Genomic DNA, 57,671 nt, shown 5'->3' with positions numbered 1-57,671 from the left:
TCATCTGAGAAAACTGACGATCACGCTTGTCGCCTTTACCCACATTTCCCGGATTGATACGGTACTTGGACAGGGCTTGGGCACAGTCGGGAAACTCACTCAACAGCCGGTGACCGTTGTAGTGAAAGTCGCCGATCAAGGGCACTGAGATACCCATACGATCCAACTGCTCACGAATGTAAGGGACTGCCTGAGCAGCCTCAGGAGTATTCACTGTAATGCGCACCAATTCAGACCCTGCCAAGGCAAGTTCCTTCACCTGGATGGCGGTACCGATTGCATCCTCTGTGTCCGTATTGGTCATGGACTGGATACGGACCGGCGCATCGCCACCCACAGTCACAACGTGACTGCCCCATTTGACGACAGACTGCAAACTAGTGCGCGCCAAGGGTTGCGCCAGGGCGATAGGCATTTGCTGCTCCACTACTTCACCTCAAATCTGGCAACGTTGTCTCTGGAAACAGTCGACATACTGAAGGGTTTGCCCCGCACTTCGACATCCACCATGTCTGCCTTGCCGACTACGACGGCCAATGGAGGTACACCAGTGGCAGAAGTGATGCCATCAGCCTGCAAAGTTCTACGAACCAATACAGCACCAGCGGAGTCAACAACCTCCACCCACGTTGTACCTTTCGCGCGAATCACAATCATCTCGGTTGGCTTTTGCACCGGGGCCGAGCTTGCAGGTAACGCCACCTCAGTCACTGGTTGCTTCACCAGCTCCGCTGGAGATGGTCCTGGAACTACCTCTACCGGAGGCAATTTTTCTTCAAGTTTCTCTGCAACTGGCACCGGTTCAATGGCTGGCTCTTTAGGGGGAGCAATATTTACTGGAGTTACATCGGCTTTTGACGCGAACTCAGGCAAGTGCATTTCCGGCGCAAAAGCAATACCCAATACAGCCAACAGCAATAGTGACACCACGATCACAACAGGTCGTTTGAGTGCGTCTACAAACCCGACGGATGCCGCTTCACCAGGAACCTTGAATGGAGCGTTGATGCCTTTATCCCCTGCCTCAAAACTGGGCTTGACGGTCTGGGGGAGCAGCTCAAGGATGGGGGCTGAATCGACTTTCAGAGCTCTGCAGACACTAGACGCCAATGCTCTGACGAACACCGCATCCGGCAATAAGTCTGAACGATCCGCCTCCAAAGCCTCCAGCTTCTTGACAGGCACCTTCATGGACACGGCCAGAGCAGCAATATGCAGTCCTGCCGCCTCGCGGGCATTTCGCAAAAGGCGGCCAGCCGTTACGGGCGCTGCAGCGAGCGTCGTTTCTGGCAACTCAGGGAGCGCGCCACTCATCTCAACCTTATTCATCGAATGCTCCCCTATCAAAAGAACCCGCTTCTTTGGACTGCCCAAACCGTTTCCGGAGTTGCGCACCGAGTTGCGTCATCGCATCCTTGTTGCCCAACATCTGCTCAATCTTGATACCCAACCAGAGTGACTCCGCATTTGCGTATTCACTATTGTTGATCCTGCGAACGTGAAACTGTGCCTTGGCCAAATCCCCACGCTGCATCAACAAAAGTGCAAGGTTGTAACCTGCTACAGGGTTTGAAGGATCCAATTCATTTGCTCGCGTCAAACTGGCAATCGCATCGTTGCGAGCCCCGGCCTTCACTTGGCAGACACCCATTGCCATCCAAGACTTGGAACGCTCGTTGTAGTTCGGATTTGCAATAGCCCCCATGAACTGCGTGTAGGAGTCTTGGGCACGGCCTTGTTGGCAAAGAAGCCAACCGTAATTGTGTTGCACGCTGGCAGCCTGAGGATTGAGTTGCAATGCGCGTTTGAAACTTTCCTCTGCCAAGGGGAAATCATTCAAGCGCATGTATATCAAGCCGCGCAGATTGTGCGCCTCAAAAAGCCCCGGGTCCGCGCTAATTGACTGCTTCAGTTCGTCCAAAGCAACCGTAGTTTGGCCATTGTTGTAATAGCCAGCGGCTAACTCCAAGCGGATTTTGGCGCGCTTACGGGCAGGTGATTCATCTGAATCTGTTAGTAAATCATTAGTGGATGCCGGCGTTTGCGCGCCACCTGCACAACCTTGCAATAAGCCGATAGCCAAAGCAAGAAAAATCATCGACACGACAGCACGGCCAAATGGCCGCAGAGCTAGCGTCAGCGCGGAAAATCCATCAGTCATTTCGCATCCCATCATTACCGCGCGTTTCGAAATCGCGGACCTGCTGGAGCATAACCGTGCGTTGCTTGGAAATACGAGTCCCTACGTTCGTACGGTCTTTGACATCCCCGGCGAGTTGACCGCAAGCGGCATCAATATCGTCTCCACGGGTCTTTCGGATAGTAGTCACCAAGCCACCATCTAGCAGGATGCGTGCGAAAGCTTGAACTGCATTGTTAGAGGAACGCAGCAATCCAGAGGCAGGAAAGGGATTGAATGGGATCAAGTTGAACTTGCAAGGAACGCCAGATTCTTTCACCAGTTGCAACAATAACTTGGCATGCTCTGGGTGGTCATTGACCCCATCCAGCATGCAGTATTCAAAGGTAATGAAGTCGCGAGGCGCATGGGCCAAATACCGGCGACAAGCCTCCATCAATTCCTTGAGCGGGTACTTTCGATTCAAAGGAACTAGGTTATCCCTCAGCGAGTCTTCAGGTGCATGCAAAGATACAGCGAGGGCTACGGGACAATCCTCCCCCAAGCGGTCCATCATTGGAACTACGCCTGACGTCGAAACTGTGACTCGGCGGCGTGACAGCCCGTAACCATGGTCATCCAACATGACTTTCAAAGCCGGAACGAGCGCCGCATAGTTCTGCAAGGGCTCGCCCATACCCATCATCACGACGTTGGAGATAACCCGATCAGACACCCCCAGGTGGCTGCGTAAAAAGTGCTCAGCAAACCAAAGCTGCGCCAGTATTTCCCAAGTTTTGAGATTGCGGCTGAAGCCTTGGTGCCCGGTCGAACAAAATCTGCACCCTACTGCGCATCCGGCTTGGGAAGATATACAAAGTGTCCCGCGGTCAGACTCGGGGATAAAGACCGTTTCGACAGCATCTCCATTGCCAACATCGAACAACCACTTGATGGTACCGTCTGCAGAGATATGTTGAGTGATTACCGGCAGGGCACGTACTTCTGCATGCCCCCGTAATTTGTCCCTGAGCGACTTGGCGAGATCGCTCATATCATCAAATTGGCTCGCGCCTTTTTGATGCACCCAACGGAACAACTGGGTAGCCCGAAACTTCTTTTCGCCTAGGCTTTCGCAGAAGGCGGCCAGACCCTCGAGATCAAAATCGAGCAGGTTGACCGCCATACTGAATTAACGCGAGTAAACGTTCATGCCGGGGAAGAAAAAGCCCACTTCCACTGCCGCTGTTTCAGGAGCGTCAGAACCGTGAACCGCATTGGCGTCGATGCTGTCAGCAAAATCGGCGCGAATGGTGCCGGGAGCTGCCTTTTTAGGGTCTGTTGCACCCATCAAGTCACGGTTTTTGCCGATGGCTCCTTCACCTTCCAACGCCTGGATCATGACGGGGCCGGAGATCATGAAGTCCACCAAATCCTTGAAAAAAGGACGCTCTTTGTGCACAGCATAGAAGGCTTCTGCCTCACCGCGGGAGAGGTGCGCCATGCGTGCAGCAACAACCTTCAAGCCGGCTGCTTCGAAGCGGGCGTAGATTTGACCGATCACGTTCTTGGCCACTGCGTCGGGCTTGATGATGGAGAGAGTGCGTTCGATTGCCATGTTGATTCCCAAAAGTATAAAAAATTAATTGCCCGTGATAGACAAAGCCGATGATTTTAGCATCGGCATTAGCGGCTTCGACCACCATTGCGTCTTTGTCCGCCACCGCCGGGCCGGCCACGGCCATTGGACTCTTGCCGCTGCCTGGAAAAACTGTCTGCACCGATGTAACCCAGAGAAGTTTTCATCGGATCAGGCTGCGCTCCACCTTCCTGGCGTCCTCCCTGACGCGGAGACTTTCCATTGGCCTGACGAGCAGTGCCTCCTTGACCGCTCGCACCTTTCGGGGAAGCCGGACCCCGACCGCCTTGGCGAGGGCCACGGCCTCGGGGGCGGGGAGCACCCGCAGCCCCATTCGATTCCTCGCGGGCTCTGGGCTTGCCCGCGCTCGCTGCTGCCTGCATCAGGGCACGGATATCGGTCTCATCCAGCTCCATCCAAGCTCCACGCTTGAGTCCACGAGGCAATACCATGGCCCCGTAGCGGATACGGATCAACCGACTGACCGCATGCCCCACAGATTCGAGCATGCGCCTGACTTCGCGATTCCGACCTTCGGAGATAGTGACCCGGTACCAGCAATTGGAGCCTTCGCCACCACCGTCTTCTATGGAGCCGAACTGGGCTACTCCGTCATCCAATTGAACCCCATCCAAAAGGGCCTGCTTTTCATCTTTGTTCAGAGCCCCCAATACCCGCACCGCATATTCACGCTCCAATCCGAAGCGAGGGTGCATCAGGTTATTGGCCAATTCGCCCGAACTGGTAAACAAGAGAAGCCCCTCTGTATTCAGGTCGAGGCGACCAACCGATTGCCACTTTCCTTGGTGCAGTTTAGGCAACCTGCGAAACACGGTCGGACGGTTTTGCGGGTCGTCATGCGTAACTACCTCGCCAACTGGCTTGTGATACGCAATGACTCGGGCAGGTGGCGGCTCAATTCGGAAACGGATAGGCTTCCCGTTTACTTTGATGTTGTCACCAAATTGAATGCGTTGGCCAATGTGCGCCGGCTCGTTATTGACAGAGATTCGTCCCTCGAGAATCAACTGCTCCATTTCAAGCCGCGAACCCATACCGGATTGAGCCAACACTTTGTGCAACTTGGGCGTTTCTGCTTGGGGCAACAGAACCCGCTTGGGCAACACGACATCTTCTGCTTCTTCATCCGCGTCAAATTGACCGGAGATCACATCATCGAAACGATTCGTGCCCTTCGGCAATGCCGCCTCGGTAGCCATTTGCTGCTGGGGCGCGCCAGACGGTGTCACAGCGGCATCAGGCGTCAATTCGTTCTCGTTCATGTTTGTGTTCCGTTATCAATTTCTTCTAGCGCGGCCTGAAGTGGCATCGCCATTTGTTGCTCGTCTGGATTGCTTGCTCCAACTGTTCCATGATCAACCACCTCGCCCGAAGCTCCCAACAGCCCCTCTAGTCCAGCCATGGAATCTTCTCCGCGCTCTGGCGATTCGAGAATTGGCAATTGATCCAGGGACGCAAGGCCCAAATCATCCAAAAACTGCTTCGTGGTTGCGTACAGCGCAGGCCTGCCAGGTGCCTCACGATGCCCGATCACCTCCACCCATCCCCTATCTTCCAATTGCTTGATCAACAATGAACTGATGGTGACGCCACGGATGTCTTCCATGTCACCTCGGGTAACCGGCTGCCTGTAGGCAATAATGGCCAATGTCTCTAGGGTTGCGCGGGTGTACTTGGGCGGCTTCTCGGGGTGCAATCTGTCCAGATATTCCCGCATTTCAGGACGGCTCTGGAATCGCCATCCACTCGAAACGCTCACTAACTCGACACCCCGGCCCACCCATTCAGTTTGTAACTCACTGAGCAAACTCTTCACAGTGTCAGCGCCAATTGCATCGGCAAACAATTCACGCAAAGCCTTGACAGTCAAAGGCTGCTGGGCACATATCAAAGCGGTTTCAAGAACACGCTTGGCATCGACCATATTCATAGTCTGTACGTAATGATGGAGAGCCGGAAAAAATGGCAGACCGGAAACGATCGCACCGACGGTAGGAAGGGCCTTGGCCGCAACTTGACTACCCTACGAGAGACGTAGCTACAAACCTCCCGGTTTGCAAGCTTGATTGTACCCGAGGCCCAATTCAGCGCAAAGCGCCATGAAATCAGATGGCGGGCCACATTCAAATTCCAAAGACTCTCCCGAAACGGGATGCTTGAATGCCAAACGGCAGGCATGCAGAGCTTGACGAGTCATTTCCCCCAACACAGCTCCTCCGTATACCGCATCGGCCACCAATGGATGGCCGATGTGCGCCATATGGACCCGGATCTGATGGGTACGCCCCGTGTGCAAAATGCACCTGACCCAACAGGCTACTTGACTGTTGCTGATCAAACTGAAGTCTGTTCTCGCCTCTTTGCCGGATTGATGTACCAGATCGACCACCGCCATTCGCAGTCGATTACGCGGATCTCGTCCGATAGGAGCATCGACTTCTTTCAATCGCGTCCAAGGCCAAGTCTTGTGTGCAATCGCGAAATATTGGCGACTTACTTCCCTCGCGGCTATTGCATTTACGAGAGCATCCATGGCAGTCCTTGATCGGGCCACCACCATCAATCCACTGGTGTCCTTGTCAAGCCGATGGACAATCCCCGCCCGTGGGACCAGCGCGGCATGCGGACTGTAGGCCAGCAGACCGTTCAGGAGTGTTCCGCTCCAATTTCCGGGCGCCGGATGAACCACCAACCCTGCTGGTTTGTTGATAACCAATACGTGTTCGTCCTCGTGGACCACGTCCAGAGCCATGGGCTCAGGCTTGAAGGCCTGGCTTTGCGGGGTTGGCTTGAGCTCCACAGTAAGCTCCTCACCCACCTTTACCTTGCCCGAAGTCTTGGTAACGACTTTGCCATTAACTTGTACGAACCCGGATTCAATAAGTTGCTGGAGATAGCTGCGCGAAAACTCCTGAACACTGAATGCCAGTGCCCGGTCAAGACGCTCACCATGCAAAGATGCGTCTAATGTGAAGGTGCGGAACTCTGCTTCGCTGGCGATATCAGACGCCTCATCCGCCTCTGCTTGCACAGAGTGCGCCGATATAATTCCAACGGTTTGATTCAAGAAAGTCCCCAAGATGCTGCGTGCGAAATTATCGGTCGTTTGTGCCACGATGCTGACGACCATGGCGACACTGCTGGCAGGTTGCTCCAGTGCACCGGTAGACAAAACGGCAGGAATGAGCCCCAACCGACTGTACGCCGAGGCCAAGGACGAGATGGGGGCATCCCAATGGGACAAGGCCGTACCGCTGCTTGAAAAGCTGGAGGCCAGAGCCGCTGGTACCCCACTCGCACAACAAGCTCAGTTGGACAAAGCCTATGCACAGTTCAAGGCAGGTGAACAAGCCCAATCTTTGGCCACTTTGGAACGCTTCATCAAACTCCACCCTGCCAGCCCTGCATTAGATTACGCCATTTACTTGCGGGGCATCGTTAACTTCAATGACGACCTGGGCTTGCTGTCATCCATTACCCGTCAAGACCTCGCCGAACGGGATCAGAAGGCGGCCAAAGAATCTTTTGAATCATTCAAAGAGCTGACGACACGATTCCCTGATTCGAAATACGCACCAGATGCGCAACAGCGCATGAATTACATCGTGGGTTCCTTGGCGCAGTACGAAGTGCATGTCGCCAAGTACTACTACAAGCGTGGTGCGTATCTGGCTGCCGCCAACCGCGCTCAGCAGTGCATTACCGATTACCGCGATGTTCCAGCCACTGAGGAGGCACTTTTTATCCTCTACAAGTCCTACGACGCCTTGGGCATGGAACAGCTTCGTGACGATGCCAAACGTGTGCTTGAAAAGAACTTCCCCCAGTCCGACTTCCTGCTCAAAGGCGGGAAAGCTAATTCAGATCCATGGTGGAAGATTTGGTAAGGGCCTTGAGTTCTGCCTGAAACTGAGTGTCGTCCTTGACGATACGCATGACAGGCAAGGCTGACAGTAACTTGCGCCCGTAGCCCATGGAGCGCAGTCGTACATCGCACACCACCAGCACACCGCGGTCTGACTCCCTGCGGATCAGACGCCCTACCCCTTGTCGTAAGGCTACGGCAGCCATGGGTAGCTGAACCTCATTGAAAGAGCTCCCCCCAGCCTCATCCACTTGCTTACATCGGGCTTGGAGTAGCGGGTCATCCGGCGGCGCAAAAGGTATCTTGTCGATCAGCAGCAATTGCAAGCTTCGGCCGGGAATGTCTACCCCCTCCCAAAATGAGGCAGAGGCCACCAGCACACACCCTAATCCTTCCCGTTGCTGGAAGAGCTGCAAAAGTTCTCGCTTGGAGCTCTCACCTTGCACCAACACAGCCATATCCAGGTGGGGGAAAGGAGCTTCCGTATCGTTTCACCTATCAAGCGCATGGCACGCAAAGTGGTGGTTAAGACCATGGTCCGTCCGCCAAGAATCTGGGCGCCCTCTGCTGCCAATGCAGCAACGCGAGCGCCATGGTTGGGGTGGGACGGCGCAGGAATCGCGCCGGGAACGTACAGCGCGGCCTGATGCGCGTAATTGAAGGGACTTTGAACCTTCAAAACCTTGGCACCGTGAAGCCCTGCAGAATTCACAAACCAAGCCACATCTGAGCCGGGGCCCAAGGTTGCAGAAGTAAAAGTCCACGACACCCGGGAACCAGCCTCCAGTGCGCCCGTCACTTTGCTCCGCATCGCGTCTGATATGTCCATAGGGGACTCCACGAAGCGCAAACGGGTGCTGTTATCCATCCAACGGATCAATCCATCTTCCGCCGGAAGAGCAGCCCGATCCAAGTGATCTTTCAGTACCGACGCCCGTTCAGCCAAGGCAGCCAGCTCCGGGTGCGCATCTGCCACTCCTTGAAGCGCTTGCAATAGAGTGCCATGGACCTGCAACAAGCGCCCCAGGCGACGCTCCCACAAACCAGGCGACAGTCCTTCCGGAACAAGGGCTTGCCATGGCAAGCGAGGGGTGTTTGCAGCGCTCTCCTGACACACTAACTGCAAGTCCACAACCGCCATTTCCAGTTGCTCCACCAGCAGCTGCCAATCGGCCATGCCCCGAGCCCATTGCAAACACACAAACACGACATCCCGCCCCAGATTCAGCAATTGCAGGGTCGACCATTGCCGCCCGAGAAATTGGACTCCGATGTCATTGAGCTGGTGCGCCTCGTCAAAAACCACCGCATTCACGGTCGGGAGAAGTTCAGCGACTCCGGATTCACGCACGTTGGAGTCCGCAAAAAACAAATGGTGGTTAATGACCACCACGTCCGCGGCCATGGCATCCCGCCGCGCCTTATAGAGATGGCACTCCTGGTACCGAGGACACTTTGATGTGGTGCAGTTTTCACGGGTAGATGTGACCAGCGGAAGCAGCTGCTGCGACTCTTCCAGCGCAGGCACCTCTGAGACATCTCCGGTTCTGGTCGCCGTCACCCAGCTCTCCACCTGCCCCAACAAACGCAAGGGCGCTGCGCTTTGCAGGATTCCGGAATGGCGTGCATTGGCCAATCGGTGCAAGCACACATAACTGCTGCGCCCCTTCAGCAAAGCTACGCGTACCGGAATTTTCAGTATTTCCAGTAGCTCCGGAATGTCGCGCGTGAAAAGCTGGTCTTGCAACGCTTTGGTGGCCGTAGAAAGGAGCACCTTTTGTCCACTCAGCAAAGCGGGCACAAGATATGCATAAGTTTTCCCTACCCCCGTACCTGCCTCAACCACAAGCACTCCACCGTCTTGCATGTTGGCGGCCACCGCACTCGCCATTTCCTGCTGGCCTTGGCGGGGCAAATATTCCGGCACTGCACTTGCCAAGGGGCCGCTTGAAGCAAAGACCCGGGCAACCCGGTCTCCGAGGGGCAGATTCATGCTAACGCGTCCGGACTCAGGCTGAATTCCAAGGCAACAATCTCGTCGCGTAGAGCGAGGCGCCTTTTCTTGAGGCGTCGCAGCTGCAAATCATCGCGCCACCCGCCATGCAAGGTTGCGTTATCGATGCACACGTCCATCTCATGATGAGCCATCCTCAGTTCAATTAGCCGGCGCTCAGGATAGTGAAGATTGGTTTCCAAAGGTAAATGCGCCCCGCTAGGTGGTTAAACTGGTTGTGTGGTCCGGGATGCGTTCGATAATACGGCGGTTTGCATCAACCCGGCTCCCATTTACCCTTTAACTGCACACCATGTCCTCTGGCTACCGCCTTAGCGCTTCCACCGGCATCCACAAGGGTGACCGAGAATACCAACAAGACCAAGTGTCTTTGTTCAAACACCCGAGAGTGAACGGTTGTTTGTTGGCCATCGTGGCGGATGGCATGGGCGGTCGCAGTGGCGGCCGAAAAGCCTCCGACCAGGTCATGTTGACGGCCAAGCAGTTATTCGAACGTTATGACCCGGATACGGATGACTCCGTAGCCACTTTGCGTCAGATGGTTCAAGAGGCCCACATCGTTATCAAGCTCACAGCAATTTCCTCCGAAGAAGAACCACACAGCACACTCGCTGCATTCCTGATCAACCCCGGAGGTGACTGCCACTGGGCACATACTGGAGACTCCCGCGTGTACCAGTTCCACGGTAACCGCTTTATCAAGCGAACTATGGATCACTCCTATGTGCAGGCGCTGGTCAATCGAGGGGAAATCACCGAAGAGCAGGCAGCCACCCACCCGCAATCCAATATTTTGATGGGTTGCTTGGGCACCGAAAACGACCCTCCGGTCGACTTTCACTTCATTCCCAAGTTACGCACTGGAGATGTGTTGATGGCCTGCAGTGACGGGGTTTGGCACTACTTCAACAATGGCGAGCTCGGTTCCGTGTTGTCTACCCTATCCCCCCGCGAAGCCACCGAGTTTTTGATTGAGAAAGCACGCTCCCGGGCCCGAGGCGGCGGCGACAACCTGTCGGTGGTGATCGTCAAAGTGGAATCCTTGCACCACTAAGGCGTGGTAGGCAAGGACTCAGCCCTGTCTTTTTTTTCCTGCAAACGTTTTTCCACTTCCGATTTGTGTCGTGCTGCTTCGTCCTGCTTGGACTCAAATGCTGCGCGATTGGCGGCGGCCTGCACGGGCGTAATCGAAGGCGTTTTTTCTGGAGCTGAAGCCGCCCGCTTGGCTGGCGTTGGTGCTTCTTTTCGTTCTGCGGGGAGCGATGCAGGCTTTCCTTGTGCATCCAAGGTTTGCTCAAGCGCTTGGGCTTGCTTCTCATTCAGTCGTTCCCATTGTTCACGGGTGCGTTCCGCACGCTGCGCATCCCGCAAAACGAGTTCACGCTTGCGCAAGACTGCCGCTTGTGCGCGCCGCTGGGTGGCTACTTCAGACAGGCAGGCATTCACTGCAAAGCGCTCGTAACACAATGCCTCGGCATTGCGACTCTCGGCCTGCAATTTCGCGCGCTCAGCCTCGACTGCTTGGAGAGAATCGCCTCCTTGCGCAAGGGCCATAACGGACAAAAGCCCTAGGCAAATACCAAACAGAACGCGCATCATGTGAGTCGCGTATCCACCGTGCGACGCTCCAAATCCAAAAACTCTTTGGACTGCATCTCTGTCAACCGGGAAACGGTGCGGGGAAACTCATGCGACATCGGGCCCTCGGTATAGAGTGCCTCCGGTGCTACATCTGCAGACATGATGAGCTTGACGCGCCGGTCATACAGCACATCCACCAACCAGGTGAAGCGCCGGGCTTCTGATGCCATGCGCACCGGCATGTGCGGCACACCACTCAGAAAGACGGTGTGGAAGCGCGACGCGATCTCCAAATAATCATTCTGCGAGCGGGGCCCACCACACAGCGTCTTGAAGTCAAACCACACTACCCCCCCTGCCTTGCGCACGGCACTGATCTGGCGCGACTCGATATTCAGAAGCGGGTCTTCATCATGCTGCTCGGCCAGCGCGTTGAAGGTAGCCGTCATTGCGGCGTCCGCCACCGGGCCATTGGGCACGTGGTAGAGCTTGGCATCTTCGAGGGTACGACGGCGGTAATCCGTACCGTTATCCACGTTGAGAACTTCCAGCTTGGCGTTCAACAGGGCAATGGCCGGCAGGATTCGGTCGCGGTGCAGGCCGCCGGGATAAAGATCATCCGGCTTGAAATTCGAGGTCGTCACAAAACCCACACCGTTGTCAAACAGGGCGTTGAGCAAGCGGTGGAGGATCATGGCGTCGGTAATGTCCGCCACGTGGAACTCGTCAAAGCAGATCAAGCGGTAGCGCTTGGACATGCGCTTGCCCAACTCGTCCAGCGGATTCACCGTACCTTGCAGGTTTACCAGTTCGTGGTGAACCTCACGCATAAACTCATGAAAATGCAAGCGGGTTTTGCGCTCGAGCGGCACGGCATTGAAAAAGCAATCCATCAGAAAGCTTTTGCCCCGCCCTACCCCGCCATACATGTACACGCCCCGCGGAATCTCAGGCCGGTTGATCAGCTTCTTGAGGGCATTCGAGCGTTTGGCTTTATAGGCAGCCCAATCGTTGGCACAGCGCTCCAAGGCCTCCACAGCGCGCAACTGTGCCGGGTCAGCGGTGTATCCACGGGCCTTCAACTCCGCCTCGTAGGCTTCTTTGACGCTCAATGCATGCTCCGGTATGCTACAAAAAGAGAAGCTGCTAGCGCACGAATGACGGGCGCTAGCAGCTTGTTTGGCTTACAACGATCAGAAGTTCAGCGTACGCTTGTCCACTGCCAACGCTGCTTCCTTGGTGGCTTCACTCAAGGAGGGGTGTGCATGACAGATGCGGGCGATGTCTTCCGCACTGGCTTTGAACTCCATGGCCACAACGGCTTCGGAGATCAACTCCGAGGCTTGCGGACCAACGATATGAACGCCCAAGATTTCGTCGGTCGTGGCATCGGCCAGGAACTTCACGAAACCGGTGGTGTCGCCCAGCGCACGTGCGCGGCCATTCGCCAGGAATGGGAACTGACCCGCCTTGTAGGCCACGCCATCCGCCTTGAGCTGCTGCTCGGTCCGACCCACCCATGCGATCTCGGGGCTGGTGTAAATCACCCAAGGAATGGTGTTGAAGTTCACGTGACCGTGTTGACCGGCAATGCGCTCAGCCACGGCAACGCCCTCTTCTTCCGCCTTGTGCGCCAACATGGGACCGCGCACCACGTCGCCCACCGCCCAGACACCGGGCAGGTTGGTTTTGCAGTCGGCATCCACCACGATCGCACCGCGCTCGTCCAGCGCCAGGCCCACAACCTCGGTGTTCAGACCGATGGTGTTGGGCACGCGGCCAATGGAGATGATTAGCTTGTCGACATCTAGCGTCTGGGCTTCGCCCTTGGCGTTGGTGTAGGCAACGGACACGCCTTTCTTGCTGTTCTTGATCTCGCCGACCTTCACGCCCAGCTCAATCTTCAGGCCTTGCTTGGTGAACGCCTTGTGCGCTTCCTTGGCAACACCTTCATCGACCGCGCCCAGGAACACGGGCAGGCCTTCGAGAATGGTGACCTCGGCGCCCAGACGCTTCCACACAGAACCCATTTCCAGACCGATTACGCCAGAACCGATCAGGCCCAGCTTCTTGGGCACGGCACCGATGTTCAGAGCGCCGTCGTTGGACAGGATGTTGACTTCATCAAAAGGCGTGCCGGGCAGTGCGCGGGCATTGGAACCGGTGGCGATGATGATTTGCTTGCCGGTGATCGTTTCCTCGGTTGCACCTGCGACCTTGATCTCGTAGCCGCCTTCGGCAGCCTTCACGAACGAGCCACGGCCATGGAAGAAGGCGACCTTGTTCTTTTTGAACAAGTACAAGATACCGTCGTTGTTTTGCTTTACCACGGTGTTTTTGCGGGCAATCATCTTGGCCACATCCATGCTCACACCCTTGACCTCAATGCCGTGCTCGGCAAAGTGGTGATTGGCGTGGTTAAAGTGCTCGGACGATTGCAACAAAGCCTTGGAAGGAATGCAACCCACGTTGGTACAAGTACCACCGGGAGCGGGGCCGCCAGCGGCATTCTTCCACTCGTCGATACAGGCCACATTGAAGCCCAGCTGGGCGGCACGGATGGCAGCAATGTAGCCACCGGGGCCGCCGCCAATGACGATCACGTCAAAATGTTTGCTCATGAATTTCTCGCTTAAAAAATGAGCCGCAACGCAAGAGGTGCCTTCACCAGTGAACACCGCAGAACCGGCTTTGCCGGGCTGCTGGTGTTGCCCCTGCTAGGGGGTGGCGAAGCGACACGCAGTGCGCGCAGCCTGGGGTATGCCTTAAATGTCGAACAGCAAGCGTGCTGGATCTTCCAGCGCTTCCTTCATGGCCACCAGACCCAGCACCGCTTCGCGGCCGTCGATGATGCGGTGGTCATAGGACATCGCGAAGTAGTTCATGGGGCGAACCACCACTTGGCCGTTTTCGACCATGGCGCGGTCTTTGGTCGCGTGCACACCCAGAATGGCGGACTGGGGCGGGTTGATGATGGGAGTAGACATCATGGAACCGAAGGTGCCGCCGTTGGAGATGGAGAAGGTACCGCCGGTCATTTCTTCAATGCCCAGCTTGCCGTCCTTGGCCTTCTGGCCGAACTCGGCAATCTTCTTCTCGATATCGGCAAAGCTCATCTGGTCGGCGTTGCGCAAAATGGGCACCACCAGGCCGCGGGGCGAACCCACAGCGATACCGATGTCAAAGTACCCGTGGTACACGATATCGGTGCCATCGACCGATGCGTTCAACACAGGGAACTTCTTCAAGGCGTGCACAGCAGCCTTGACGAAGAAGCTCATGAAGCCCAGCTTGACGCCGTGTTCCTTCTCGAAACGCTCTTGCATGCGCTTGCGCATCTCCATGACCGGGGCCATGTTGATTTCGTTGAAGGTGGTCAGGATGGCATTGGTGGACTGGGACTGCAACAAACGCTCAGCCACGCGCGCACGCAGGCGGCTCATGGGCACGCGCTGCTCAGGGCGACCGGCCAAAGCATCCGCCAGATTCACCGAAGGTGCAGCCACTTGAGGCAAAGACTTGGTGGGAACGCCCGTGGGGATTGCGGCAGCAGCTACCACTTTAGGAGCAGCCGCAGCAGCCAACACGTCACCCTTGGTGATGCGACCGTCTTTGCCTGTGCCTTCAACGCTGGAAGCAGCAATGCCGTTGTCAGCCAACAACTTGGCTGCAGCGGGCATGGCAACGCCTGCCTTGGAGTTGCCGGCTGCAGCAGCGGCCACTGGGGCTGCGACAGCCGGCGCAGCGGCGGGAGCGGCAGCAGCAGGTGTGGAAGCGGAAGTTGTAGCACCAGCCACAGCAGCCGTGTCGATGCGGGCGATCAGCTGCTCGGCAGCGACGGTGGCGCCATCGGCGGCCACCAATTCCACCAGCACACCGGCTGCGGGAGCGGGCACTTCCATGACGACCTTGTCGGTTTCGACTTCAATCAGGATTTCGTCGACAGCCACTGCTTCGCCGACCTTCTTTTTCCATTGCAACAAAGTTGCTTCCGCCACAGATTCAGACAGCTGTGGGACTTTGACTTCTACGATTGCCATATCTAATTCTTTCCGTAATGTGTTGGGGGATGAAGTGCTGCTGACTTACTTGGTCAGAACAAAGCCCTTCAATTTCGCAAAAGCAGCTTCCACCAGCGCTTTTTGCTGCTCTTGGTGCAGGTGGGCGTAGCCCACTGCAGGAGACGCAGAGGCAGCGCGGCCTGCGTAACCCAACTTCTGTCCTTCCAGCATGTTCTCGTGGATGTAATGTTGCACAAAGAACCATGCACCCTGGTTTTGTGGCTCGTCCTGGCACCACACCACATCGGTGGCATTGGGGTACTTCTTCAGTTCGGTCGCAAACGCTTTGTGCGGGAAGGGGTACAGCTGCTCCACACGGATGATGGCCACATCGTCCTGGCCCTTTTCTTCGCGCTTCTTCACCAGGTCGTAGTAAACCTTGCCGGAGCAAGCAATCACGCGCTTAACCTTGTCACCCTTGAGCTCTTTACTCTCGGGAATCACGGTCTGGAATGCGCCTTTGGTGAACTCGGACAAAGGTGATGTCGCATCCTTGTTACGCAACAGGCTCTTGGGCGTCATGATGATCAACGGCTTGCGCAGGTTGCGCACCATCTGACGACGCAGCACGTGGAAGATCTGGCTGGCCGTGGTGGGCTGCACGATCTGCATGTTGGTGTCTGCAGCCAGTTGCATGAAGCGCTCCAGACGGGCCGAGCTGTGCTCAGGGCCTTGGCCCTCGTAACCGTGGGGCAGCATCAAGGTGATACCGTTCACACGCCCCCACTTCACTTCGCCGGACGCAATAAACTGGTCAATCACCACCTGGGCGCCGTTGGCGAAATCGCCGAACTGGGCTTCCCAGATCACCAGCGTGTTCGGGTCGTTGGAAGCGTAGCCATACTCAAAGCCCAACACCGCCTCTTCCGACAGGATGGAGTCGATTACTACGAACGGAGCCTGGTTGTCGGCCACGTTCTGCAAAGGCACATAAGTACCGGCATCCCACTTCTCACGCTTCTGGTCGTGGATCACGGCATGGCGGTGGGTAAAAGTACCACGTCCGCAATCCTCGCCCGACAGACGCACGGGGTAACCACTGGCCACCAACGAAGCGAAGGCCATGTGCTCACCCATACCCCAGTCCACATTGATCTCACCGCGGCCCATGGCTGCACGGTCGTCGTAGACCTTTTTCACCAACTGGTGGGGCGTAACGCTACCGGGGATCTTGGTCAAGCGCTCAGACAAACGCTTCCACTCGGTCAATGGAATGGCGGTGTCGCCCGCGTCAGTCCACTTCTTGCCGAGGAACGGAGACCAGTCCACCGAGTACTTGCTCTTGAAGTTGGTCAGCACAGGGTCCACAGTGTGCTTACCGGCATCCATGGCGGCGCGGTATTCCTTGACCATGGAGTCGCCAAGGTCTGCACCCAGGCCTTGCGCAGCCAACTTGTCGGCGTACAACTTGCGGGTGCCGGGGTGGGCGCCGATCTTTTTGTACATCAAGGGCTGAGTCAGGGAAGGTGTGTCCTGTTCGTTGTGGCCCAACTTGCGGTAGCAAGTGATATCCACCACCACGTCCTGCCCAAATTCCATGCGGAACTCCAACGCCAGTTGGGTCGCCAACACCACGGCTTCCGGATCATCACCGTTCACGTGCAACACGGGCGACTCGACCATCTTCACGATATCGGTACAGAACGCACTGGAGCGCATGTCGCGGGGGTCGGAGGTGGTAAAGCCGATCTGGTTGTTGATGATGATGTGCACCGTACCGCCAGTGGTGTAGCCACGGGTCTGGGCCAACGCCAATGTCTCCTGGTTCACACCCTGGCCACCGAAGGCCGCATCGCCGTGCACCAGCACGGGCAGCACTTGAGCACCCTTGGGGTCGCCACGGCGGTCCATACGGGCACGCACAGAGCCCTCCACCACAGGGTTCACGATTTCCAGGTGAGACGGGTTGAAGGCCAAGGACAAGTGAACGGGGCCGCCAGCGGTGGACACGTCCGAACTGAAACCCTGGTGGTACTTCACGTCACCAGCAGGCAGGTCCTCAGGGGCAGTGTGGTCAAACTCGGCGAACAGGTCCGCAGGCATCTTGCCCAAGGTGTTGACCAGCACGTTCAGGCGGCCGCGGTGGGCCATGCCAATCACGATTTCCTGAATGCCCTTGGCACCAGCTTGCTGGATCAGCTCGTCCATGGCTGCAATAAAGCTCTCGCCACCTTCGAGGGAGAAGCGCTTCTGGCCCACATACTTGGTGTGCAAGTAGCGCTCCAGGCCTTCAGCCGCGGTCAGGCGCTCCAGGATGTGCTTTTTCTTTTCTGCGTTGAACTGGGGCTTGCTGCGTGTTGCCTCCAGCTTTTGCTGCCACCAGCGCTTCTGATTCTGGTCGGTGGTGTACATGTACTCCACGCCGATGGTGCCGCAGTAGGTTTCACGCAATGCGTTCATGAGCTCACGCAGGCTCATGGACTCTTTGCCGAAGAATGTATTGCTGATGTTGAAGACCGTTTCCTGGTCAGCATCGCTGAAGCCGTAGAACGCGGGCTCCAGCTCGGGAATCTTGTCGCGCTCCATGCGCTTGAGGGGATCGAGATCCGCCCAGCGGGCGCCCACATTGCGGTAGGCGGCAATCAATTGCTGCACTGCAGTGCGCTTGCGGCCCATCTCGGAGTCCGCGCCACTCGCGACGACCGTGTGTTTGACACCTTTTTTCGCCAGATCAACGAACGCGTTGATCACGGGCATGTGGGCTACGTCTTTGGCTGTGGTGCCGTCCGCAGCGGGAACGTGCTGCAAGGCATCAAAGTAATCGCGCCAGGTATCGGGAACGCTACCAGGGTTGGCCAGGTAGTTCTCATACATCTCTTCGACATATGGAGCATTGCCACCGAACAGGTAGGTGTTGTTTTGGTAGGTTTGGTACACGGACGAGCCCGTGTTCGCACCATTGGAGCTGGAATCACTCATATTTCGCTGACCTCCGTTCCCCTTCAGGGAACATTAGCTGGTTAAAGCTGGTTAATTAACCTTCCGCGACACGGCTGAACCGATTGGCGGATGCGACTGTGGCATGGGAAGGGCCTTCATTGCAGGGCGGATTGTGCCACCGAATGATTTTTGGGGAAAGTAAAGTATGGGCGAGGGTATGCACTTCTTGCATACCCTCATGCCGATTCAAGCTAACAGATCGCGGATCTGTTGAAGCGCGCCAGGATCTTCCATGGTGGTCAGGTCGCCGGGGTCACGCCCCTCACACACTGCCTGAATGGCGCGGCGCAGCAATTTGCCACTGCGCGTCTTGGGCAACACAGAGACGAACCGCACCCGCGCTGGCCGCCCCACCGCACCAATGGTCTGGTCCACCACTTTCATGATCTCGCCCTCCAGCTTGAGCTTGGCAGCATCGTCGGTCAAACCGCTGGCATCCTTGAGCACGGCAAAAGCAACCGCCACCTGCCCTTTGAGCTGATCCGCCACGCCCACCACTGCCACCTCTGACACATTCGGGTGGCTGGAGATGCTTTCCTCAATTTCACGGGTCCCCAAGCGATGGCCGGCCACGTTAATCACGTCGTCAGTCCGCCCCAGGATGAAGAAATACCCGTCCTTGTCGCGCACTGCCCAGTCAAAGGTGCTGTACAGCTGCTTGCCGGGAATACTGCTCCAATAGGTTTTCACGAAGCGCGCATCGTCTTTCCAGACGGTTTGCATGCAGCCGGGGGAAGCGGGCCTTCGATGGCGACCACGCCTTTCTGGTCGGGGCCTGTCAGTTCTTCGGCCGTGTTTTCGTCGATCAGCTTGATGTTGTAGCCGTACATGGCCACGCCGGGGCTGCCGAACTTGCTGGGTGCTTTTTCCACGCCATTCGCAATGGTCAGGATGGGCCAGCCGGTTTCGGTCTGCCAATAGTTGTCGATGATGGGCTTGCCCAAGCTCTCGCTGATCCACTGTGCAGTGGGTTCGTCCAACGGCTCGCCGGCCAGGAAAAGCGCCCGCAGGCTGGACAGGTTGTACTTGGTCAGCATGGCTGGGTCCTGCTTTTTCAAAACCCGCACAGCCGTCGGGGCGCTGAACATCACCGTCACCTTGTATTTCTCCACCAGGCTCCACCAGACGCCTGCGTCGGGACGTGTGGGCAACCCTTCGTACATGATGGTGGCCATGCCTGCAATCAGCGGCCCGTAAATGATATAGCTGTGCCCCACGACCCAGCCGATATCGCTGGTGGAAAAGTAGGTTTCGCCGGCGTTGCCGCAGAAGATGTGCTTCATGCTGGCAGCCAGGGCCACCGCATAGCCGCCGGTGTCGCGCTGCACGCCTTTGGGCTTGCCGGTGGTACCGCTGGTGTACAGCGTGTAGCTGGGGTGGATGGACTCCACCCACTCGCAAGGCACCACTGCATCCAGATGATTCAGGCGTTCAGCGCCCCACAGATGGTCGCGGCCAGCTACCAAATTCATAGCAGCCAGTTTGCGGTCCACCAACAATACGGCGGCCGGCTTGTGGCTGGATGTGGCGATAGCCTCGTCCAGCAAGGGCTTGTACTCCACGACCTTGCCACCGCGTGAGCCGGCATCGGCACTCACAATGACCACAGGCGACGCATCTTCAATACGGGAGGCCAGCGACCCTGCTGCGAAGCCGCCGAACACGACGGTGTGGATCGCACCAATCCGTGCACAGGCCAACATGGCAAATGCTGCTTCCGCAATCATTGGCATGTAAATCAGGACCCGTTCGCCCTTCTTCACGCCCAATGACAGCAGCACAGCCGCCATGCGCTGCACTTCGGCGTGCAACTGCGCAAATGAATAGACGACTTCCGAATTGGTTTCGGTGGACACCGCGATCAGTGCCGCCTGGTCCGGCCGCGTCGCCAGATGGCGGTCCACTGCGTTGTGGCACAGGTTGGTGGTGCCGCCTACAAACCACTTGGCAAAGGGTGGATTGCTGTAGTCACATACCTGGGCAGGTGCGGTTTTCCAGTCAATCAGCCCTGCCTGCTCGGTCCAAAAGCCATCGCGGTCATCGATGGAACGGCGGTAGAAATCAGCGTAGCCTGTCATTGTTTGTCTCCGGTCGGGCCTATAAAACTGAATTCATAATTATGGAGAGCCAACTTGCTGCAAGCTGACTTTTCCCCTGCCCGACACTCCACTCATCAACAAGCCACAAAAAAGCGGCAGTCTTTTCAGACTGCCGCTTACTGAATAAGCCGCCGCGCCAGCGCCCTGAACTTATTTGATCAAGGCCTGCGCTTCCTTGAATACAGGGTGCTCTGCGGTACGAATCCATTCAAAAGCCACCATCTCGGTCGTTACCAGTTCGGCGCCAGCGCCAGCCAAACGGTCGAAAGCAGCATCACGGTTGCGCTCGGTACGGGAGCTGCAGGCATCTGAGACTACCCAGACTTCAAACTCGTCTTCGAGCAAATCCAGTGCTGTTTGCATCAGGCAGACATGGGCCTCACAACCGGCAATCACAATTGCGCTGCGCTCAGACGCTGCAGGCTTCTGCAAATGCTTGGGCAAGCTGCGGGCATTGCCCTGCACCGGCTTGGCCGGCGGGCGCAGCCATTCGCCCAAACCCTCTTCAATGGCGCTGAACTGCATTTTGTTCAGAACCCGGGCCCGCGCCTCGTCCAAAGCGGCCTTCACTTCCGGCACGGTATGGCCCAGGCCAGAAGGATATTGCTCTGTATAGAAAGCAGGCACTTCCAGCAAAGCGGCCAGCTTGGCCATACGCACGGCGTTGGCCACCACCAATTCAGACTCGAACATGGCAGGCATCAAACGGGTCTGGTAATCCACCAGCACCAGCTGGCTCATGTCCACATCGATCAACATGGGGAAATCCTTCTCAAAAAACGTGGGGCGAGCATAACCGCCCCGCAGTGGCCCACTCAGCCGAACAAATCCACTTGCAACTTGGCGGGGTCATCCTGCTCGGCTGGCGCTTTGCCTTCCAGCTGGGTCGCCAATCGGTCAAGATAGAGCGCAAATCCATCAAAAGCCACGTCATTGATGGCAAACATGCGGCGCGAATCCCGTAACAACAGTACGCCCAACGCCGCAGACAACAGACCCGCCACCTCAGAGGGCAGCCGCGAATTCGCACATCCCAGGCCCTCCAGAGCCTCTGCCACTGGCTCCAAAGACGTTTGCAAATCCTGAATCAATTGCCTCACCACTGTTACCTGAGGCTCGCCAGAACCGTCAGATGCCAGCAAATGGAGCACGATGCCCGTATCTCCGGGGCGGGCGAAAAAGTGCGCCAACCAGGCGTTGGCCCGCGCATGGAGCAAGGTGCCGGGGTTGGTTTTGGACAGTTTGGCTTGGGCCGCTGCCGACCGCGCCCCTTCCAGGGTCTCTTGCAGCACCGCAGCCAGCAAAGCCTGCTTGCTCGGGAAATAGGCATACAGCGCGCCCGGCGTGTAGCCGGCACGCGAGGCAATCTCGCGGACACTGGCGGACTCCAAGCCGCCCTCAGCAATCGCCGCGCGCACTGCCTGCAGCACCAGACTGCGCCGTGTGTCTGCCAGTGCCTGTTGGCGCTTTAACTTGAGCTCCATCCGTCACACCCCGCGAAGAAAAGCCAATACGATCAACGATTTTAATAAAATCGATTAATTTAAACAAACAACAAATCGCTGAATATTGTTTAATTATTCATCGTCGGATTTCGCTTGAATCCTTAAAAATTCAGGATTCTTGAAGTAAATCAAATAGTTAAGTGTGTAACTGAAGGTGTCACATTACTTGACACATGGAGACAAGCTCACTAGAGTGCGCCGATGCGTTTTGTTCTGCTCCTCACACTGCTGCTTTCCTTGGGCCTCGCCCACGCGGAACCGGCACCTGCTCCGGCCTCCGGCGATGAAATGTCCCGTTTCATCAACGACCGCGGCTTTCTGGCCCGCATCGGGGATGTCGGTAACAAGGTCACTAACCGTGCCTCCGAGCTGGTCATGAACTCCATGGCGTTTCTGGGCGTGCCCTACAAACGCGGCGGCACCCAAGCCGACACCGGTTTTGATTGCAGCGGCTTCGTGCGCGCCATCTATGAGCAGACCGCCGGCCTTTTGCTGCCCCGCCAAGCGTCCGAACAGGCCGCTGCGACCCAGAAAATCGACAAACACGAACTCCAACCCGGTGACCTCGTGTTCTTCAACACCATGCGCCGCGCGTTCAGCCATGTCGGCATTTATGTGGGCAACGGCAAATTCATCCACTCGCCAAAGCCCGGTGCCGAAGTGCGTGTGGAAGATATGGGCGTTAGCTACTGGGCAAAGCGTTTTGACGGCGCCCGCCGCGTGAACGCCGAAGAAGCCCAGCAGGCCCCTGCCCGCTAAGCCGGACAGTCACACGGCGCAGGCCGTACCGGGTTCCCCATGAATCTGGATCTTTTCAGCGCAGAGGACACCGCGCCCCCAACTCCCTATGAGATTGCGCCCGGCGCCTGGGCCCTGCCGGGAATTGCCTCCACCCATGCGGATGCGCTTTGGGCAGGTATCCACAAGGTCATCCAATCCCATCCGCTTCGCCACTTGGTCACCCCCGGTGGCTCGCGCATGTCGGTCGCCATGAGCAACTGCGGCGACTTGGGCTGGGTCAGCGACGAAGCGGGCTACCGCTATCAAGGCACAGACCCGCTCACGCAAACTCCTTGGCCGGCCATGCCCGAAGGTTTCCGGGAAATGGCCATATCGGCCGCCGAACAGGCCGGCTACCCTGCGTTTGAGCCTGACGCCTGCCTGATCAACCGCTATGCCCCCGGCGCGCGCATGACCCTGCACCAGGACAAGAACGAGCGCGACTACTCTGCCCCCATCGTCTCGGTTTCGCTGGGCCTGCCTGCTGTGTTTGAGCTAGGTGGCTTGGAACGTGGCGACAAGGTACAACGCCTGAGCTTGCAACATGGCGATGTGCTGGTCTGGGGCGGGCCGGCACGGCTCCGTTTCCATGGCGTGCGCGCTGTGGACCCCGGCCAGCACCTGCTCACTGGTGCCCACCGGTTCAACCTGACCTTCCGCAAAGCAGCCTAGGGACAACCCCAAGGCGCTTTGGGGAGCGTGCTCAAAACGCAGCGCAGGTGACAGCAGGTCGCTGCACAAGCCCCCACAATGCCGCCTGTCACACTCCCCTCTTTCTGGAGCCCCGAATGAACTCACCGTTTCAAGATGCCGACCCGCAACTGATGCAAACCACCTTCGAGGCTCAGCGGGCCACTGCGCTGGCCTGGCGCCAGTCCACCGCGGCCGAGCGGATTGAACGTCTGGAGCGGCTGCGCACCAGCTTGCTCGCGCACAAAGAGGCCCTCTACGAGGCCTTTGCCGCCGACTTCCACAAGCCCCGCTTTGAAGTAGACGGCACCGAAATCGTGCCCAGCCTGGACGAAATCCGCCACAACATCAAATGCCTCAATGGCTGGATGCGCCCTACCCACATCCGCGCCACCGAACTCACCATGGGAAACAGCGCCCATGTGCAGTACCAGCCCCGCGGCCGCTGCCTGATCATCGCGCCCTGGAACTACCCGCTGTACCTGATGCTCAGCCCGCTGGTGTCCGCCTTGGCTGCAGGCAACACCGCCATCCTCAAGCCCTCGGAGATGGCGCCGCGCGTGGCCCAGGTGCTGGCCAGCATCGTGGCCAAGGCCTTCCCGGCGCATGAGGTAGCTTTGTTTGAAGGGGCACTGGCCACCTCGCAAGCCCTGCTGGCCATGCCGTTTGACCACATCTTCTTTACCGGCTCACCCGCCGTGGGCAAGGTGGTGATGGCGGCTGCGGCCAAGAACCTGACCAGCGTGACCCTGGAGCTGGGCGGCAAGTCCCCCACCATCGTGGATGAGACCGCCGACCTGCAAAAGGCGGCTGAAACCATCATGTGGGGCAAGTTCGTCAATGCCGGCCAGACCTGCGTGGCGCCCGACTACCTGTATGTGCACGCCTCGGTGCGAGATGCTTTTGTGGCCGCCTGCCAGGCCGTGATCAAGGCCCGCTATGGCGACAGCGCCCAGAGCCAGCGCAGCAACGCGGACTTCACACACATCATCAACCAGCGCCATACCCAGCGCATCGAAGGCCTGCTCAAAGACGCCACTTCGCGCGGCGCACGGGTGCTGAGTGGCGGCGAGGTGGACACCGCCGGCAACTACATCGCCCCTACTTTGGTCGACAACGTGCCCATGGACTCCACCCTGATGCAGGAGGAAATCTTCGGCCCGGTGCTGCCCATCATTCCCTACACCGACCTGCAGCAGGTCATTGCCTCCATCAATGCCGACCAGAAGCCGCTGGCCCTCTACATCTGGAGCAGCGACCAGAGCAACATCGACACCGTACTCACCAACACCAGCTCAGGGGGCGCCTGTGTGAACCACTGCGTGCTGCACGTGGCCCACGGCAACCTGCCCTTCGGCGGGGTCAACAACTCCGGCATCGGCAGCTCGCACGGCATTTACGGTTTCAAGGCCTTCTCGCACGAGCGTGCGGTGCTCAAGGGCGGCTGGCTGCCCAGCATCCGCATGTTCTTCCCGCCCTACACGGCAGGCCGCACCAAACTGCTGAACTTCTTGGTGAAGTGGGTCAGCCGCTAGAAGTTTGAGACGGTGCCGGGGTGGTATCGTGCGGCGATGAAAACACAGATAGACCACCTCGTCGTTGCAGCCCACACCCTGGAACAGGGTGTGCAGTGGTGCGAAGCCACCCTCGGCATCACCCCGGAAGCCGGCGGCGAACACAGCCAGTTCGGTACCCACAACAAACTCTTCAAGATCGCGACGCCCGCCCACCCACTGGCGTATTTCGAGATCATTGCCATCAACCCCGGCGCCAAAGGCCCGGCCAACCCCAACGCCAAACGCTGGTTTGACCTGGACAACCCCGAGTTGCGTGTCGCAGTGGCCCAAGAACCGCGCTTGGTGCACTTTGTGGCCGGCACCGATGAACTGCAAGCCGCCCGCATTGCCCTCAAGAACATCGGCATCGACCGCGGCCCGGCCATGCCCGCCAGCCGCCACTCGCGCAAAGGCGTGCTGCACTGGCAAATCACGGTGCGTGAAGACGGCTACCGCCTGTTTGAAGGCTGCCTGCCCACACTCATTCAATGGGGTAAACCGGACGATGCCGAGCCCCTGCGCCTGCACCCGCGCAACAGCCTGCCGCGCAGCCGCGTCAGCCTGGACAGCATCGGGGTGAGCCACCCGAGCGCGGCCAAACTGCAAGCGGCTTACGCGGCCATCGGTCTGGAAGGCGTGGCCATATCGGAAGGCCCGGCCAACCTGAGCGCCACCCTCAAGACGCCCAAGGGCCTGGTCACACTGCAAAGCATGGGCATTTAGCCTGCGGGTGTTGACGAAGATTTGCTCTTCTTTTGATAGCTGCTCGCGCACATTTCACGGGCGCTAGAAGCCATTTTGATCATGAACCGCAAGCGCACACCGCCTCTGCCTGCCGCCCCTAGCCCCCCAGAGCCCGACGCTGATGGCACCGTCATCGGCCAGTTCCGCCCCCGCATCACGTTGATGACGCTGGGCCGGGGCGAAGGGCTACTGGGCCTCAAGCCTCAGGGCAAGCTGGGCCCCCGAGGCGACAGTGTGACGCTGGCGCAGTTCGACTGGACCTACCGTACCCCGGCTGGCGACCGCTGGGAGACACCCGCCCCCAGCTCCATCCTCAACAGTCGCCCGGCGGAATTTGCAGAGTTGTTCGACACCGGTGGCCCGGTCGTGCGCCTGCAGCGCAACCTGGTGGCCGAGGCCGACGCCATGGACACGGTGTGGGACATGGGCTTTGTGCCGCTGGCGGACGCCACCTTCCAGTGGCGCAGCCAGAAGCAGCGCCCGCATCTGGGCAGCGTGTGGACGCTGCCGCAGGAAGAGCACTTTGGTGACTTCTGGGCCGACCAGGTGCCCCAGCTCCAAGCCCAAGGCTGGACGGTGGTGGTGCAACCGGGCTTTGCGCACGAAAGCGTGGCTGTGGAACGCTGGAAGCTCATCCTCAGCCCTGACACCGGCGAGGTGCTGGGCAAGGAGCTGGCCAGCCCCTTGGTGAAGCCCGCACGCGGCGTGGAAAAATTGGCCTTGCCCGGGCGCGAAGGCGAATGGCTGCTCAGCTTGGGGATTGAGATTGAGGGCGAGACACTGGACCTCGCGCCCATGCTGGCCAACCTCATCAAGCGCGACCCGCGCTGGCTTACCGCCAGCTACCTCGACACGCTGGACGACCTGGCCACCGTGTCGCTGCGCGCGCCGGGCGGCAAGCGCATTGATGCCGAAGCCGGACCGCTCAAAGCCATCGTGGGCGCCATGGTGGATTTGCTGACCGACCCGCAACGCATGGCGCCCAAGGGCCCCTTCCAGCTCGGCGCGTGGGAAGCCCGCCGCATCAACACCCTGCGCGCCTGCTTGCTGGACGCCTCGCGCGTGGGCGCCCACCAAGGCTGGCAACTGGAAGGCGATGTGGGTCTGGCCAGTCTGGCAAAACGGCTGCACACCATAGGTCAGCCCCAGCCCGTGTCGGCGCCTGCCGGCTTGCAAGTGCAACTGCGCCCCTACCAACTCGAAGGCTTGGCTTGGCTGCAATATCTGCGCGCGCAGCACTTGGGCGGCATATTGGCCTGCGATATGGGCTTGGGCAAAACCGCCCAGGCGCTGGCCCATGTGCTGCTGGAGAAACAGGCTGGCAGGCTGGACCGCCCGGTGCTGGTGGTGCTGCCCACTTCGCTGCTGTTCAACTGGCAGGCCGAGGCGAGGCGCATGGCGCCGGATTTGCGGGTGCTGAACCTGCACGGCCCGGACCGCGCCGCCTTGTTTGCCGACATGCCCGCACACGACTTGGTGCTCACCACCTACCCGCTGCTGTGGCGCGACATCGAGGCGCTGGCCGCGCAGCTCTTTCATCTGGTCATTCTGGATGAGGCGCAGATGGTCAAAAACGCGGCCAGCCGCAGCGCCCGCGCCCTGCGCCAGCTGCAAAGCCGCCACCGCCTGTGCCTGACCGGCACGCCGCTGGAAAACCACCTGGGCGAACTCTGGGCACAGTTCGACTGGCTGATGCCCGGCTTTCTGGGCGACCAGCGCAGCTTTGCCGCCCGCTGGCGCAAACCGATTGAAGAAAACGGCGAGACCGTGCGCGCCGCCCTGCTCGCCCAGCGCGTGCGCCCCTTTATCTTGCGCCGCCGCAAGCAAGACGTGGCCACCGAGCTGCCGCCGCGCACCGAAGTCATCCAGCGCGTGCAACTGCAGGGCCGCCAGCGCGAGCTGTACGAAAGCGTGCGCGTGGCAGCCGACAAACAGGTGCGCCGCGTGCTGCAACGGCAGAACTTTGCGGGCGCGCAGATCAGCATCCTCGATGCGCTGCTCAAGCTGCGGCAGGTGTGTTGCGATCCGTTCTTGGTCAAGGGCAGTGAGATCGGGGCCGACATGGAGCGGGCCAAACTCCACGCGCTCATAGACCTTTTGGCCCCGCTGGTCGATGAAGGCCGCCGCGTTCTGGTGTTTTCGCAGTTCACCGAGCTGCTGGAGCTGATTGCCGATGTGCTCTCGGCACTGCGCCTGCCCTTCTTGAGCCTGACCGGCAACACCCGCCCCGCCCAGCGCGGCGAAGTCGTGCAGCGCTTCCAAAGCCTGGACGTGCCGGTGCTGCTGGTCAGCCTGAAAGCCGGCGGCGTCGGGCTCAACCTTACCGCCGCCGACACCGTCATCCACATGGACCCATGGTGGAACCCGGCGGTGGAAGAACAAGCCACCGCCCGCGCCCACCGCATCGGCCAGGACCAGCCGGTGTTCGTCTACAAACTGGTGGTGGAAGGCAGCATCGAAGAACGCATGCTGGAGCTGCAGGCCCGCAAACTCGCGCTGGCCGACAGCGTGCTCGGCCACGACGCCGAAGGCGCTGCCAAGTTTGATGAAGCCGATTTGCAAGCGCTGCTGGCGCCACTGGGCGCGCTCATGGAGCAAGGCCAAACGCCGGAAGCAGCCGCGCGGCGCTGGGGGCGGACGGGGAGCCGCGTGGAAGGCGTTTAGGCATTAATTCGGCATCTGGCGCTCTTGGAATGTGCGCTAGCAGCTATAAAAAAAATAGCACTACGTCGATCCACATGAGCATTAACCGCTTCACCAGTGCTATCGCGCCGCCCGAAGACACTGCCGTATAGTCCTGCCCATTCACCCCAGCTCCGCCATGTCTGATTCGCAGTCCACCACTCACCCAGCCGTTACCGCTTCCATCCCCCTGCAAGCTGAACCCGGCCATCTGATCCGGCGAGCGCACCAATTGGCGGTGGGCACGTTTGCCAAGACGCATGGCAAGCAGATCACGCCGGTGCAATACGCAGTGTTGCGCGCGCTGCAGGATACGCCGGGCATGGACCAGGTGACGCTGGCGGACCGGGTGGCGCTGGATACATCGACCACTGCCGACATTGCTGCGCGGCTGGATGCCAAGGGCTGGATCGTGCGGGAGCTGATGCCTCGCCGCCAGCGCGCGCTGCGCCTCACGCCTGAGGGCGAGGCGGTGCTGGCCGAGATGCTTCCGCGCGTGGCACCCATGTACGGGCAATTGCTGGACGCCCTTGAGCCCGCCGAGCGCGAGGAGTTTTTGCGCCTGCTGCGCAAGTTTGTGCACTTGAACACGCCAGCCCCCGAGGACGATGCCGATATGCCGGACCAGCCGTCCGACAGCGCATAGCCCAAAGCCCCCGACCTCGACCTCGACCTCGACCTCGACCTCGACCTCGACCCCGACCAGCCATCGGATTCATCCCTTTTCAAGGGAAAACCCTCATCCCCAGCCCCTAGCCGTGGAATTGACTTCGGTCTATGATTCTCGTCATTCAGCATACTGAATGAAGATTTCCCATCCAAGGAGCCAAGCCATGTTTCCTCTCAACACCTGGTACGTTGCTGCCCGCAGCGAAGAGATCCCTTCTGACCGCCCCTTGGGCCGCCGCATTTGCAACATCCCCATGGCGCTGTTCCGCAACAGCGCGGGCGTGCCCGCCGCGGTGGAAGACTTCTGCCCGCACCGGGGCGCCCCGCTCTCGCTGGGCAAGGTCGAAGGTGACACGCTGGTCTGCGGCTACCACGGCCTGGCCATGGGCTGCGATGGCAAAACCGTGTCCATGCCCTGCCAGCGCGTGCGCGGCTTTCCGGCCAATCGCAGCTTTCCGCTGCATGAGGAACATGGCTTTGTGTGGGTCTGGCCCGGCGATGCCACGAAGGCGGACGTGGCCAACATTCCGAAGTTCGAATGGCTGGGCAATCCGCAGTTCGGCTACGGCGGCGGCTTGTACGAGATTGCCTGCGACTACCGCCTGATGATCGACAACCTGATGGACCTGACGCACGAAACCTATGTGCACAGCACCAGCATCGGCCAAAAGGAAATTGACGAAGTGCCCTGCCAGACCCGCGTGGACGGCGACCATGTGATCACCGAGCGCTACATGGAAGGCATTGAAGCGCCCCCTTTCTGGAAGATGGCCCTGCGCATGAACGGCCTGCCTGACGACCAGCTGGTGGACCGCTGGCAAATCTGCCACTTCACGCCGCCAAGCCACATCATGATTGAGGTGGGTGTGGCACTGCAGGGCCACGGCGGCTACAAGGCGCCGGACGAGTTCAAGGCCGCAAGCTGGGTGGTGGACTTCATCACCCCCAAAACAGACACGTCCATCCACTACTTCTGGGGCATGGCGCGCAAGTTCAAGCCGCAAGACGCCGAGCTGACCGCGCAGATCCGCGAAGGCCAGGGCAAGATTTTTGCGGAAGACCAAGAGATGCTGGAGCGCCAACAACAAAACCTGCTGGCCTACCCCGAGCGCAAATTGTTGATGCTGAACATCGACACCGGGGGCGTGCAGTCCCGCAAGGTGATTGACCGCGTGGTGGCCGCAGAGCGCAACCCGGCTGCGGCAGAGGCGGCGGCATGAGCGGGCCCACCCAGCCCCCTGTGAGCACGCCTGCAACGTTGCAGGTCAAGGTAGCGGCCAAGCGCACCGAAGCGCAAGACATCTGCAGCCTGGAGCTGGTGGCAACAGACGGTGGCGCCCTGCCCGCTTTCACCGCCGGCGCGCACATTGATGTGCACCTGCCCAATGGGCTGGTGCGCCAGTACTCGCTGAGCAACGCGCCCAGTGAAACGAAGCGCTATGTGATTGGCGTGCTGCGCGATGCGGCGTCGCGCGGCGGCTCCACCGCCGTGCACGACCTGGTGGCCGAGGGCAGCACGCTCACCATCAGCACCCCGCGCAACCTGTTCCCCCTGGAGAGCGCGGCGCCCCACCACCTGCTGCTGGCCGGTGGCATAGGCATCACACCCATGCTGGCGATGGCGGAACACCTGGCGGCGACCGGTGGTGCTTTCACCCTGCACCACTGCAGCCGCAGCCGTGCACGCACGGCCTTTGTGGACCGGCTGGCTGCAGCGCCGTTTGCAGCACACACCCACCACCACTTTGACGATGGCGATGCGGCCCAAAAGCTGGACATTGCCGCCACCCTGCAAAGCGCCCCGGCAGGCACCCACTTGTATGTGTGCGGTCCGCAAGGCTTTATGGACGCGGTGCTCAGCGCAGGCCGCGCCGCCGGCTGGCCGGAGGAGCACTTGCATCGCGAGTACTTTGGTGCAGCGCCCACCGCCAAAGCCGACGACGGCAGCTTTGAGCTGCAGATAGCCAGCACCGGCAAGGTCATCAAGGTGCTGCCCGACCAGACGGCACTGGAAGCGCTGCATGCAGGCGGTATCGATATCCCCATGTCGTGCGAACAAGGCGTGTGCGGCACCTGCCTCACCCGCGTCAAAGCCGGCACGCCTGACCACCGCGACCAATACCTCCTGCCCGAAGAACAGGCTGCGAACGACCAGTTTCTGCCCTGCTGCTCCCGGTCGAAAAGCGCGCGTTTGGTGCTGGATTTGTAGTCAAATAAGCCTCTGGCGCCCGTGAAATAAGCGTGGGCAGCTCCTGAATAGATAGCAAAAGCCGCCCTTGAGGCGGCTTTTTTTCGTCCATTGCAGGGCCGATGGGGAAAACCCTAGAACTTTTGGAGGCGCAATCGCCCCACAATCCGGCCAACTGGTCTTACCAATTTACCTTTTAGCCAATCAACGTATGCCGTTTCAACCCATAGAGCCCCGCCGGTTGTACCGCCAGATTGCGGACCAGCTGCGCCAACTCATCCAGACCGGCGAATTCGCGGTGGGCAGCAAGCTGCCGGCCGAGCGAGACCTGGCCACCAAGATGGGCGTGTCCCGCCCGTCCGTGCGTGAAGCGCTGATCGCGCTGGAAGTCGAAGGCCTGATCGAAGTCCGCATGGGCTCGGGCATCGTGGTCATAGCCCGCGAAAGCGTGCGCATGCTGGACAACGCGCCCGGCCCGCTGGAAATCATCCGCGCCCGCCAGCTCATCGAATGCGAGCTGGCTGCACTCGCCGCGAAAAGCACCGACCCCACCCTGGTGCCTGACCTGCTGGAAACCCTGCGCGACATGGAGGCTGACATCGCCGCGCGCACTCTGCCCATACGCGGGGACCGCGCCTTTCACATCCGCATCGCGCAGGCCAGCGACAACAGCGCTTTGCAAGCGGTAGTCACCCAGCTGTTTGACGAGCGCAATGGGCCCCTGTTCCAAAAACTGGGCGGCCACTTTGAGCGCGAAGCCACCTGGAAAGCCGCGGTGGACGAGCACCGCGCCGTGGTCGACGCCATTGCCGCGCACGACCCCGACATGGCGCGCGCTGCCATGAGCGGCCACCTGGACCATTCGCACGAACGCTTCTCTGCCGGCTGGACTACCCCCACTGACGCCTGACCCGACCGGACACCCTGACCATGAGCCTTGCCTGTACCTTGAATGGCCCGCTGAATCTCAGCGTGGAACACCACGACACCCAGAACCCCGGCCCCGGCCAGGTGCGCGTGCGGCTGGGCGCAGGCGGCATCTGCGGCTCCGACCTGCACTACTACCAGCATGGCCGCGCGGGCATTTTCGCGATCCGCGCGCCCTTTGTGCCGGGGCATGAAGCCTCGGGCGTGGTGGATGCGGTGGGCGACGGGGTTACCAAGGTGAAGGTCGGCCAGAAAGTGGCTGTCAACCCTGCCCACCCCTGCGGCATGTGCCCCGCCTGCCGGGCCGGACGCAGCAACCTGTGCGAAAAGATGGTGTTTCTGGGCAGTGCGGCCATCTTCCCGCACATCCACGGCTTCTTCCGTGAGCACTTTGTGATGAATGAGGCCCAGCTCACCGCCATTGATGAAGATGTGAGCCTGGGCGAGATTGCCTGCGCCGAGCCGCTATCTGTGGGCCTGCATGCTGTGCGCCGCGCGGGCGAAGTGCTGGGTGCCACGGTGCTGGTGACCGGGGCAGGCACCATAGGCTGCATGTCGGTGATTGCTGCGCGCCTGGCCGGTGCAGGCCGTGTGATTGCCTGCGACCCCAGCGAGCGGGCCCGCGAGATGGCGCTGACCGTGGGCGCCGACGAAGCTTTGCCCGATGCATCAGCCTGGAGGGGACGTGTCGATGTGGCGCTGGAAGCCGCCGGCCACCCTGCTGCACTGGCGGGCTGCCTGGCTGCGGTACGCCGCGGCGGACGCGTGGTGCAGGTGGGCACCCTGCCCGCAGAGATTCCTTTTCCGGCCAACGACATCATGTCGCGCGAGCTGGACTACGTGGGCGCCTTCCGCGCCGATATCGAATTCGACTGGGCCGTACAGGCCATTCGCAGCCGGCGGGCCGATGTGCGCCCGCTCATCAGCGCCCAGTTGCCGATCAGCCAATCGAAAGCGGCCTTCGATCTGGCATTGGACAGAGGCCGCAGTACCAAAGTGCAGTTGATTCCCGGCTGATTCATCAAGCGGACCCGCCTGCGCAACTTTCACAACAAGAGGAGACAAAGAGCATGACATTCAAACGCATTTCGCTGGCCCTGGCTGCAAGCCTGGTGGTCGCCGCCCCCGCTTTCGCGCAGACCAAGCTCAAATGGGCCCACGTCTACGAGCCCAGTGAGCCGTTCCACACCGCGTCCGTCTGGGCTGCGCAGGAAATCCAGAAGCGCACCAACGGCCGCTACCAGATTGATGTGTACCCCGCCTCGCAGCTGGGCAAGGAAAACGACATCAACCAAGGCCTGGCCTTGGGCACGGTGGACATCATCATCTCGGGCTCCAGCTTTGCGGCCAAGGCTTTCCCCCGCATCGGAGTGACCTACTACCCCTACACCTTCCGCAACGTAGACCACCTGCTGGCCTACACCAAGAGCGACATTTACAAAGAGCTGACCGCCGGCTACGAGCAAAAGAGCGGCAATGAAATCATTGCCACCACCTACTACGGCACCCGCCACACCACCAGCAACAAGCCGATTGCCAAGTGCGCCGACATGAAGGGTCTGAAGATGCGCGTGCCTGACGTGCCCGCCTACCTGGCCATGCCGCGCGCCTGCGGTGCCAACACCTCGCCGATTGCGTTTGCCGAGGTCTACCTCGCACTGCAAAACGGCACGGTCGAAGCCCAGGAGAACCCGCTGCCCACCATCGAAGCCAAGAAGTTCTATGAGGTGCAAAAGCACATCGTGCTGACCGGCCACATCGTGGACCACCTCAACACCGTGGTCGCTGGCGCCTTGTGGAAAAAGCTCTCGGACGCTGACAAGAAAATCTTCACCGATGTGGCCCTCGAAGCCGCTGCCAAAGCCTCCAAGGAAGTGGCTACCCGCGAAGGCGAACTGGCTGCCATCTTCCGCAGCAAAGGCGTGAGCGTGACGGACGTGAACACCAATGAATTCCGCGACACCGTGCTCAAGAACGTGCCTTTCGAGCAGTTCGGCTACCAGAAGGCTGACTGGGACCGCATCCAGGCCATCAAGTAAGGCGACACGACATGACGCTTCACAGCTCCCTGCCCTTGTCGGGCGGCGCAGCCGAATCACGTCCCGTCGAGACCAGCGCGGAAGCGCTGGTCGCCAGCTTCGCAGAGGCCGACCAGCACACGGTCGACCTCTCGGGCTACGGCGTCGAAGACTGGATTTGCCTGGGCTTTTTCTGGACCATGGCCGGCCTGGTTTTTCTGCAGTTTTTCAGCCGCTATGTGCTGAACGACTCGTTTGCCTGGACCGAAGAACTCGCCGTGTACTGCCTGATGCCGGTGGTGTTTATCGGCGCCTCCATGTGTGTGCGCCGTGTGCGGCACATTCAGGTCAACCTGATTTACCGCTACCTGCCGGTGCCTGCAGGCCGCGTGCTGTCTACTGCCGTGGACATTGCGGCACTCGCCTTCTACAGCTACGGTGCCTGGTTGGTTGCGCGCTATGCGCTGGCCGTGGACAACGAGCCCATGACCACCATCAACTGGAACAAGAGCCATGTGTACTGGCTGGCCTTTGCCGGCTTTGCACTGATGAGCGTGCGTGCCTTGCAGGTGGGCATTGAGAACTGGCGCCGCGGCTTCTCCCCGCTGCAAAACCCCGGCTACTTCGACGGCTCGGACGACTGAACGGACTCCCCCATGTTGCTACTCATTCTTTCTTTTCTGGGCCTGATGCTCTGTGGCCTGCCGGTGGCGGTGTCCATGGCGGGTGGCTCGTTGATTTACATCCTGGTGTCCGGCACCGTGCCCGACATCGTGTTGGCGCAGCGCATGATTGCCGGCATCGAGTCCTTCCCGCTGCTGGCGGTACCCTTCTTCATTCTGGCCGGCAACCTGATGAACATTGCAGGCATCACCAGCCGCATCTACGATTTTGCGGTAGCCCTGGTGGGTTGGATGAAGGGCGGCCTGGGCCAGGTGAACATCATCGGTTCGGTGATTTTTTCGGGCATGTCCGGCACCGCCATTGCGGATGCCGCCGGCCTGGGTTCGATTGAAATCAAGGCCATGAAAGAGCATGGCTACAGCACCGAGTTTTCGGTGGGGGTGACTGCCGCTTCGGCCACGCTGGGCCCCATCATCCCGCCCTCCCTGCCCTTTGTGATTTACGGAATGATGGCCAACGTGTCCATCGGCGCCTTGTTTGTGGCGGGCATCCTGCCCGGCTTGTTCATGACCGCCCTGATGATGGCCACGGTGGCTTACTTTGCCCGGCGCAACGGCTGGGGCGGTGACGTGGCATTCCACTGGGGGCGCCTGGGTGGCGCAACACTGGAAATCCTGCTGGTTCTGGCCTTCCCGATGGCAGTGTGGTTGGCGGTGAAAGCCGGAGCCTCGGTCAATATGGCTACCGGAACAGCCTTTGTCGCGCTCATGGTGCTGGACTGGCGCTTTAACTTCTCGGCGGTACTGGCGCTGATGGCGCCTGTGATCCTGATCGGCGGCATGACCATGGGCTGGTTCACGCCGACTGAAGCGGCAGTGGCCGCGGTGATCTGGGCGCTGTTTCTGGGTCTGGTGCGCTACCGGTCCATGACCCTTCGCACCCTCGCTCAAGCCACTTTCGAGACGATTGAAACCACTTCCTCGGTGCTCTTCATCGTGACGGCTGCGTCCATCTTTGCCTGGCTGCTGACCACCACACAGGCCGCGCAGGCTTTGGCAGACTGGATTCTGTCCATCACCAGCAACAAGTGGGTGTTCCTGCTGCTGGCGAACTTGCTGATTCTGTTTGTGGGTTGCTTCATCGACACGATTGCCGCCATCACCATCCTCGTGCCCATCCTGATCCCCATCGTGCTGAAACTGGGCATTGACCCCATCCAGTTCGGCATCATCATGACGCTGAACCTGATGATCGGGCTGCTGCATCCGCCGCTGGGCATGGTGTTGTTTGTGCTGGCACGCATTTCCAAGCTGTCGGTCGAGCGGACCACCATGGCCATCCTGCCTTGGCTGGTTCCGTTGATCGTGGCGCTGATTGCCATCACATACGTTCCCGCCATCACGCTGTGGCTGCCGCACCAGATGGGCCTGCTGAAATGAACCCGGTCATTCGCATTCACCCGGCGGACGATGTGGTGATCGCCCGGCAGCAGTTGCTGGGCGGCACTCGCCTCGACTCGGAAGGCATCACCATCTCCGGACTGATTCCGCCGGGCCACAAGGTGGCGGTGCGCGCCATTGCGGCGGGCGAACCGGTGCGGCGCTACAACCAGATCATCGGCACCGCCACGCAGCCCATAGCTGCGGGCCAGCATGTGCACACCCACAACCTCGCATTCAGCCGCTTTGACCGCGGCCACGCCGTGGGAGGCGATGTGCGGCCCGTAGCCTATGTGGACACTCCGGCCACGTTTGAAGGCATAAAGCGTGGTGATGGGCGTGTTGCAACGCGCAACTACATCGGCGTGCTGACCAGCGTGAACTGCTCGGCCACCGTGGCCCGCGCGATTGCGGACCACTTCCGCCGCGACATCCACCCCGAAGCATTGGCCGCCTTCCCGAATGTGGATGGCATCGTGGCCTTGACCCACGGCGCCGGTTGCGCCACCGACAGCGAGGGCGAAGGCCTGCAGGTGCTGCGTCGTACCCTGGCCGGCTACGCCCGTCACGCCAACTTTGCGGCCGTGATTGTGGTGGGCCTGGGCTGCGAGACCAACCAGATTCAGGGCCTGCTGGCGCAAGAAAGCTTGCGCGAAGGCGCCAAGCTGGTGACCTTCAGCATCCAGGACACCGGCGGCACCGCCAAGAGCGTGACCCGGGGCATTGAGGTCGTCAAAGGCTTGTTGCCCGAGGCCAACGCGGTCAAGCGCGAGCCAGTGCCCGCCAGCCACCTCGTCGTGGGCTTGCAGTGCGGCGGCTCAGACGGCTACTCTGGCATCAGTGCCAACCCCGGCTTGGGCGCGGCGGTAGACCTGCTGGTGCGCCATGGCGGCACGGCAGTATTGTCTGAAACGCCCGAAATTTATGGCGGCGAACACCTGCTGCTGCAGCGCGCGGTATCGCAAGCCGTGGCCGACAAGTTAGAGGCCCGCTTGCAGTGGTGGACCGATTACTGCGCCCGCCACCACGCGGAGATGGACAACAACCCCTCGGCGGGTAACAAGGCAGGCGGCCTCACGACCATTCTTGAAAAGTCTTTGGGCGCGATCGCTAAAGGTGGCACTACACCCATGGTCGATGTGTACGAATACGCCCAGCCCATCACGGCCAAAGGCTTTGTCTACATGGACACACCGGGCTACGACCCCGTGTCCGCCACCGGCCAGGTGGCGGGTGGTGCGAACCTGATTTGCTTTACCACCGGCCGGGGCTCGGCCTACGGCTGCGCACCTTCACCCTCGCTCAAGCTGGCCACCAACAACGCGCTGTGGGCCAAACAGGAAGAAGACATGGACATCAACTGCGGCACCGTGATCGACGGCAGCGAGACCGTGGAGCAATTGGGCGAGCGCATTTTTCAGGAGATGCTGGCCGCAGCCTCGGGCCGCAAGACCAAGAGCGAGCTGCATGGCTACGGCCAGAACGAATTTGTACCCTGGGCGCTAGGCGCCGTGATGTAAACCTCATTCCCGAACCCCATGAAAATCATTTCCGCCAAAGTCATCATTTGCGCACCGAGTCGCAACTTTGTCACCCTGAAAATCGAAACCGATGAGGGCCTGACCGGCATCGGCGATGCGACGCTCAACGGTCGCGAGCTGGCCGTAGCCAGCTACCTGACCGAGCACGTCATTCCCTGCCTGATAGGCCGCGACCCGCAGCAGATTGAAGACATCTGGCAGTACCTCTACAAAGGTGCCTACTGGCGCCGCGGCCCGGTCACCATGAGCGCCATTGCCGGCGTGGACACCGCCCTGTGGGACATCAAGGCCAAGGCCGCCAACATGCCGCTGTACCAGTTGCTGGGCGGCAAGAGCCGCACTGGTGTCATGGTCTACGGCCATGCCAACGGCAAAGACATCACGCAAACCGTGGAAGAAGTGCTGCGCTACAAAGAGATGGGCTACAAGGCCATCCGCGCCCAAAGCGGCGTGCCCGGCCTGGAGAAGGTGTACGGCGTGGGCCGCGGCACCATGTTCTACGAACCTGCCGATGCCGACCTGCCCAGCGAGCACGACTGGTCCACCGAGAAGTACCTGCGCCACACGCCCGAGTTGTTCGACAAAGTGCGCGCTGCCGTGGGCCCGGACATCCACCTGCTGCATGATGTGCACCACCGACTTACCCCGATTGAAGCCGGCCGCTTGGGCAAGGACCTGGAGCCCTACCGCCTGTTCTGGATGGAAGACGCCACACCTGCCGAAAACCAGGAAGCCTTCCGCCTGATCCGCCAGCACACCACCACGCCGCTGGCGGTGGGCGAGATTTTCAACACCATCTGGGACTGCAAGGACCTGATCGAGAACCAGCTGATCGACTACATCCGCACCACGGTGGTCCATGCCGGGGGCATCACCCACCTACGCCGCATCGCCGACCTGGCGGCGCTTTACCAGGTGCGCACCGGTTCGCACGGGGCCACCGATTTGTCGCCGGTGTGCATGGGCGCAGCGCTCAACTTTGACCTCTGGGTACCCAACTTTGGCATCCAGGAATACATGCGCCACACCGACGAAACGGATGCCGTGTTCCCCCACGCCTACAGCTTCAAGGACGGCTTCATGCACCCCGGCGAGGCACCCGGCCATGGCGTGACGATTGACGAGGAACTGGCGGCCAAGTACCCGTACAAACGCGCCTACCTGCCGGTCAACCGGCTGCAACACGACGGTACGCTGACCAACTGGTGATGCGGGATATGAACCGATTGAATGACACCACGCTCGCAGCCCTGCCAGCCTCCGTGGCCCGCCCGGCCTACGACCGCCGGGCGCTGAAAACCGGCATCGTGCATTTGGGCATTGGCGCTTTCATGCGCGCCCACATGGCGGCTGCCACGGAAGCCGCCATAGCCGCCGGCGATATGCGTTGGGGCATTGCCGGCGTGTCCCTGCGCCAGCCCGATACGCGCGATGCCCTTGCACCTCAGGACGGGCTTTACACACTGGCCATTCGGGATGCGGACGCCCAGGGCCAGCCCCGCCAGCGCCTGCAGGTGATTGGCGCGGTGCTGCGCCTGCTGGTCGCCCCCGAAAACCCACAAGCGGTGCTTGAACACATCGCGGCCCCCGACACCCGGATCGTGAGCCTGACGGTGACCGAGAAAGGCTACTGCCATGACCCGGCTACCGGCGCCTTGCGCTTGGACCATCCGGATATCGTCCATGACCTGGCCCACCCGCAAGCACCCCGCTCTGCCATAGGCATGCTGGTCTATGGTTTGCAACTGCGCCACACACTGGGCCACGGCCCGTTGACGCTGATGTCACTGGACAACCTGCCGGCCAACGGGCGTGTGCTGCGTGCTGCCGTGCTGCGGTTTGCTGAAGAAATTGATAGCAAACTATCCTTATGGATAGAGCGCCAGTGCTGTTTTCCATGCTCCATGGTGGACCGCATCGTGCCCAAAACCACCGATGCTGATCGTGCCGCGGTGAGCGCTGCGCTGGGCTGCGCGGATGCCTGGCCCGTGCTGGGCGAGCCGTTTTTTGACTGGGCGATTGAAGACGAGTTTGCGGCAGACCGCCCGGACTGGACATTGGGCGGTGCGCGCTTTGTGCCCGATGCCGAGCCCTTTGAGCGACTCAAGCTGCGCATGGTGAACGGCACCCATTCCAGCCTCGCCTACCTGGGCGCGATGGCTGGCTGGCAGACGGTGGACAAGGCCATTGCACAGCCCGCCCTGCGCAGCCACATCGAAGCGCTGATGCGTGACGAGATTGAACCCACCCTGCCCGCTTTGCCCGGCTTGGATGTAGCCACCTACCGCCACAATCTGTTGGCCCGCTATGCCAACCCCGCCCTGGCCCACCGTACCCACCAGATCGCCATGGACGGCTCACAAAAGCTGCCCCAGCGCCTGCTGGGCACGCTGCGCGATCGCCTTGCACGTCAACTACCCGTCACACGCATGGCCTTAGGTCTAGCCACCTGGATGCACTACCTTCGAGGTGTGGACGAACAGGGTCAGGCCTACCGCATTGACGACCCGCATGCGGAGGCACTCTGCACTCTCTACCAACAGAACCTCAGTCAGGGCGTGAACACGCAATCGGTAGACGCCATGCTGGCCTATGCGCCGGTGTTCGGCGACTTGGCTGGTAACGCCACGCTCACCGCCGCCTTGATTCTGCTGTTGCAATCGCTACAAACGGTCGGCGTCGCAGCCACCCTGGAAGCGGTCAATCGTGGGGAGCTCACAGCGTGAGCACTAAGCCTGAAGCACTGGACGTGCTGTCCATGGGCGAAACCATGGCGCTGCTGGTCGCCCAAGAGCCCGGCCCACTGGCCGGGGTGCAGAGTTTCACCAAACGCATTGCGGGGGCCGACACCAATGTAGCCATCGGCCTGGCCCGTCTGGGTTTCAAAGTCGGTTGGGTAAGCCGACTGGGGGCCGATTCGTTTGGCAGCTATGTGCGCAAGACCGTCGAGGCCGAAGGTGTGGACACGTCCCAGGTCGAGACCGACCTGCAACGCTCCACCGGTTTCATGCTCAAGTCGCGCAGCGTCGATGGCAGCGACCCGTCCATCGAGTACTACCGGCGCGGCTCCGCCGCCAGCCAACTCAGCGTGGGGCACCTCAGCACCGACTACGCCCTGCGCGCGCGGCATGTGCACACTACGGGCATCACACCGGCCCTGTCACCGGCCGCCCGCGAGCTGGTGGCCCACGCCATGCAAATCCTGCGCGCCGCTGGGCGCAGCGTGTCGTTTGACCCCAACCTGCGCCCCAGCTTGTGGCCTGATACCGCCACCATGCGCGACACCCTCAACGACCTGGCCCGCCATGCGGATTGGGTGCTGCCGGGAATCGACGAAGGCAAACTGCTGACCGGGCAAAACACTCCGGCCGACATGGCGGCGTGGTACCTGGACAGGGGCGCAAAAGCGGTAGTGATCAAGCAGGGGGCGCAAGGCGCCTACTTCCGCACCGCTGCCGGCGAGCAAGGCCATGTACCCGGCGTAACCGTGCCCGTGGTAGTCGACACCGTGGGTGCCGGTGATGCCTTTGCCGTGGGCATCATCAGCGCACAGCTGGAAGGCTTGAGCTGGCAACGCGCTTTGCGCCGCGCCAACTGGATTGCTTCACGCGCCCTGCAGGTGGTGGGGGACATGGAAGGCCTGCCCACCCGCGCTGAACTCATGGCACAGAATCTGGAATAAACCCGAGGAAATCGACATGTTGACCGTTGTTTGCGAAACCCCCGGCACCCTGCGTGCCCATGACACCCCCAAGCCAGAGCGTGCGGAAGGCGAGGTGCTGCTGCGCGTGAAACGCGTGGGCGTATGCGGCACCGACCTGCACATCTTCACCGGCAACCAGCCCTATCTGAACTACCCCCGCGTAATGGGGCATGAGCTCTCAGGGATTGTGGAGGAAGCGCCCGAGGGCGGCGCGCTGCAAGCCGGCGACACCGTGTACGTGATGCCCTACCTGTCCTGCGGAACCTGCATTGCGTGCCGCGCAGGCAAGACCAACTGCTGCACCCGCATCCAGGTGCTGGGCGTACACCGCGACGGTGCCTTCACGGAGTACTTGAGCGTGCCGCAGCAATTTGTGCACAAGGCCAATGGTGTCACGCTGGACCAGGCTGCGATGGTGGAGTTTCTCGCCATCGGTGCTCATGCAGTACGCAGGGCTCAGGTCCAAAAAGGGCAGCGCGTGTTGGTCGTGGGCGCAGGCCCCATTGGCATGGCCGCCATGATTTTTGCCAAGTTGCGCGGGGCTGCGGTGACGGCCCTCGACAGCCGGCAGGACCGGCTGAACTTCTGCACCAGCGCACTGGGCGTCAGTGCCGGTGTCACCTTGGGCGATAGTGACGAGGCTGAACTGGCCACGCTCACCAACCAGGAGTTCTTTGACGTGGTGTTTGATGCCACCGGCAACCCCAAGGCCATGGAGCGCGGGTTTAAATTTGTGGCCCACGGTGGCACCTACACACTGATCTCCGTCGTTGCCTCCAACATTACCTTCTCCGACCCGGAGTTCCACAAACGGGAGATGACGCTGATGGGCAGCCGTAACGCCACCACCGAAGACTTCCAGACCGTGCTGGAAGCCATGCGTGCGGGTTTGATCCCGACCGCATTGAACACCCACCGCATGCCCCTCGCCGACGTTCCTGAAAAGTTCAAGGACCTGTTGAACCCTACAGCAGGTGTCATCAAAGCCATCGTGGAGTGCTAACGCAGATGCGCAAGCCTGGCTACCTGTTGGGGCTGCTGGCCACCCTGGGGCTCTGGGCGTGCAGCTCACAGCCTGAGCGCGTGCCAGGCCCTCAACCTGTCCCTGCAGAAGCCACGTCAGCAAGGCCCTCGACGCCGCCCACGCCCCCAACACTTGCCAATCTGAAGAGCTATCGCATAGCGCCGGCTGAGTCCCGCTTGCGCATTCTGGTGTACCGGGGCGGCACCATGGCCCGACTGGGGCACAACCATGTCATCAGCTCTGCCGACTTGCAAGGGCAAATATGGCGCGGAGCCACTGCAGAGAGCTCCGGGTTTGAGATGGAGGTCCCGGTCAACACCCTGATCGTCGATGACAACGCTGCCCGGTCCGAAGAGGGAGAAGACTTTCCCCTCAACGTGAGTGAAGATGCCAAAGCGGGCACCAAGGCCAACATGCTGCGCCCTACCCTGCTGGATGGTGAGCATTTCCCGAAGATCAGTATCCGCGCCATCCGCATCACCGGAAGCGCTGCCAGCCCCGACGTCGTGGCCAGCATGCGTATCAAGGACCAGACGCGCGAGATACGGCTGCCCGTCACGCTGAGCGAGACAAACAGGGACTTGGCAATTCAAGGCAGCTTTGAGATCCGCCAGTCGGATTTCGGCATCACCCCCTTGAGCATCGCCATGGGGGCGCTGACGGTGCAAGACACTGAGAAAATCAAGTTTCGGCTGGTGGCCCGGGTCGTCCCCGCATCGCCCTGAAACTCTAGATTTGCAGTTTGTCCCGGAGGTCGTAATACCAAGCGCCCAGCGCGGTGAGCGGCACCCTGAACCACCGCCCGCCCGGGAAGGGGTAATGCGGCAGATTGGCAAAAGCATCGAAGCGGTTGGCTTGGCCTTGAATCACCTCGCTGAGTACCCGTCCGATCAAATGGGTGAAGGTAACCCCGTGCCCTGAGCAGCCTTGCGAGTAGTAAATATTGGAACTCAGGCGCCCAACTTCCGGCAGACGCGACAGGGTCAGCAGGAAGTTGCCCGTCCAGCCATAGTCGATGCGAACATCTTTCAATTGAGGAAATGTTTTCAGCAGCTTGGGCCGGATGATGGACTCCACATGCTGCGGGTCCCGGGCGCCGTAAATCACGCCACCGCCATACAGCAAGCGCCGGTCACCGGAGAGGCGGAAATAGTCCAGCAGAAAGTTGCTGTCCTCGACGCAGTAGTCGGTGGGCAGGATTTCGGGGAAGCGATCGCCCAGAGGTTCAGTGGCAATGACCTGGGTACCACAAGGCATGGACCGCGAAGCCAGCTGAGGCTCCAGCCCGCCGATATAGGCGTTGCAGGCTACGATCACAAAACGCGCTTTGACTTGCCCTTGTGCGGTGTGCACCACGGCAGGGTCGCCGCGCTCAATGCGCAGCACCGGCGAGCCCTCGTGCACGACACCCCCCAGTGACTCGAATGCAGCAGCTTCGCCTTGAGCCAAGCGCAGTGGATGCATGTGTCCGGCACTGTGATCGAGCAAAGTGGCGCGGTAGCGCCCGGTGCCTATGGCGACTTCGCTTTCAGTCGCGTCCAAAAGGCTCAGCTGCTGGTGACCGTAGCGCTCCCAGAGCTGTTTGTGGCGCTCCAACTGCTTGACTTGCTTGGCAGTGATGGCGGCAAACATGCCACCCGGTTTGAAGTGACAGTCAATCTGGTACTTCTCAATCCGCTCGCGGATGATTTTGGCACCCTCGAAGGCCATGCTGCCCAGGGCTTGCGCGGTGGTGCTGCCATAGCGAGCCTCAATCACATCCATGTCCCGCGAGTAGCTGTGCACCAACTGGCCACCATTGCGGCCTGAAGCGCCCCAACCCACTTTGGCCGCTTCCAGAACCACCACTTTGAATCCGGCTTCGGCTAAATGCAATGCTGACGACAGGCCGGTGTAGCCGGCACCGATGACGACGACATCGGCTTCGACACTCCCCCTCAAGGGAGCTCGCTCCGGTTGGGGCAGCCCGCTGGCGGCGTAATAAGAAGGGGCGTGCGCGGCCGACGCCGCCGCTTGGACAGACTGGGACATAAACAACCTCAATGTGGGGATCAGGCGTCGATCCGGAGCCAGGTGGTCTTCAGCTCGGTGTACTTGTCAAAGGCGTGCAAGGATTTGTCACGCCCGTTACCGGACTGCTTGTAGCCACCGAATGGCACCGTGATGTCGTCTTCGTCGTACTGGTTCACATGTACGGTGCCGGCCTTCAGGCCGCGGGCTACCCGGTGCGCGCGGTCAATCTGGCTGCTCCAGACACTGGCCTGCAAGCCATACACACTGTCATTGGCCAAAGCCAGCGCCTCCGCCTCGTTGGCAAAAGGAATCACGCCAAGCACCGGACCGAAGATCTCTTCGCGTGCAATCTTCATGTCGTTACGCACACCCTCGAAGATCGTGGGCTCCACAAAATAGCCACCCGTCTCGGACCGCACACGCCGGCCGCCGAAAGCAATGTTGGCACCCTCAGCCTGACCTTGATGGATGTAACCCAACACGGTGCTCATTTGCCCCGCGTCTACCAAGGCACCCATTTCCGTGGACTCCTGTAGCGGGTCACCAGGCAAGTATTTGCGGACTTCGTCCTGCAAGGCCGCCATGAACTCGGGCACCACATCCTGCTGCACCAACAGGCGTGTAGGCGCATTACAAGACTCGCCCTGGTTGTAGAACACAGAGCCTGCTGCAGCCCGGGCTGCAGCGGCCACATCTTTGGCATCGTTGAACACCACAAAGGCGGATTTACCACCCAGCTCGTTGTACACCCGCTTGAGGTTGGACTCAGCAGAACACGCCAGCATGCGCCGGCCGATGCGGGTGGAGCCGGTGAAACCAATAGCATCCACATCCATGTGCAGCGCAAGGGCCTCGCCCGCCTCATGGCCATAACCGGTCACCACATTGAAGACGCCTGCGGGCAAACCTGCCTCGAGCGCCAATTCGGCCAATCGCAGGGCGGTATAGGGGGACTTTTCGCTGGGCTTGAGCACCACGCTGTTTCCCGCAGCCAAAGCAGGGCCCAGTTTCCAGGCGGCCATGATGAGCGGGTAGTTCCATGGGACGATGGCGCCGATGACACCCATGGCCTCCCGGGTGATGAGTGCCAAGGCAGTGTCTGCCGTGGGTGCAATTTCGTCGTACAGCTTGTCGACTGCCTCACCGTACCAAGCGATGCAGTTGGCCGTGGCAGGCACGTCAACCGCCAGGCTGTGAGAGATAGGCTTGCCCATGTCCAAGGTCTCCAGCAATGCCAATTCATCGCGGGCAGCTAGCACCAGTTCCGACCAACGCTGGAGCACCTTTTTGCGGGCCTTGGGCGACTGCCCTGCCCAACGCCGATCAGCAAACGCCGCGCGGGCTGCCGCCACTGCGGCATCAATGTCAGCTTTTTGTCCACGGGCGACGGTACCCAAACCCAATCCGTTCAACGGCGAGTGCTTCTCAAAGGTTTGGCCGTCCTTGGCGGGAACACGCTCGCCATTGATAAATAGCCGCCCATCGGTGACCAGTGAAGCGGCACGCGCATGCCAAGGGGAAGTGGAATCGGGTGTAGTCATGGCAATACCAACTCTGTGAAAGTGGCCCCTACGATACCCTCGGCAAGAAGCTACTGAAGGAGCCACTTTGCGTTTGTCGGGCAGACCACTTCCACTACATCCCGTGGGATGACGAAACTAGGAGCGAGGCACCAAACAGAAGGTATCTACCAGCCGCCAAGTGGCCTTATTGACACCCGGAGCCTCAGTCCAGGCCGGCCGTACATCACCGGCGGGGCCGGCCTGATCTGAGGAGTTACGTTGCCATTGCTTGGGGACTTTGTCGCACCCGAAAAAGTAACCCGTCAAGGTACCTTCAGCATCAATACGGAAGCGCAGAAATCCCTTGTAGTCCTCGCAGGCAAGCGGGGAAAAGGCGTTGTTCCACATCCATCCCGCACGCGCCATTACCCACAGGTAGACCCCCGTAATCAGCCCGCCGCCGATGCTGCCTGCAATCAGGTAAACGAACCCTGCCAAGATCGCATGCATCGGACTTCCTGCCGTTGCAGGGACCATGGCAACGAGCCCATGAATACCCAACAGTGCGAGAGTGTGTCCAGCGAAGTGCAGGACCGGTGATACCCATTTTGCGAAAAGGTCTGATTCTTCTCTCGCCAAACCCAGGCACAGGCCCAGCAACGCGAGGTAAGCCATCGATGTAAACGGACCGCCAAAAACTGTCACTACGTAGATCGCACCGAGCAACAGGGAAAAAAGAACATTCCCGCGCCAGATCCCGCTCATCAAGCTCCCGTCCCGAATGGACAAAGAGTTCCATGCGAACTTGAACAGAGACAACACATTGCCCCGGCTCAGGGCCCGTGAATCTGCCGGATCAGGGTAGGCACACTGGCGCACATAGCTCGCGCCGGCACCGCCTGTAAACCCGACCGTGCCGATATGGGTGGCAGTACGCAACTCACTGCTGATTGCATCAGGATCTGACGCTTGGCACTTGAGTTTGGCTTGTGTTAACGCCCTCGCATGGGTGGGGTGCAGAAAAGCACCACCCGATCCGCATGTCAGGAGCATGTCGTCCTGACGCGCATCCAGGGGTTCGCTGGACTCCCGGCTGTAATGGTGCACGTCACCGCCCAATCGCATGCGGATGTGTATTCCTTTGGCCTCCAACATGGCCTCGAGGCGCTGGTAGCGTTTGGGGTAACCCTGCAGGGCGGAGTCGCCGATCGGACGGGTCCAGTAAGGTTCGGGATAAATCAGAACGAGTTGATCGCCGGCTTGAATTTGTTGAGAGGGGTTGTCCTCTCCGCCGATGGCATCCCCAGCCAGGCGTCTGAATGCCTCGTACTGGCCACGATCAATGTCACCCGCCAATGCGAAATCCAGCCCCAGTACCCACCAACGGTGTGGCAGACGGGTGGCGAAGTAAGAACGTGTTTGCGGCGTTTTCAGCCCGCACACTTCGCCGTTGTTGCGATGAACAAAATAGCGCTTGAACGTGGAGATGCTGTCAAACCAATCATGGTTCTGCGGGATGGCATATGCACTGCGACCATCCGGGTCAGCCCCTTGCGCGCTGCGCGCACCCTCAAACATTTCAAGAAACCGGTATTGGTACTCCTGAACATTTGCACTGGGATAGCAGAGATCACCACCGAGGTACAAAATCTTCCCTCTGGGAAAAACCACGGTCCCGGACGCGCCTGTTTCTTGAGGCGCAAGCTCTTCCGCCAACAGAGCTCTCGCCACCGTGAACGTGGCGTTGCCACCATCCCCTGTGTCCGACACGAAGTCAAACCAGAAGTTGCCGTCGGGCCCCGTCTCATGGGCGTGGTCCACGGGCTTGAACGTACCGGACCAGAGGTCTCTGGGGTCTGCATTCCGGATGACGTCCGTGGACGACAAAAGTTCCCTCGCGGACTGCAGCAACACAAAGGGATTGAACCAAGCAACAGGCCACCGTTTGTGTGGCTCGACGCCGACGCCGAATTTGTAATTGCCCATGCACTGACTCCCTCTTTGTGGTCACACCGCTCTTGATGGCGGCTGTATTCAACCACAGGGGAACAAGAAGGGCAAAAAAAACCACCGGAGCCCCCTGAGTGGCTATCCGGTGGCAGTTTTTGGAACCGCTGTCACGCAGCTGTCCGCTATTCTTTACGCTCAATCAAACGGTTGATGCGCAATGCGGCAAGAGTGCAAATGGCACCTGACAACAAATAGAGCGAAACGGCACCCAGACCGAAACGCGCTGACAAGCCAAGCGCGACCAGAGGGGCAAAGCCCGCACCCATCAGCCATGCCAGATCAGCGGACAAGGCCGCGCCCGTGTAGCGGAATCGGGGTGAAAAATTGGAGGTCACGGTTCCCGATGCCTGTCCATAGGAGAGACCCAGGAGGATAAAACTGGTCAACAGAAAGATGTTATTTCCCACCGTACCCGCGCCCAGCAACCAGGGAGTCGCGAAGCTGAACAAACCGATTAATACTGCCATGGTGCCAAGCAGAATGCGGCGCCCCACGCGATCAGCCAACCAGCCGGAAAACATGATGGCGATGGCCGCCAGCATGGCACCAATGATCTGCACCTCCAGCACATCCCCGATAGATTGCTCTGAGTACATGGCAATCCACGAAAGCGGGAACACGGTGGCCAGATGGAAAAGTGCAAAGCTTGCCAAAGCTGCAAAAGCACCCAATAGCACATTGCCGCCCTCCTCGCGCATGACTTTGGTCACGCTCACGGGCTGTAGCTCCAATTCCTGCAAACGCTCGGCATAGGACTGGCCCACAACCAAGCGTAAGCGGGCAAACAGGGCCACCACATTGATGGCAAACGCCACGAAGAAGGGGTAACGCCAGCCGAAACTCAGGAATTCAGCAGAAGTCAGATTGCTGTGCAGATAGGCAAACAGACCCGCCGCCAACACAAAACCGATGGGGGCACCCAATTGGCCGACCATGGAAAACCAACCCCGGCGGTCCTTGGGGGCACTCATGGCAAGCAGAGATGGCAATCCATCCCAGGAACCGCCCAGGCCCAAGCCCTGGCCGATGCGCAGAATGATCATCGCCACGATGGCGGTCGTTCCCGCCGTCGCATAGCTGGGGAGGAAGGCCATACCGGCGGTACTGGCTCCCAACATGAAAAGCGCCAAGGTAAGTTTGGTGCCACGACCCCAGCGCCTTTGGACGGCCATGGAAATGGCGGTTCCGACCGGGCGGGCTACAAACGCCAGCGAAAAGATGGCAAAAGCCATCAACGTACCGTCCAAACGCGACAAAAAGGGAAAAAGCAGGCCCGGAAACACCAGAACGCACGCGATTCCGAACACGAAAAAGTCGAAATATTCCGAAGAGCGACCAATGATGACCCCGACGGCGATTTCGCCCGGCGTCACATCTTCATCGGTGTGGGCACCAGCCAGGGACACAGAACTCTCGTAACCTGACCCGGCAAGGGCCGCAGAAGCTGGTTGGTACATAAAGGCAGAATCCTCAAACAACAGACACGCCACCGTTGTACACCCAAGCGGTGCGGGTTTCCGTCCTTTCCCGCCAAGTTGAGGATCAGGAAAACCCTGATTGCCAGCACCCCGTCAAACACTTTGATCTTGGACAAAATGTCCAATGGACAAATTTGCTAGCGAAATTACAGTCGGAAGCTCATTCCTTTGTATCCAACCAAGGCGCTCTGTCCAAGGGCGCAGCAAGCATGTTCAAACTCAAGGCTTTCCGCAAGCTCAGCTGGCTCGCCGCCATGGCCATGGCGGCCGGACTTACCGGCTGCAGCAAGGCTGTTGTACTCAATCCTGCAGGCGATATCGCTGCGCAGCAAGGTCAAATGGTGATCACCGCGACCTTGTTGATGCTGATCATCATCGTCCCCGTGATTGCATTGACACTGTTTTTTGCCTGGAAATACCGCCAGAGCAATACGGAAGCCGAATATGACCCTGAATGGCACCACTCCACCTCTCTGGAGCTGGTGATCTGGACAGTCCCGCTCCTCATCATCATTGCCCTCGGCGCCCTGACCTGGATCGGCACCCACAAACTCGACCCTTACCGCCCCTTGGACCGCATTGATGCACAGCGCCCATTGCCCGCTGACGTCAAGCCTATGGAAGTGCAAGTGGTGGCGATGGACTGGAAATGGCTGTTCTTTTACCCCGAGCAAGGTATTGCCACGGTGAATGAACTGGCAGCACCGGTGGACCGCCCCATTTTGTTCAAGCTGACCGCAACGTCGACCATGAACGCGTTTTATGTGCCGGACCTCGCCGGCATGATTTACGCGATGCCTGGCATGCAAACCGAGCTGAACGCCGTGATCAACCGCCCCGGCGTGTTCAAGGGCATGTCCTCCCACTACAGCGGCGCAGGCTTCTCCGGCATGACCTTCAAGTTCCACGGACTGAGCAACGAAGACTTCGCTGCCTGGGTCAACAAGGCCAAGACCGAAGGCAAGACGCTGGACAAAGCCACTTACACAAACCTGGTGAAACCCAGTGAGCGTGATCCGGTGCAACGCTTCAGCAGCGTGGAAGCCGGTCTGTACGACAAGGTGCTGAACCGCTGCGTGGAAGACGGAAAAATGTGTATGCACCACATGATGGCTATTGATGCACGGGGCGGTAACGCTTACGTGAAAGCTATGGGTCTGAGCATGCCGCAAGACGTTTGCACCGTGCAAAACGCCGACCAGGTCATCGCTGCCCTGGAAATCCGCAACGCTAACCGCGCCGTCGTCCAACAATGATTTTCCGCACCGGCTGCCTATCGTGGCAGCCGGCGCTTTGCCAAAGAGACTACCTATGTCCTCCCAAACTCTCACTGATACTCACTGGGCTCTAGGCCGGCTGAGCTGGGATGTCGTGCCCATGGCGCACGAGCCCATCATTCTCTGGACATTCATCTTGGTGTGCCTGGGCGGCCTCGCTGTCCTGGCCGCCATGACGAAGTTCCGCCTCTGGGGTCCGTTCTGGCGTGACTGGGTGTGCAGCATCGACCACAAGAAGATCGGCATCATGTACATGGTGCTCGGTATCGTGATGCTGCTGCGCGGCTTTGCTGACGCGGTGATGATGCGGCTGCAACAGGCCATGGCCTTCGGTGACAACATGGGCTACCTGCCCCCCCACCATTACGACCAGGTCTTCACCGCACACGGCGTGATCATGATTTTCTTCGTGGCCATGCCCTTGGTGACCGGACTGATGAACTACCTGGTTCCCCTGCAAATCGGTGCACGTGATGTGTCCTTCCCGTTCCTGAACAACTTCAGTTTCTGGATGACCACCGCAGGTGCCGTATTGGTGATGTTCTCGCTGTTCCTGGGTGAGTTCTCCACCTCCGGCTGGCTGGCTCTGTCCAACCTCGGAGCGCAGAGCCCCAGCACCGGGCTGGATTACTACATCTGGGCCTTGCAAATCGCAGGGGTGGGTACCACGCTCTCGGGCATCAACCTGATCGTCACCATCATCAAGATGCGTGCGCCCGGCATGAGCCTGATGAAGATGCCGGTGTTCGTGTGGACGTCCTTGTGCACCAACGCGCTGATCGTGGCCTCTTTCCCGGTGCTCACAGCTGCTTTGGTTTTGATGTCCTTGGACCGCTACGTTGGTACCAACTTCTTCACCAACGAGCTGGGCGGCAACCCCATGCTGTATGTGAATTTGATCTGGATCTGGGGCCACCCTGAGGTCTATATCCTGATCCTGCCGGCTTTCGGTGTGTTCTCGGAAATCGTGGCCACCTTCAGCAAGAAGCGCCTGTTCGGCTACACCTCCATGGTGTATGCCACGGTGTGTATCACCATCTTGTCCTACTTGGTGTGGTTGCACCACTTCTTCACCATGGGATCAGGCGCCAGTGTGAATACCTTCTTTGGTATCACCACCATGATCATCTCCATCCCCACAGGAGCGAAGATCTTCAACTGGCTGTTCACCATGTACAAGGGCCGTATCCGCTTTGAACTGCCCATGATGTGGACCGTGGCCTTCATGATCACCTTCGCCATCGGCGGCATGACCGGCGTGTTGCTGGCGGTGCCTCCGGCTGACTTTGTGCTGCACAACAGCCTCTTCCTGATCGCCCACTTCCACAACGTGATCATCGGTGGCGTGGTGTTCGGCATGTTCGCCGGCATCAACTACTGGTTCCCCAAGGCCTTTGGCTACAAGCTGGACCGCACCTGGGGCGTGCGCTCCTTCTGGCTGTGGGTGGTGGGCTTCTGGGTGGCGTTTACCCCGCTCTACATCCTGGGCTTGATGGGCGTGACACGCCGGGCCAACCATTTCGAAGACCACTCCCTGCAAATCTGGTTTGTGATTGCAGCAGCAGGTGCAGCCATGATTGCAGCCGGCATCGCCTGTTTCCTGATCCAGCTGGTGGTCAGCTACCTGAAGCGCGAAGAACTGCGTGACTGGACAGGCGACCCCTGGGGTGGCCGCACGCTGGAATGGGCCACTTCGTCCCCTCCGCCGGACTACAACTTTGCCTTTACGCCCGTGGTTCACGAGATTGACGCCTGGTGGGACATGAAGAAGCATTCCTACCAACGCCCTTTGACTGGCTTTGAATCCATCCATATGCCTGCCAACACGGCAGCCGGTGTGGTGATTTCCGGCTTGTCTCTGGTATTCGGTTTCGCGCTGATCTGGCACATGTGGCTGCTGGCCGGCGTGTCGTTTGCCGCCTTGCTGATTGCAGCCATCGTTCACACCTTCAATTACCACCGTGACTTCTACATTCCTGCAGCCCAAGTGACTGCCACCGAAAAAGCCCGCACACTTCAATTGGCCCGCCATGTCTGATATCCGTACCTCCCACGGCGCCGCAGCAGGCGCCCTTGCTCCCCGCGAGTACCACTTGGCGCATGAGCCACATCCAGAGAACGGCACCTTGCTGGGCTTCTGGCTCTACCTCATGAGTGACTGCCTCATATTTGCAGCCCTGTTTGCCACCTATGGCGTGCTGGGACGCAGCTATGCGGCCGGGCCCAATGGTGCGGAGCTCTTCGATCTGACCTTGGTGGCCATCAACACCGCTTTTCTGCTGTTGTCCTCCATCACCTTTGGCTTTGCCATGCTGCGCAAGCAAATGGGAGATGTGAAAGGCACTTTGATCTGGCTTGCTGTCACCGGCTTCTTCGGCCTGTGCTTTCTGGGTCTGGAACTCTACGAGTTCCACCACCTGATCCAGGAAGGTGCCGGACCCCAGCGCAGTGCGTTCCTCTCGGCGTTTTTCACGCTGGTCGGTACCCACGGCTTGCACGTCACCTTCGGCCTGATCTGGCTGGTAGTCCTGATGCTGCAGATCAAGCAGCACGGCCTGACCCCGGCCAACAACCGTCGCCTGATGTGCCTGTCCATGTTCTGGCACTTTCTGGACGTAATCTGGATCGGCGTTTTCACCTTTGTGTACCTGATGGGAGTGCTGTAAATGAGCGCACATAACTCACATGCTTCGGACAATCACGGCGACGCCCACGGGCACGAGGAGCACCACGCTGCCAATGAACCCCACAGCACCTTCTCGGGCTACATGACCGGCTTTGTGCTGTCGATCATCCTGACCGCCATTCCCTTCTGGCTGGTCATGGCCAAAGTGATTACGGATCGCCCCACCGCCGTGCTGGTGCTGGGTGGCTTTGCGGTCGTCCAGATTCTGGTGCACATGGTGTACTTCCTGCACATGAACGGCAAGATTGAAGGCGGCTGGACGCTGCTGTCCACCATCTTCACCGTGGTGTTTGTGGCCATTGCGATCACCGGCACTTTGTGGGTCATGTTCCACATGAATGCCAACATGATGCCCACCCACACGGACATGCCCGCCGCCATGGAGCACAGCGCCCAGCCCGAAGCTGCGACCAAAGCCGCGCCCTGATTCCCAGGGCAGCACCGTGACAGACCACGACCCTGCGCCCAAGCGGCCCCACAGCACATGGCAGTTGGCGGTGCTGACCCTGGTGGGCATGGCCCTCTTTGCGGGCTTTATGGGGCTCGGGGTCTGGCAAGTGCAACGCCGTGCCTGGAAGCTGGATTTGATTGAACGGGTCACGGAGCGATTGAAATCTCCGCCAGCAGATTTGCCTGCAGCAGTGGAGTGGCCGGGCCTCCAGCCGGCGGACTTCGAATACCGGCACGTGCAGGTGCAAGGAAGATGGCTCCAGAGCAAAACCGTGCTGACCCAAGCCACTACCGCCCTGGGTCAAGGCTTCTGGGTCATCACCCCTCTGCAGCAAAAAGATGGAACGGTGGTTCTGGTCAACCGCGGGTTCATTCCGGCCAAGCTACGCAGCCAGTGGCTGGAGGCGCCCGAGGCAAGCAACACCACGGACGAAATAGCGCAGGTCCGAGGCCTGCTGCGCAAAACAGAGCCGGAAGGCGGCTTTTTGCGTCACAACGATCCGCAGGGCCAGAAATGGTATTCCCGCGATGTGGCAGCCATTGCAGCTTCGCTGCAATTGCCCGTTACCGCCCCTTTTTTCATCGATGCCGGATTGCCGGATGCCACCTTGCATGCGAATCCGGAAGCCGCCTCCGCCAGCACAGGCCCTTGGCCACGCGAGGGCCTGACCATCGTGCGCTTCAGCAACAGCCATCTGGTCTATGCGTTGACCTGGTTCGGTTTGGCATTGATGGTTGCAGGGTCCGGGGTGTTGGTGGCACGCTATGAGCGCCGTTTGCGCGTTGCGAGCAACAATAGCCCCCATGGACACCAGCCTTAAAGCACCTATCGCTCCCCAGCCCGCCAAGGCACGGCTGGCAGATGCCTCTGCGGGGCTGAAAAACCTGCACCAGCTCATCCAGCTGCGCTGGATTGCGGTGGTGGGGCAGCTACTCACCATTGAAGCCACGCACTACAGCCTGGGCATGCACCTGCCTTTGCAGCCCATGCTGGCCATCGTAGGCGGCATGGTGCTGTTCAATCTGGCCTGCTTGTTGCGCTGGCGCGCCCGCAAGCCCGTGCATGAGGTCGAGTTGTTTATCGGGCTGCTCGTGGACGTGGCCGCCCTGACCGCCCAGCTTTACCTGAGCGGGGGCATCAGCAACCCCTTTGTGTTTTTGTACCTGTTGCAGATCGCCGTGGGAGCCATGCTGCTGCGCGGGGGATATATCGTCTGCATTGTGGTTGCGACATCAGCGTGCGTGGCCTTGCTGGCCAAATTCAGTATTCCCCTGCCGCTCGCACCCAACTTGCATGAGGGCCTTGCCAGCCCCTACGTGATGGGCCTGCTGGTGTGCTTTCTGCTCAATGCCATTCTGGTGGTGATTTTCATCACCCGCATCAACCACAACCTGCGCCGTCGCGATGCGCGCTTGGCCGCGGTGCGCCAGCGCGCGGCAGAGGAAGAACACATCGTGCGCATGGGCTTGCTGGCTTCAGGAGCTGCGCATGAACTGGGCACCCCACTGGCCACCCTGGCTGTCATTCTGGGCGACTGGAAACACATGCCTGCCTTGGTGCGTGACCCGTCACTCAAAGAAGATATCGCGGAAATGGAAGCCCAGGTCCAACGCTGCAAAAGCATTGTGAGCGGCATTCTGCTAACGGCCGGCGAGACGCGCGGTGAACATTCCAGCCAGACCACCGTGCGTGCGTTTCTGGACACCCTGGTCCAGGAATGGCGAAGCACCCGATCGGTGGATACCTTCCTGTATGACAACCAGGTCGACGAAAACACTGCGATGGTTGCCGACACCACCTTGGAACAAATGGTGTTTAACGTGCTGGACAACGCGCGGGATGCCTCACCGCATTGGGTCCGCCTGGAAGCCAGCCGGGATGGCGATACCTTGCACATCGTGGTGACAGACCGCGGCCCTGGCTTTACACCGGAGGTGCTGAGCCACATCGGGGTGCCCTACCAATCCACCAAGGGACGTCCGGGCGGCGGGCTGGGGCTTTTCTTGTCGATGAATGTCGCACGCACTTTGGGGGGAAGCCTGAGCGCCGAAAATAGGGTGGACGGCGGAGCCAAAGTCACCATCACCCTGTCCCTGCCCGATATCTCCCTGCCGGAAACTGAAAAGAACCACCCCCATGGACACTGAACGCCTCTTGCTCATCGTGGAAGACGACGAAGCGTTTGCCCGCACCCTCAGCCGCTCCTTCGAGCGACGGGGCTACACAGTGCTGCATGCCGATGGACTTGCCGGCGTGGAAGCCCTGTTGCCTGCTCATACGCCAGCCTACGCCGTGGTGGACCTCAAGCTCAAGGGTGATGCCAGCGGCCTGGCTTGCGTGCGGGCCTTGCACGCCCATAGTGCGGATATGCGGATCGTGGTGCTCACCGGCTTTGCGAGCATTGCCACCGCGGTGGAAGCGATCAAGCTGGGCGCCAGCCATTACCTGGCCAAGCCCTCCAACACCGATGACATCGAAGCCGCGTTCGGCCTCGAGGAAGGCAACACCGAGGTGGCACTGACCAACCGCTCCAGTTCCATCAAGACGCTGGAATGGGAACGCATCCACCAAGTGTTAGCCGAAAGTGACTTCAATATTTCTGAAGCAGCCCGCCGACTGGGAATGCACCGCCGAACCCTGAGCCGCAAGCTCGACAAGCAGCGGGTGTGAGGCTCATTCAGGCATAAAAAAGCCGCGCAGCGCCCGTGGGATCTGCGCGGCCAGCTACTGAATCAGTAGCAATTCAGCCCAACTTCAAACGCGTGGAACCGGTGTACCGGAGTTCACACACAAGGCCATGTTAAGTGCCTTGACCGCGGTCTTGTAGTCGCCGCGCTCAATCACGAACTGCATGTTCACCTGGCGCAGGGTTTGCGACACGCAGTTCACGTTGACTTGCGCGTCCGCCAGTGCCTGAGCGGCCTTGGCCAGCACGCCGGGAATGCCGATGTTGGAGCCGATGGTGCACACAATGGCGCTGGGCTTGACGGTAACCACCTGGTACAACTCTTCCAGTTCGGCCACGAGTGCGTCAGTTACCTGGTTGTCCCACACCAAGTGGGCAATCGAGTTGGCATTGGTGGCCTTCAGGATGTAGCTGATGTCGTGCTTGCAGAACACTTGCATCAAGCTGGCGTCAAAGCCCACGGTGCCGACCATGCTGGGGTCGTGAATCTCGATCAGCGTGACCTTGTCGGTACCGGTCACGATTTCCACGCGGGCGCGCTCGCCCACGAAGTCCTTGGTGATCAGGGTGCCGGGGTGGTCCGGCTCAAAAGTGTTCTTCAGGCGGATAGGGATGCCCGCCAACTCCATGGGCTTGGCCGCCTTGGGGTGGATGGCTTCCATGCCCACGTCGGCCAACTGGTCGGCCACGTCGTAGTTGGTGGCGCCCACCACAATAGCATTTTCCAAGCCCACCAGGTTGGGGTCGGCAGAAGACAGGTGAAACTCCTTGTGGATCACGGCCTCTGCGGGGCGCACTTCGACAGCGATCTTGCTGAAGGTGACCTCGGAGTAGCCCCGGTCAAACTCGCGCATGATGCCTTCGGTACCCTTGGTGTAACCCGTGGCCACAATCACCTTGTCGCTTAAATCCAAGCCCTTGAAGCTGTTGGCGATGCGTTCATCAATGCTCCAGGCTTCGTTGTCATCAAAGCCGGCCAGGTCCATCAGGACCGCATTCACGCCATTGGCCTTGAGGATTTCCACCGAGTTGAACGCGCTATGGGACTCGCCGATAGAGGCGAGCACCTCGCGGGCTGCCAAGAGCACATCCTTGCGGCTCAGGTAGCCGCTGGCCAACACGTGGTGCATGGCACCCAG

General features: G+C 59.9%; 51 protein-coding genes and 1 pseudogene (2 of these 52 cut by a window edge). 28 read left to right on the top strand and 24 right to left on the bottom strand.

Annotated features, from left to right (window positions below):
- The 8 genes from ispG to RAN89_RS11230 form a co-directional block, all read right to left on the bottom strand.
- Positions 1 to 415 carry the start of a flavodoxin-dependent (E)-4-hydroxy-3-methylbut-2-enyl-diphosphate synthase gene (ispG, locus tag RAN89_RS11265; RefSeq protein ID WP_313866394.1) on the bottom strand. 842 nt of this gene lie to the left of the window's left edge, so 415 of the gene's 1,257 nt are visible here — the first part of the coding sequence; it begins with the start codon at positions 413 to 415; the stop codon falls past the left edge of the window.
- An 11-nt stretch (positions 416 to 426) separates the two neighbouring features.
- Positions 427 to 1,329, bottom strand: a complete 903-nt coding sequence (locus RAN89_RS11260; RefSeq protein WP_313866393.1) for a helix-turn-helix domain-containing protein — start codon at positions 1,327 to 1,329, stop codon at positions 427 to 429.
- On the bottom strand, positions 1,322 to 2,161 hold the full coding sequence (gene pilW, locus RAN89_RS11255) for a type IV pilus biogenesis/stability protein PilW (protein WP_313866392.1): 840 nt from the start codon (positions 2,159 to 2,161) through the stop codon (positions 1,322 to 1,324). Before pilW ends, RAN89_RS11260 begins: the two co-directional genes overlap by 8 nt.
- Positions 2,154 to 3,305, bottom strand: a complete 1,152-nt coding sequence (rlmN, locus tag RAN89_RS11250; RefSeq protein ID WP_313866391.1) for a dual-specificity RNA methyltransferase RlmN — start codon at positions 3,303 to 3,305, stop codon at positions 2,154 to 2,156. Before rlmN ends, pilW begins: the two co-directional genes overlap by 8 nt.
- 6 nt (positions 3,306 to 3,311) lie before the next feature.
- Complete coding sequence (gene ndk, locus RAN89_RS11245; protein ID WP_087493686.1) at positions 3,312 to 3,737, bottom strand: nucleoside-diphosphate kinase; 426 nt, start codon at positions 3,735 to 3,737, stop codon at positions 3,312 to 3,314.
- 68 nt (positions 3,738 to 3,805) lie between these two features.
- A complete protein-coding gene (locus RAN89_RS11240) occupies positions 3,806 to 5,041 on the bottom strand; it encodes a pseudouridine synthase (protein WP_313866390.1) in 1,236 nt (411 codons plus the stop codon).
- Complete coding sequence (scpB, locus tag RAN89_RS11235; protein ID WP_313866389.1) at positions 5,038 to 5,709, bottom strand: SMC-Scp complex subunit ScpB; 672 nt, start codon at positions 5,707 to 5,709, stop codon at positions 5,038 to 5,040. The genes RAN89_RS11240 and scpB overlap by 4 nt, the downstream gene beginning before the upstream one ends.
- 108 nt (positions 5,710 to 5,817) lie before the next feature.
- Positions 5,818 to 6,909, bottom strand: a complete 1,092-nt coding sequence (locus RAN89_RS11230) for an RluA family pseudouridine synthase (RefSeq protein WP_313866388.1) — start codon at positions 6,907 to 6,909, stop codon at positions 5,818 to 5,820.
- On the opposite strand from RAN89_RS11230, the gene RAN89_RS11225 reads away from it, so the two are divergent.
- Positions 6,860 to 7,666, top strand: coding sequence for an outer membrane protein assembly factor BamD (locus RAN89_RS11225; RefSeq protein WP_087493683.1), 807 nt, complete (start codon positions 6,860 to 6,862; stop codon positions 7,664 to 7,666). The two genes, RAN89_RS11230 and RAN89_RS11225, sit on opposite strands and share 50 nt — an antisense overlap.
- Here RAN89_RS11225 and RAN89_RS11220 read toward each other — a convergent pair.
- From RAN89_RS11220 to RAN89_RS11210, 3 genes are read right to left on the bottom strand one after another with little or no spacing between them, the layout of a single operon-like run.
- Positions 7,635 to 8,102, bottom strand: a complete 468-nt coding sequence (locus RAN89_RS11220) for an ATP-dependent DNA helicase (protein WP_313866387.1) — start codon at positions 8,100 to 8,102, stop codon at positions 7,635 to 7,637. The two genes, RAN89_RS11225 and RAN89_RS11220, sit on opposite strands and share 32 nt — an antisense overlap.
- Positions 8,030 to 9,637 (bottom strand): ATP-dependent DNA helicase, encoded by a 1,608-nt coding sequence (locus RAN89_RS11215; RefSeq protein ID WP_313866386.1) that lies wholly within the window; start codon positions 9,635 to 9,637, stop codon positions 8,030 to 8,032. The genes RAN89_RS11220 and RAN89_RS11215 overlap by 73 nt, the downstream gene beginning before the upstream one ends.
- Positions 9,634 to 9,777: an HP1242/YdcH family protein gene (locus RAN89_RS11210; protein ID WP_428984506.1), complete on the bottom strand. Its 144-nt coding sequence runs from the start codon at positions 9,775 to 9,777 to the stop codon at positions 9,634 to 9,636. Before RAN89_RS11210 ends, RAN89_RS11215 begins: the two co-directional genes overlap by 4 nt.
- A 173-nt stretch (positions 9,778 to 9,950) precedes the next feature.
- Here RAN89_RS11210 and RAN89_RS11205 point away from each other — a divergent pair, with 173 nt between their 5' ends.
- A complete protein-coding gene (locus tag RAN89_RS11205) occupies positions 9,951 to 10,712 on the top strand; it encodes a PP2C family protein-serine/threonine phosphatase (protein ID WP_313866385.1) in 762 nt (253 codons plus the stop codon).
- Here RAN89_RS11205 and RAN89_RS11200 read toward each other — a convergent pair.
- The 8 genes and pseudogenes from RAN89_RS11200 to RAN89_RS11165 form a co-directional block, all read right to left on the bottom strand.
- Positions 10,709 to 11,257 (bottom strand): hypothetical protein, encoded by a 549-nt coding sequence (locus tag RAN89_RS11200; RefSeq protein ID WP_313866384.1) that lies wholly within the window; start codon positions 11,255 to 11,257, stop codon positions 10,709 to 10,711. The genes RAN89_RS11205 and RAN89_RS11200 overlap by 4 nt on opposite strands.
- Entirely contained in the window at positions 11,254 to 12,351 is a 1,098-nt protein-coding gene (gene zapE / locus RAN89_RS11195) for a cell division protein ZapE (protein WP_313866383.1), read from the bottom strand. The genes RAN89_RS11200 and zapE overlap by 4 nt, the downstream gene beginning before the upstream one ends.
- A gap of 81 nt (positions 12,352 to 12,432) precedes the next feature.
- Positions 12,433 to 13,860, bottom strand: a complete 1,428-nt coding sequence (gene lpdA, locus RAN89_RS11190) for a dihydrolipoyl dehydrogenase (protein WP_313866382.1) — start codon at positions 13,858 to 13,860, stop codon at positions 12,433 to 12,435.
- Between the two features lie 144 nt (positions 13,861 to 14,004).
- Complete coding sequence (gene odhB, locus RAN89_RS11185; protein WP_313866381.1) at positions 14,005 to 15,279, bottom strand: 2-oxoglutarate dehydrogenase complex dihydrolipoyllysine-residue succinyltransferase; 1,275 nt, start codon at positions 15,277 to 15,279, stop codon at positions 14,005 to 14,007.
- A 45-nt stretch (positions 15,280 to 15,324) separates the two neighbouring features.
- Positions 15,325 to 18,219 (bottom strand): 2-oxoglutarate dehydrogenase E1 component, encoded by a 2,895-nt coding sequence (locus RAN89_RS11180; protein ID WP_313866380.1) that lies wholly within the window; start codon positions 18,217 to 18,219, stop codon positions 15,325 to 15,327.
- Between the two features lie 207 nt (positions 18,220 to 18,426).
- Positions 18,427 to 20,318, bottom strand: a pseudogene (locus RAN89_RS11175) (propionate--CoA ligase).
- A gap of 171 nt (positions 20,319 to 20,489) precedes the next feature.
- Positions 20,490 to 21,098: an isochorismatase family protein gene (locus tag RAN89_RS11170; RefSeq protein ID WP_313866379.1), complete on the bottom strand. Its 609-nt coding sequence runs from the start codon at positions 21,096 to 21,098 to the stop codon at positions 20,490 to 20,492.
- 56 nt (positions 21,099 to 21,154) lie between these two features.
- A complete protein-coding gene (locus tag RAN89_RS11165; protein ID WP_313866378.1) occupies positions 21,155 to 21,823 on the bottom strand; it encodes a TetR/AcrR family transcriptional regulator in 669 nt (222 codons plus the stop codon).
- Positions 21,824 to 22,045: 222 nt separating this feature from the next.
- Between RAN89_RS11165 and RAN89_RS11160 the strand changes: the two genes are divergently transcribed.
- The 19 genes from RAN89_RS11160 (at position 22,046) to RAN89_RS11070 (ending at position 43,154) form a co-directional block, all read left to right on the top strand.
- The gene (locus RAN89_RS11160) at positions 22,046 to 22,603 is read left to right on the top strand and encodes a C40 family peptidase (RefSeq protein ID WP_232459894.1); all 558 of its coding nucleotides are present in this window, start codon (positions 22,046 to 22,048) and stop codon (positions 22,601 to 22,603) included.
- A gap of 39 nt (positions 22,604 to 22,642) precedes the next feature.
- A complete protein-coding gene (gene alkB, locus RAN89_RS11155; protein ID WP_313866377.1) occupies positions 22,643 to 23,296 on the top strand; it encodes a DNA oxidative demethylase AlkB in 654 nt (217 codons plus the stop codon).
- Positions 23,297 to 23,412: 116 nt separating this feature from the next.
- Positions 23,413 to 24,849 carry an aldehyde dehydrogenase family protein gene (locus RAN89_RS11150; RefSeq protein WP_313866376.1) on the top strand — a complete coding sequence of 479 codons (1,437 nt, stop codon included), beginning with the start codon at positions 23,413 to 23,415 and terminating at the stop codon, positions 24,847 to 24,849.
- 36 nt (positions 24,850 to 24,885) lie between these two features.
- Positions 24,886 to 25,593 carry a VOC family protein gene (locus RAN89_RS11145; RefSeq protein WP_313866375.1) on the top strand — a complete coding sequence of 236 codons (708 nt, stop codon included), beginning with the start codon at positions 24,886 to 24,888 and terminating at the stop codon, positions 25,591 to 25,593.
- Positions 25,594 to 25,674: 81 nt separating this feature from the next.
- Entirely contained in the window at positions 25,675 to 28,278 is a 2,604-nt protein-coding gene (locus RAN89_RS11140; RefSeq protein WP_313866374.1) for a DEAD/DEAH box helicase, read from the top strand.
- A 157-nt stretch (positions 28,279 to 28,435) separates the two neighbouring features.
- Positions 28,436 to 28,942 (top strand): MarR family winged helix-turn-helix transcriptional regulator, encoded by a 507-nt coding sequence (locus RAN89_RS11135; protein ID WP_313866373.1) that lies wholly within the window; start codon positions 28,436 to 28,438, stop codon positions 28,940 to 28,942.
- A gap of 187 nt (positions 28,943 to 29,129) precedes the next feature.
- The gene (locus tag RAN89_RS11130) at positions 29,130 to 30,185 is read left to right on the top strand and encodes an aromatic ring-hydroxylating dioxygenase subunit alpha (RefSeq protein WP_313866372.1); all 1,056 of its coding nucleotides are present in this window, start codon (positions 29,130 to 29,132) and stop codon (positions 30,183 to 30,185) included.
- Complete coding sequence (locus RAN89_RS11125; protein ID WP_313866371.1) at positions 30,182 to 31,174, top strand: PDR/VanB family oxidoreductase; 993 nt, start codon at positions 30,182 to 30,184, stop codon at positions 31,172 to 31,174. Before RAN89_RS11130 ends, RAN89_RS11125 begins: the two co-directional genes overlap by 4 nt.
- Before the next feature lie 190 nt (positions 31,175 to 31,364).
- Positions 31,365 to 32,063 (top strand): FadR/GntR family transcriptional regulator, encoded by a 699-nt coding sequence (locus RAN89_RS11120; RefSeq protein ID WP_313866370.1) that lies wholly within the window; start codon positions 31,365 to 31,367, stop codon positions 32,061 to 32,063.
- Positions 32,064 to 32,083: 20 nt separating this feature from the next.
- Positions 32,084 to 33,097: an L-idonate 5-dehydrogenase gene (locus RAN89_RS11115; protein WP_313866369.1), complete on the top strand. Its 1,014-nt coding sequence runs from the start codon at positions 32,084 to 32,086 to the stop codon at positions 33,095 to 33,097.
- A gap of 53 nt (positions 33,098 to 33,150) precedes the next feature.
- A complete protein-coding gene (locus RAN89_RS11110) occupies positions 33,151 to 34,119 on the top strand; it encodes a sialic acid TRAP transporter substrate-binding protein SiaP (RefSeq protein WP_313866368.1) in 969 nt (322 codons plus the stop codon).
- Positions 34,120 to 34,130: 11 nt separating this feature from the next.
- Positions 34,131 to 34,742: a TRAP transporter small permease gene (locus tag RAN89_RS11105; protein ID WP_313866367.1), complete on the top strand. Its 612-nt coding sequence runs from the start codon at positions 34,131 to 34,133 to the stop codon at positions 34,740 to 34,742.
- 12 nt (positions 34,743 to 34,754) lie between these two features.
- On the top strand, positions 34,755 to 36,161 hold the full coding sequence (locus RAN89_RS11100) for a TRAP transporter large permease (protein ID WP_087493661.1): 1,407 nt from the start codon (positions 34,755 to 34,757) through the stop codon (positions 36,159 to 36,161).
- Positions 36,158 to 37,681: a UxaA family hydrolase gene (locus RAN89_RS11095; protein WP_313866366.1), complete on the top strand. Its 1,524-nt coding sequence runs from the start codon at positions 36,158 to 36,160 to the stop codon at positions 37,679 to 37,681. Before RAN89_RS11100 ends, RAN89_RS11095 begins: the two co-directional genes overlap by 4 nt.
- 18 nt (positions 37,682 to 37,699) lie before the next feature.
- Positions 37,700 to 38,911, top strand: a complete 1,212-nt coding sequence (gene manD / locus RAN89_RS11090; protein WP_313866365.1) for a D-mannonate dehydratase ManD — start codon at positions 37,700 to 37,702, stop codon at positions 38,909 to 38,911.
- Between the two features lie 8 nt (positions 38,912 to 38,919).
- Entirely contained in the window at positions 38,920 to 40,428 is a 1,509-nt protein-coding gene (locus tag RAN89_RS11085) for a mannitol dehydrogenase family protein (protein ID WP_313866364.1), read from the top strand.
- A 32-nt stretch (positions 40,429 to 40,460) separates the two neighbouring features.
- Positions 40,461 to 41,384, top strand: coding sequence for a sugar kinase (locus RAN89_RS11080; protein ID WP_313869383.1), 924 nt, complete (start codon positions 40,461 to 40,463; stop codon positions 41,382 to 41,384).
- A gap of 16 nt (positions 41,385 to 41,400) precedes the next feature.
- The gene (locus tag RAN89_RS11075; RefSeq protein WP_313866363.1) at positions 41,401 to 42,408 is read left to right on the top strand and encodes a zinc-binding alcohol dehydrogenase family protein; all 1,008 of its coding nucleotides are present in this window, start codon (positions 41,401 to 41,403) and stop codon (positions 42,406 to 42,408) included.
- A 5-nt stretch (positions 42,409 to 42,413) separates the two neighbouring features.
- The gene (locus RAN89_RS11070; RefSeq protein WP_313866362.1) at positions 42,414 to 43,154 is read left to right on the top strand and encodes a YceI family protein; all 741 of its coding nucleotides are present in this window, start codon (positions 42,414 to 42,416) and stop codon (positions 43,152 to 43,154) included.
- Positions 43,155 to 43,158: 4 nt separating this feature from the next.
- On the opposite strand, the gene RAN89_RS11065 is transcribed toward RAN89_RS11070, so the two are convergent.
- From RAN89_RS11065 to RAN89_RS11050, 4 genes are all read right to left on the bottom strand, one after another.
- Positions 43,159 to 44,460, bottom strand: coding sequence for an NAD(P)/FAD-dependent oxidoreductase (locus RAN89_RS11065; protein WP_313866361.1), 1,302 nt, complete (start codon positions 44,458 to 44,460; stop codon positions 43,159 to 43,161).
- Between the two features lie 20 nt (positions 44,461 to 44,480).
- On the bottom strand, positions 44,481 to 45,983 hold the full coding sequence (locus RAN89_RS11060; protein ID WP_313866360.1) for an aldehyde dehydrogenase: 1,503 nt from the start codon (positions 45,981 to 45,983) through the stop codon (positions 44,481 to 44,483).
- A gap of 117 nt (positions 45,984 to 46,100) precedes the next feature.
- Positions 46,101 to 47,930 carry a hypothetical protein gene (locus RAN89_RS11055; RefSeq protein ID WP_313866359.1) on the bottom strand — a complete coding sequence of 610 codons (1,830 nt, stop codon included), beginning with the start codon at positions 47,928 to 47,930 and terminating at the stop codon, positions 46,101 to 46,103.
- Between the two features lie 146 nt (positions 47,931 to 48,076).
- Positions 48,077 to 49,411 carry an MFS transporter gene (locus tag RAN89_RS11050; protein ID WP_087493650.1) on the bottom strand — a complete coding sequence of 445 codons (1,335 nt, stop codon included), beginning with the start codon at positions 49,409 to 49,411 and terminating at the stop codon, positions 48,077 to 48,079.
- A 230-nt stretch (positions 49,412 to 49,641) separates the two neighbouring features.
- Here RAN89_RS11050 and cyoA point away from each other — a divergent pair, with 230 nt between their 5' ends.
- The 7 genes from cyoA to RAN89_RS11015 are packed head-to-tail and all read left to right on the top strand — an operon-like array spanning position 49,642 to position 56,516.
- On the top strand, positions 49,642 to 50,688 hold the full coding sequence (gene cyoA / locus RAN89_RS11045; RefSeq protein WP_313866358.1) for a ubiquinol oxidase subunit II: 1,047 nt from the start codon (positions 49,642 to 49,644) through the stop codon (positions 50,686 to 50,688).
- A gap of 55 nt (positions 50,689 to 50,743) precedes the next feature.
- Positions 50,744 to 52,747, top strand: a complete 2,004-nt coding sequence (gene cyoB, locus RAN89_RS11040) for a cytochrome o ubiquinol oxidase subunit I (RefSeq protein WP_313866357.1) — start codon at positions 50,744 to 50,746, stop codon at positions 52,745 to 52,747.
- The gene (cyoC, locus tag RAN89_RS11035) at positions 52,740 to 53,375 is read left to right on the top strand and encodes a cytochrome o ubiquinol oxidase subunit III (protein WP_313866356.1); all 636 of its coding nucleotides are present in this window, start codon (positions 52,740 to 52,742) and stop codon (positions 53,373 to 53,375) included. Before cyoB ends, cyoC begins: the two co-directional genes overlap by 8 nt.
- Positions 53,376 to 53,822, top strand: a complete 447-nt coding sequence (cyoD, locus tag RAN89_RS11030) for a cytochrome o ubiquinol oxidase subunit IV (RefSeq protein WP_313866355.1) — start codon at positions 53,376 to 53,378, stop codon at positions 53,820 to 53,822.
- 16 nt (positions 53,823 to 53,838) lie between these two features.
- The gene (locus RAN89_RS11025) at positions 53,839 to 54,666 is read left to right on the top strand and encodes an SURF1 family protein (RefSeq protein ID WP_428984443.1); all 828 of its coding nucleotides are present in this window, start codon (positions 53,839 to 53,841) and stop codon (positions 54,664 to 54,666) included.
- On the top strand, positions 54,650 to 55,993 hold the full coding sequence (locus RAN89_RS11020) for an ATP-binding protein (protein WP_313866354.1): 1,344 nt from the start codon (positions 54,650 to 54,652) through the stop codon (positions 55,991 to 55,993). Before RAN89_RS11025 ends, RAN89_RS11020 begins: the two co-directional genes overlap by 17 nt.
- A complete protein-coding gene (locus tag RAN89_RS11015; protein ID WP_313866353.1) occupies positions 55,983 to 56,516 on the top strand; it encodes a response regulator transcription factor in 534 nt (177 codons plus the stop codon). Before RAN89_RS11020 ends, RAN89_RS11015 begins: the two co-directional genes overlap by 11 nt.
- 84 nt (positions 56,517 to 56,600) lie before the next feature.
- Here RAN89_RS11015 and RAN89_RS11010 read toward each other — a convergent pair whose 3' ends face one another.
- Positions 56,601 to 57,671, bottom strand: partial view of an aspartate kinase gene (locus RAN89_RS11010; RefSeq protein WP_313866352.1) — the 3' portion only. 351 nt of this gene lie beyond the right edge of the window; 1,071 of the gene's 1,422 nt are visible here — the last part of the coding sequence; its start codon lies off the right edge, out of view; it ends in the stop codon at positions 56,601 to 56,603.

The sequence above is a fragment of the Rhodoferax mekongensis genome (assembly GCF_032191775.1).
Taxonomy (GTDB): Bacteria; Pseudomonadota; Gammaproteobacteria; order Burkholderiales; family Burkholderiaceae_C; genus Allorhodoferax; species Allorhodoferax mekongensis.
Note: the sequence above shows the minus strand (reverse complement) of the source record. Positions and strands in the feature narration are given on the sequence as shown.

Coding starts and splice junctions, on each gene's coding strand:
- RAN89_RS11230 (WP_313866388.1), bottom strand. CDS start 6,909: ATGGTCGTCAGCATCGTGGCACAAACGACCGATAATTTCGCACGCAGC.
- RAN89_RS11020 (WP_313866354.1), top strand. CDS start 54,650: ATGGACACCAGCCTTAAAGCACCTATCGCTCCCCAGCCCGCCAAGGCA.
- ndk (WP_087493686.1), bottom strand. CDS start 3,737: ATGGCAATCGAACGCACTCTCTCCATCATCAAGCCCGACGCAGTGGCC.
- RAN89_RS11225 (WP_087493683.1), top strand. CDS start 6,860: ATGCTGCGTGCGAAATTATCGGTCGTTTGTGCCACGATGCTGACGACC.
- manD (WP_313866365.1), top strand. CDS start 37,700: ATGAAAATCATTTCCGCCAAAGTCATCATTTGCGCACCGAGTCGCAAC.
- RAN89_RS11065 (WP_313866361.1), bottom strand. CDS start 44,460: ATGTCCCAGTCTGTCCAAGCGGCGGCGTCGGCCGCGCACGCCCCTTCT.
- RAN89_RS11145 (WP_313866375.1), top strand. CDS start 24,886: ATGAAAACACAGATAGACCACCTCGTCGTTGCAGCCCACACCCTGGAA.
- pilW (WP_313866392.1), bottom strand. CDS start 2,161: ATGACTGATGGATTTTCCGCGCTGACGCTAGCTCTGCGGCCATTTGGC.
- RAN89_RS11180 (WP_313866380.1), bottom strand. CDS start 18,219: ATGAGTGATTCCAGCTCCAATGGTGCGAACACGGGCTCGTCCGTGTAC.
- RAN89_RS11125 (WP_313866371.1), top strand. CDS start 30,182: ATGAGCGGGCCCACCCAGCCCCCTGTGAGCACGCCTGCAACGTTGCAG.
- RAN89_RS11130 (WP_313866372.1), top strand. CDS start 29,130: ATGTTTCCTCTCAACACCTGGTACGTTGCTGCCCGCAGCGAAGAGATC.
- cyoC (WP_313866356.1), top strand. CDS start 52,740: ATGTCTGATATCCGTACCTCCCACGGCGCCGCAGCAGGCGCCCTTGCT.
- RAN89_RS11080 (WP_313869383.1), top strand. CDS start 40,461: ATGGGCGAAACCATGGCGCTGCTGGTCGCCCAAGAGCCCGGCCCACTG.
- lpdA (WP_313866382.1), bottom strand. CDS start 13,860: ATGAGCAAACATTTTGACGTGATCGTCATTGGCGGCGGCCCCGGTGGC.
- RAN89_RS11170 (WP_313866379.1), bottom strand. CDS start 21,098: ATGTTGATCGATGTGGACATGAGCCAGCTGGTGCTGGTGGATTACCAG.
- RAN89_RS11215 (WP_313866386.1), bottom strand. CDS start 9,637: ATGAATCTGCCCCTCGGAGACCGGGTTGCCCGGGTCTTTGCTTCAAGC.
- RAN89_RS11220 (WP_313866387.1), bottom strand. CDS start 8,102: ATGGCTGTGTTGGTGCAAGGTGAGAGCTCCAAGCGAGAACTTTTGCAG.
- RAN89_RS11260 (WP_313866393.1), bottom strand. CDS start 1,329: ATGAATAAGGTTGAGATGAGTGGCGCGCTCCCTGAGTTGCCAGAAACG.
- RAN89_RS11165 (WP_313866378.1), bottom strand. CDS start 21,823: ATGGAGCTCAAGTTAAAGCGCCAACAGGCACTGGCAGACACACGGCGC.
- rlmN (WP_313866391.1), bottom strand. CDS start 3,305: ATGGCGGTCAACCTGCTCGATTTTGATCTCGAGGGTCTGGCCGCCTTC.
- odhB (WP_313866381.1), bottom strand. CDS start 15,279: ATGGCAATCGTAGAAGTCAAAGTCCCACAGCTGTCTGAATCTGTGGCG.
- RAN89_RS11240 (WP_313866390.1), bottom strand. CDS start 5,041: ATGAACGAGAACGAATTGACGCCTGATGCCGCTGTGACACCGTCTGGC.
- RAN89_RS11210 (WP_428984506.1), bottom strand. CDS start 9,777: ATGGACGTGTGCATCGATAACGCAACCTTGCATGGCGGGTGGCGCGAT.
- RAN89_RS11100 (WP_087493661.1), top strand. CDS start 34,755: ATGTTGCTACTCATTCTTTCTTTTCTGGGCCTGATGCTCTGTGGCCTG.
- RAN89_RS11055 (WP_313866359.1), bottom strand. CDS start 47,930: ATGGGCAATTACAAATTCGGCGTCGGCGTCGAGCCACACAAACGGTGG.
- RAN89_RS11015 (WP_313866353.1), top strand. CDS start 55,983: ATGGACACTGAACGCCTCTTGCTCATCGTGGAAGACGACGAAGCGTTT.
- RAN89_RS11075 (WP_313866363.1), top strand. CDS start 41,401: ATGTTGACCGTTGTTTGCGAAACCCCCGGCACCCTGCGTGCCCATGAC.
- RAN89_RS11115 (WP_313866369.1), top strand. CDS start 32,084: ATGAGCCTTGCCTGTACCTTGAATGGCCCGCTGAATCTCAGCGTGGAA.
- RAN89_RS11095 (WP_313866366.1), top strand. CDS start 36,158: ATGAACCCGGTCATTCGCATTCACCCGGCGGACGATGTGGTGATCGCC.
- scpB (WP_313866389.1), bottom strand. CDS start 5,709: ATGAATATGGTCGATGCCAAGCGTGTTCTTGAAACCGCTTTGATATGT.
- RAN89_RS11140 (WP_313866374.1), top strand. CDS start 25,675: ATGAACCGCAAGCGCACACCGCCTCTGCCTGCCGCCCCTAGCCCCCCA.
- RAN89_RS11085 (WP_313866364.1), top strand. CDS start 38,920: ATGAACCGATTGAATGACACCACGCTCGCAGCCCTGCCAGCCTCCGTG.
- RAN89_RS11070 (WP_313866362.1), top strand. CDS start 42,414: ATGCGCAAGCCTGGCTACCTGTTGGGGCTGCTGGCCACCCTGGGGCTC.
- alkB (WP_313866377.1), top strand. CDS start 22,643: ATGAATCTGGATCTTTTCAGCGCAGAGGACACCGCGCCCCCAACTCCC.
- RAN89_RS11200 (WP_313866384.1), bottom strand. CDS start 11,257: ATGATGCGCGTTCTGTTTGGTATTTGCCTAGGGCTTTTGTCCGTTATG.
- RAN89_RS11105 (WP_313866367.1), top strand. CDS start 34,131: ATGACGCTTCACAGCTCCCTGCCCTTGTCGGGCGGCGCAGCCGAATCA.
- cyoB (WP_313866357.1), top strand. CDS start 50,744: ATGTCCTCCCAAACTCTCACTGATACTCACTGGGCTCTAGGCCGGCTG.
- cyoD (WP_313866355.1), top strand. CDS start 53,376: ATGAGCGCACATAACTCACATGCTTCGGACAATCACGGCGACGCCCAC.
- RAN89_RS11120 (WP_313866370.1), top strand. CDS start 31,365: ATGCCGTTTCAACCCATAGAGCCCCGCCGGTTGTACCGCCAGATTGCG.
- RAN89_RS11135 (WP_313866373.1), top strand. CDS start 28,436: ATGTCTGATTCGCAGTCCACCACTCACCCAGCCGTTACCGCTTCCATC.
- RAN89_RS11205 (WP_313866385.1), top strand. CDS start 9,951: ATGTCCTCTGGCTACCGCCTTAGCGCTTCCACCGGCATCCACAAGGGT.
- RAN89_RS11110 (WP_313866368.1), top strand. CDS start 33,151: ATGACATTCAAACGCATTTCGCTGGCCCTGGCTGCAAGCCTGGTGGTC.
- cyoA (WP_313866358.1), top strand. CDS start 49,642: ATGTTCAAACTCAAGGCTTTCCGCAAGCTCAGCTGGCTCGCCGCCATG.
- RAN89_RS11160 (WP_232459894.1), top strand. CDS start 22,046: ATGCGTTTTGTTCTGCTCCTCACACTGCTGCTTTCCTTGGGCCTCGCC.
- RAN89_RS11050 (WP_087493650.1), bottom strand. CDS start 49,411: ATGTACCAACCAGCTTCTGCGGCCCTTGCCGGGTCAGGTTACGAGAGT.
- RAN89_RS11060 (WP_313866360.1), bottom strand. CDS start 45,983: ATGACTACACCCGATTCCACTTCCCCTTGGCATGCGCGTGCCGCTTCA.
- RAN89_RS11150 (WP_313866376.1), top strand. CDS start 23,413: ATGAACTCACCGTTTCAAGATGCCGACCCGCAACTGATGCAAACCACC.